Origin of the sequence: Pseudomonas sp. BN505 (assembly GCF_029873175.1) — a bacterium.
GTDB lineage: Bacteria > Pseudomonadota > Gammaproteobacteria > Pseudomonadales > Pseudomonadaceae > Aquipseudomonas > Aquipseudomonas putida.
In genome coordinates this window covers 1-56,516 of sequence record NZ_SSOI01000064.1, presented here as the reverse complement: position 1 = coordinate 56,516, position 56,516 = coordinate 1, and the positions used below count along the sequence as shown (strand labels likewise).

Genomic DNA, 56,516 nt, shown 5'->3' with positions numbered 1-56,516 from the left:
CTTGCACGGCCCCGATACGCTGGCCAAATACACCGCGCTCGATCATGGCAATGAACGCCGGGAAGCTGGCGAAGCCCAGAGTGGCCATCGCCACGCCGCCGACTTTGACGGCAATGAAGAAGGTCACCCAGTGGGCTGCCAGCAGGGCGCCGGTCAGGCTCAGCACCGGCAAATTGCGCAGAGTGAGCGCATCGAGCAGGCGGGTGCCCTTGAGCCCGGCGACGAAGCCCAGGGCAATGAAGGCGAAGGTGGCGCGGCCAAAGGTGATGATGCTGGCGTCGGCGTCGATCAAGTGACCAAGGATGCCGGTCAGGCCGAACAGCACAGCGGCGATATGGGCAACGCACAGGGCGTTACGGTGGCCGGTGGCAGCACCGGCTACGGGGATTGAAGTCGCGATCATGGCAGTCAAGTCTTCACAATGTGGCGCGCGCAAACACTCCCTGCTGGCGCTGCGCAGGTCTCTGATACTGGGAGTTTTTATCGTTATGAGCCCAGGCGAATTGCCCGGTGCAAAAAGGCGCCACAGCGTTGGAATTGTGAAGCGAGGCTGTTTTACTCGCGGCTACCACGTCGGCCAGCCCACGGCGCGGGGCTGGTCGATGTGTGTATTATTTTTGTATACAGGGTTTTGCAGCCGATTGCGGGCGACGTGTGCTTGTCTGATCGCGACATCGGCGGTTGCCTTGCAGCGCCGCGTCATTCGTCGCCGTAGTTCATGATCGACAGCAGGCGTATCGGCACCTGCACCAGTTGCTCAGGGCCATGTGGGGTTTCGCCGTCGAAAGTCAGACTGTCGCCGGCGTGCATGTGGTAGAGCCGGTTGCCATGGCGATACACCAGTTCGCCCTCCAGCAAGTGGAGGAACTCGGTGCCGGGGTGGGCGAAGGTGGGGAACTCTTCGCTGGCGTCGTCCATGCTCACCATATAGGCCTCGAAGTTCTTCTTCGGCCCCCTGGCGTGATTGAGCAAGTGGTAGGTGTGGCCCTTCTCGGTGCCGCGGCGTACCACTTCCAGCCCTTCGCCGGCCTTCACCAGCAGGGCATTGCCATCGGGCTGGTCATATTGGCTGAACAGCTTGGCCATCGGCATGCCCAGCACGTCGCACAGGCGGCTGAGGGTGTCGAGGCTGGTGGACACCTGGGCGTTCTCGATCTTGCTCAGCATGCCCTGGCTGATGCCGGCGATGCGTGCCACATCGGCGAGCTTGAGGGACTGGGCCTGGCGCTGGCGCTTGATCTGCAGGCCAAGGTACTGCTCCAGGCGAAGGCGCGGTTCGGTTTCAGTCGACATCGAATGTCCTGCACGGTTTCAGTTCAAGAATAAAGTTTTCGCACTGGGAAAGTGCGAAATGCAGCTGCGCTGGCCGCTTCTTTCCTCAGGTGAAAACAAGTTTCCCATAAATAGAACAGAAAAACCTGCCTGGGTTTTGTCTTGCCGGTGCCGGCTTCTGCGCGGGCAAGTCCGCTCCCACACGGCGTTGCGGCGAATCCTGTGGGAGCGGGCTTGCCCGCGCAGAGGCCCCAACAGACACCCATGGCGCACCTTGAACAAACTTGGCAAGCGCATTGCATTCCTGAGAGGAAAGTAAGTTTCCCTTGCGGAATCATTGCCCCTTGCCCAGGAGTGTTCAACCCATGTTGCCAGCAGAAACCCAGCGCACCCTCGACCAACACGGCATCAAGTACGTGCTGGCGCAGTTCGTCGACATCCATGGTTCGGCGAAGACCAAATCGGTGCCGGTATCGGGCCTGAAGATGGTAGCCGAGGAGGGCGCCGGCTTTGCCGGGTTCGCCATCTGCGGCATGGGCATGGAGCCGCACGGCCCGGACTTCATGGCCCGCGGCGACCTGTCCACGCTGGTTCCGGTGCCTTGGCAGCCGGGCTATGGCCGGGTGGTGTGCGTGGGCCATGTCAACGGCCAGCCTTGGCCCTACGACACCCGCTACGTGTTGCAGCAGCAGGTGCAGCGCCTGGCCGACAAGGGCTGGACTCTGAATACCGGCCTTGAGCCTGAGTTCAGCCTTTTCCGCCGCGACGAAGGCGGCAAGCTGCAACTGGTGGACGCCTCCGACAACCTCGACAAACCCTGCTACGACTACAAGGGCCTGTCGCGCTCGCGGCTGTTCCTCGAGCGCCTGACCGAGGCCCTGCAGCCGGTGGGCTTCGACATCTACCAGATCGACCACGAAGACGCCAACGGCCAGTTCGAGATCAACTACACCTACAGCGATGCCATGGAGTCGGCCGACCGTTTCACCTTTTTCCGCATGGCCGCCGGTGAGATCGCCAACGACCTGGGCATGATCTGCTCGTTCATGCCCAAGCCCGACCCCAAGCGCGCCGGCAACGGCATGCACTTTCACCTGTCGCTGGCCAGCAGCACCCACAAGAACCTGTTCCACGACCCGTCCGACAGCAGCGGCATGGGCCTTTCGAAGCTGGCCTACCACTTTGCCGCAGGGCTGATGGCACACGGCCCGGCGCTGTGTGCCTTTGCGGCGCCGACGGTCAATTCCTACAAGCGTCTGGTGGTGGGCCGGTCGTTGTCGGGCTCCACCTGGGCCCCGGCCTTCGTTGCCTGGGGGGCCAACAACCGTTCGGCGATGGTACGCATTCCTTATGGTCGCCTGGAGTTTCGCCTGCCGGACGCCGGCTGCAACCCGTACCTGGTCACCGCCGCGATCATTGCTGCCGGCCTGGATGGCATTGACCGCCAGCTGGACCCGGGCGAGATGTGCAATGAAAACCTGTACACCCTCAGCCTTGAAGAAATTGCCGCACGCGGCATCAAGACCCTGCCGCAATCGCTGAAGGAGGCCGCCGACGCGCTCGAAGCCGACCCGTTGTTCCGCGAGGTGCTGGGCGCCGAGATCGTCGACGAGTTCATCAAGCTCAAGCGCATGGAGTGGGTGGAGTACTGCCGCCACGTCTCCGACTGGGAAATCCAGCGTTACACCGAGTTCTTCTGACCGCCCCCAATCCCCTGGGCGGCCAATACGAGAGCGGTCGCCCACTGCCTAGTAAGGAGCATCACCATGTGTGGAATTGTAGGCCTGTACCTGAAAAAGCCCGAGCTGGAAGCCCAGCTTGGCAAGCTCTTCGAACCCATGCTCGAAGCCATGACCGACCGTGGCCCGGACAGCGCCGGCTTTGCCATCTACGGCGACGAAGTGGCCGATGGCTGGGTCAAACTGACCCTGCAAGCGGCCGATATAAATTACCCGTGGACCACCCTGATGGGTCAGCTGGAAGGGCACCTGGGCTGCTCGCTGGACTGGTTCCAGAATGCCAGCGCCGCAGTGCTCAAGGTGCATACCGATGAAGCTGCGGCCCGCGCCGCGCTGGCTGCGCTCGCGCCGGACGTGCGCATCATGAGCGCCGGGCAGAGCATCGAAATCCTCAAGGGCATGGGCTTGCCGGCGGAAATTTCCAGTCGCTTCGGCCTGGCCGGCATGAAGGGCAGCCACATTATCGGCCACACCCGCATGGCCACCGAAAGCGCCGTGACCATGGAAGGCAGCCACCCGTTTTCCACCGGCGCCGACCTGTGCCTGGTGCACAACGGCTCGCTGTCCAACCACTTTCGCCTGCGCCAGGAGCTCAAGCGCGAAGGCATCAGTTTCGAAACCGACAACGACACTGAAGTGGCCGCCGGCTACCTGACCTGGCGCCTGCAGCAGGGTGACAGCCTGGCCCAGGCCCTGGATGGCGCACTGGAAGACCTGGACGGCTTCTTCACCTTTGCCATCGGCACCCGCAACGGCTTTGCCGTGATCCGCGACCCGATTGCCTGCAAGCCGGCGGTGCTGGCCGAGACCGAAGACTACGTGGCCATGGCCTCGGAATACCAGGCACTGGCCGGCCTGCCAGGCATTGAGCACGCCAAGGTCTGGGAACCGGCCCCGGCCACGCTGTACGTCTGGGAACGCGAAAGCGCCTGACCTGCCACCGAACCCCTGGAGAACCATATGAAGACGATCGACCTGTCCAGCACTTCGGTGCGTGTGCTCAACCAGTCCTTGCACGGCGAGGTGCAGGACCTTGAATGGCAAGTGACCCACCCTGGCGGCAAGCACAACCTGGCTGTGGGCATCAACGCTGCCGTGGCGGTGGATATCGAAGGCCATGCCGGCTACTACTGCGCCGGCATGAACCAGCAGGCCAGTGTCACCGTGCACGGCAACGTCGGTGTGGGTGTGGCCGAGAACATGATGTCCGGTTTGGTGCGGGTCAAGGGCAGTGCCTCCCAGGCCGCTGGTGCCACTGCCCATGGCGGGCTGCTGGTGATCGAGGGTGACGCCGGTGCCCGTTGCGGTATTTCCATGAAAGGCGTGGACATCGTGGTAGGCGGCAACATCGGCCACATGAGCTGCTTCATGGGCCAGGCCGGGCGCCTGGTGGTGTGTGGCGATGCCGGCGATGCGCTGGGCGACTCGCTGTACGAGGTGCGCATCTACGTCAAGGGCTCGGTGCAGTCACTGGGCTCGGACTGCATCGAAAAGGAAATGCGCGCCGAACACCTGCAAGAGCTGCAGCAGCTGCTGAACAAGGCTGGCCTGGACCACAAGGCCGCCGATTTCAAACGTTACGGCTCGGCCCGCCAGCTGTATAACTTCAAAGTCGACAACGCCAGCGCGTACTGATCCAGGAGCATTCCCATGAGCGAGCAATTCCCCCCGGTACTGCGTGAGTCGGCCACCTTCGATCGCCTGACCATCCAGGAAATCCAGCGTGCCGCCGAAACCGGCATCTACGACATTCGCGGTGGTGGCACCAAGCGCCGTGTGCCGCACTTCGACGACCTGCTGCTGCTGGGCGCCAGCGTGTCGCGTTACCCCCTGGAAGGCTACCGCGAGAAGTGCGGCACGGACGTGGTGCTGGGCAACCGCTTTGCGAAAAAGCCGATTCACCTGAAAATCCCGGTGACCATCGCCGGCATGAGCTTCGGTGCGCTGTCGGCCAATGCCAAGGAAGCGCTGGGCCGTGGTGCGACCATCGCGGGCACCAGCACCACCACCGGCGACGGCGGCATGACCCCGGAAGAGCGCGGCCAGTCGCAGCATCTGGTGTATCAATACCTGCCATCGCGCTACGGTATGAATCCCGATGACCTGCGCAAGGCCGACGCCATCGAGATCGTCCTCGGCCAGGGCGCCAAGCCGGGCGGTGGCGGCATGCTGCTTGGCATGAAAGTGACCGAGCGGGTGGCCGGCATGCGCACCTTGCCGATCGGTGTCGACCAGCGCAGCGCCTGCCGCCACCCGGACTGGACCGGCCCGGACGACCTGGCGATCAAGATTGCCGAGATCCGCGAGATCACCGACTGGGAAAAACCCATCTACGTGAAGATCGGCGCCAGCCGCCCGTACTACGACGTCAAGCTGGCGGTGAAGGCCGGTGCTGACGTGATCGTGCTCGATGGCATGCAGGGCGGTACCGCAGCGACTCAGGAAGTGTTCATCGAGCACGTCGGCATCCCGATTCTGCCGGCCATCCCGCAGGCGGTGCAGGCGCTTCAGGAAATGGGCATGCACCGCAAAGTGCAGCTGATTGTCTCTGGCGGTATCCGCAACGGTGCCGACGTGGCCAAGGCCATGGCCCTGGGGGCTGACGCGGTGGCCATTGGTACGGCGGCGCTGATCGCCCTGGGTGACAACCACCCCCGCCTGGACAGCGAGCTGAAGAAGATTGGCTCGGCCGCCGGCTTCTATGACGACTGGCAAAACGGCCGCGACCCGGCCGGCATCACCACCCAGGACCCGGAGTTGGCCAAGCGCCTGAACCCGGAGGAGGCAGGGCGACGTCTGGCGAATTACCTGCGGGTGCTGGTGCTGGAGGCCCAGACCATGGCGCGGGCGTGCGGCAAGTCGCACCTGCACAACCTTGACCCGGAGGACCTGGTGGCATTGACCGTGGAAGCGGCGGCGATGGCGCGGGTGCCGTTGGCGGGGACGGCCTGGGTGCCGGGGCAGGCGCAGTACTGATCCACCGTTTTTGGGGCCGCTTTGCGGCCCTTTCGCGGCACAAGGCCGCTCCTACAGGGGATTGCCGTGCCTGAGCTTGCGCGCTCCCCTGTAGGAGCGACCTTGTGTCGCGAAAGGGCTGCAAAGCAGCCCCAAGGGCCCCCACCATTTCCACAGGAGTGACTCGATGAAGCACCTCAGCCTCGCTGTAATGTTGTTAGCCCTGGCCACCCAGGCCACTGCCGCCGAAACCACCCTGGACACCGGCAACACCGCCTGGATGATCTGCGCCGCGATGTTTGTGTTGATGATGTGCATCCCTGGCCTGGCGCTGTTCTATGGCGGCATGGTGCGTGCCAAGAACTTCCTCTCCGTGTTCACCCAGCTGTTCGCCGTGGCCGGGGTTATCGGCATCCTTTGGGTATTGTTCGGTTACAGCCTGGTGGTCGATACCACCGGCATGGTCGAGGGCCAGCTCACCTTGAACAGTTTTATCGGCGGGCTGGACAAGGCACTGATGCTGGATATCGGCCACGACAGCCTGGTCGGCACCATCCCCGAAGGCGTGTTTGCGGTGTTCCAGCTGACGTTCGCCATCATCACCCCGGCGCTGATTGCCGGCGGCTTTGCCGAGCGCATGAAGTTCAGCGCTTCGTTGCTGTTCATGGCGGCGTGGTTCGTGCTGGTGTACGCACCCATCGCCCATATGGTGTGGGGCGGGCCGGGGGCGTTGATGGTCAACTGGGGCGTGCTGGATTTCGCCGGTGGTACTGCGGTGCATATCAACTCTGGCGTGGCTGCCTTGGCTGCAGCGTTGATGCTGGGCAAACGCAAGGGCTACCCGCAGGTGGCCATGCCGCCGCACAACCTCGGCTTTACCCTGGTGGGTGCGGGGTTGTTGTGGGTGGGCTGGTTCGGCTTCAACGTGGGTTCGGGGCTGGCGGCCAACGAGGGGGCCGGGGTGGTGATGCTGGCGACCATGGTGGCGGCTTGTGCGGGGATTGTCGGTTGGTTGCTGACCGAGAAGGTGATGCATGGCCGGCCGACTGCCTTGGGTGCAGCGTCGGGGGCATTGGCCGGGTTGGTGGGCATCACACCGGCTTGCGCGTTCGTCGGGCCCCTCGGTGCGCTGGTGATCGGTGTGCTGACGGGGGCCATCTGCTTCTTTGCCGTGACCCAGCTCAAGCAGGCGCTGGGGTATGACGACAGCCTCGATGTGTTCGGGCTACATGGCGTTGGCGGGATGGTCGGGGCGGTGCTGACCGGGGTGTTCGCAGCGCCATCGCTGGGGGGCTATGTGGAGGGCGTATCGCCCATTGGGCAGGCACTGGTGCAGCTCAAGGGGGTGGTGTTCACCTTCGTGTACTGCTTCGTGGTGAGCTGGGCGATTCTCGGGGCGATCAAGCTGACTGTCGGGCTGCGGGCCAGCCGGGAGGAAGAAGAGCAGGGGCTGGACCTGGCGGAGCACAATGAGCGGGCTTACAACCTCTGATTGATGTGTTGCCAGCACCGGCCCTATCGCCGGTAAGCCAGCTCCCACAGGTACCCACTAGGCCCAGGCCTGGGGTGCTCATGTGGGAGCTGGCTTGCCGGCGATAGGGCCATTACAGGTTGAATCAGTGCCCCATGGCCAACTTGGCACTCGCCTGCCGACGACGGTAGGCACTGTCACGGCTGGCCAGCCACCAGTACAGCGGCGAGGTAATTGCCAGCCCTACCAGCCACGACAGGTCAGCCCCGTTGATGTGCTCGGAAATCGGCCCGACATACAGCGGCGTGTTCATGAACGGGATCTGCACCACGATACCTACCGCATAGGCAATCAACGCCTGTGGGTTGTAACGCCCGTAGATACCGCCATCGACCTGGAAGATCGACTGGATGTCGTAGTCACCTTTGTGGATGACATAAAAGTCGATCAGGTTGATCGCTGTCCACGGCACCAGCACCACCAGCAGCACCAGCACCATGTCGACGAAGTGGCCGATGAAGTCTGCCGAGGCGAACACCGCCACCACGCAGCAGGCCGACAGCACGATCAGCGACAGCACCGCACGGCTCTTGGCAGTAGGAATCCAGCGATAAGCGAAGGTTTGCACCAGGGTGATGATCGACAGCACCGCGCCATACAGGTTGAGGGCGTTGTGGCTGATGACGCTGAGCAGGAACAGCACCAGCATGATCGGGCCCAAGGTGCCGGTGGCCAGCTTGACCGCATCCATGGTGTCCATGCCTGCCGGGATCGCCAGTACCGCCACGGCGCCGAAGATGAACGACAGGCTCGAGCCCAGGGCAGAGCCCAGGTAGGTGGTCCAGAACGTCGAGCTGACTTTCACATCCGCCGGCAGGTAGCGCGAGTAGTCCGACACGTAGGGCGCAAAGGCGATCTGCCACAGCGCCGCCAGCGATACGGTGGCCAGCCAGCCGGCCAGGTTGAAGCTGCCACGGGTCAGGAAGTCGTCGCTTTGCACGTGGGTGAAGATGTAGCCGAAGCCGACCACTATGCCGATGCCCAGCACCCAGGTGCCGATACGGTTGAGCACGTGGATGAAGCGGTAGCCGATGATACCGATGATGCCCGACCCCAGCGCACCGATGACGATGCCCACCGGTACCGGCACGGTGTCTACCACGCCATGCAGCGACTTGCCGGCGAGCACGATGTTGGAAGCGAAGAAACCGATGTACATGACGCCGGCGATCACCACCACCAGCAGCGCACCGAGGGTGCCGAACTGCGCGCGGCTCTGGATCATCTGCGGGATGCCCATTTGCGGGCCCTGGGCCGAGTGCAGTGCCATCAGTACCCCGCCGACCAGGTGGCCGACCAGGATGGCGACGATGCCCCATATCAGGTTCAGGTGAAACAGCTGCACGCCCAGCGCGCCGGTGACGATGGGCAGCGGCGCGATATTGCCGCCGAACCACAGTGTGAACAGATCCCTTACCTTTCCATGGCGGTCTTGCGGGGGCACGTAGCCGATTGTGTGTTTTTCTATCAGGGGTGCCGAATTGGCTGCACTGGTCATGACTGACTCCAAGGCAAGGTAGGGCATCGGGAGCTGCCCGGGGGCGTGCCGGCGATGGGCGACGCGTTCTTGTTGGAGGGATGATGCGGGGCGCGGGGATAACGAGAAATTAGTAAATATGTACCCATAAACCTTAAAAAACCTAAGGCTGACAAAAGCTTAAGCGGGTGACGCTAGCAAGGACGGTGCCAGTTGGCGGCAGGGCTTGGGATAGAGGGGTTGAGCCCTGTGTCGGTAGAAAACGGTGGGCTTTGATGGTGCGTGATGCGCGTTTTCAGGGCAGCTGAATCGTTGCCTGTATAGGCCCTATCGCGAGCTTGCCCGGTGCCACAGGTATGGCGCAGCGTTTAGTACCTGTGGTGAACCTGTGGCAGCGGGCGAGCCCGCGAAAGGGCCAGTACAGGCGATGGAGCTACATCGGCAGCAACCGGTCCTGAATCACTTCTTTCATTACCAGGGTCGAGCTCAGGCGCTTCACGTTGGGAATGCTGGTCAGTTTCTCGTCGTACAGCTTCTGAAACGCCGGCAGGTCCTTGGCCACCACATGCAGCAGGTAATCCGGATCGCCAAACAACCGCTGCGCTTCGACGATCTGCGGGATCTCCGAAAGTGCCGCTTCAAAATCCGCCACTGGCTGGCGGGTGACCTCGCGCAGGGTCACGAACACCAGCGCAGCAAAGTTCAGCCCCAGGGCGCTCGGGGCCAGGCGGGCGTGATAGCCGAGTATCGCCCCGGACTCCTCCAGTGCCTTCAAGCGCCGATGGCACGGCGACAGGCTGAGCCCCACACGCTCGGCCAGCTCGGTTACCGACAGCCGACCGTCTTTTTGCAGCTCGGCAAGTATTTTTCTGTCAGTTCTGTCCATTGAGAAGAATCTTCCGGGAATTGAACGATTGCAGGGAATATACGAAAGAAAATCCCCGAGCGGAATCCGTAATCTTTCGACATCCCAAGGCAGTAGATAAGGAAGATTCAAGTGGCTATCAGTGTGCTGACGGCATTTTGGGCCGTGTCGATGCTGTTTGTGATTACCCCGGGTGCAGACTGGGCTTACGCCATTTCGGCAGGCATGCGCGGGCGCTGGGTGATGCCCGCAGTGGCGGGGATGTTGTCGGGGCATTTCCTGGCGACACTGGTGGTGGCTGCGGGTGTAGGCAGCCTGTTGGCAGGCCACCCGCTGGCGCTGACCCTGCTGACCTTGGCAGGGTGCAGCTACCTGCTGTGGCTGGGCGGCAACCTGTTGCTGAGCCCGGCATTGCCCGAGGCCGGGCAGGGTGGTGAGGGGGAGTCGGGTTCGCGTTGGGCGTTGAAAGGGTTTTGCGTCAGCGGCTTGAACCCGAAAGTGTTCCTGCTGTTCCTGGCCTTGCTGCCGCAGTTCACCGACCCGCAGTCGAGCTGGCCGGTGCCTTTGCAGATCTTGCTGCTGGGCCTGGTGCACCTGTGCAGCTCGCTGGTGATCTACTCACTGGTCGGCTATGGCGCCAAAGCCGTGCTGAGCACCCGGCCGGGGGCGGCGAAGCTGGTCGGGCGGGTATCGGGGGTGGCGATGATTACCGTGGCCCTGGGTTTGATAGCCGGGCAGATCAACTGATTTCACCCGTGACAAATGGCTTCAGATACACTCGCCGCAAACCCACGCACAACCAGGATGTGCCCCATGCCTGAAACCACCCAACTGCTAACCTTCGCCCTGATCTGCCTCGGCATGGTGCTGACCCCGGGGCCGAACATGATCTACCTGATCTCCCGTTCGATCTGCCAGGGCCGCAAGGCCGGGTTGATTTCCCTGGGTGGTGTGGCTCTGGGCTTTGTCATCTACATGTTTTGCGCGGCCCTGGGTATCACGGCGCTGGTAATGGCAGTTCCCTTTGCCTATGACGCGCTGCGTATCGGTGGCGCGCTGTACCTGCTGTACCTGGCCTGGCAGGCGCTGCGGCCCGGGGGCCGTTCACCCTTCCAGGTCCGTGAACTGCCCGCCGACAGCCCGCGGCGGTTGTTCACCATGGGGTTTGCCACCAGCCTGCTCAACCCCAAGATCGCCGTCATGTACCTGTCGCTGATGCCGCAGTTCATCGAACCGGGCCATGGCAGCGTACTGCTGCAGTCGCTGGTGCTGGGTTCGACACAGATCGCCATCAGCGTCACCGTAAACGCGATGATTGCAGTCATGGCTGGGTCCATCGCCGTGTTTCTGGCTGGCAGGCCGCTGTGGCAACAGGTTCAGCGGTGGTTGATGGGCACCGTGCTGGCAGGGCTGGCGCTGCGCATGCTGGCAGAAGGGCGCCGTTGATCGTCCATTGCGCTGCAAGGTATCAGTGGCTGCTGGCCGAGGCGTCTTCGGCCGAGGCCGCAGGCGGATCCTCCTGTGGCAGGTAAAGGGTGAAGGTGGTGCCCTGGCCGGGGATGCTTGCCACCTGTACATCGCCCCCGGACTGCTTGGCAAAACCGAACACCTGCGACAACCCGAGCCCGGTACCCTCACCCGGGGCTTTTGTGGTGAAAAACGGGTCGAAGATGCGCTCCAGCAGCTCGGCGGCAATACCCACACCGCTGTCGCTCACCGAAATCGCCGCGAACCGGGCTGGCGGCGAAGGCTGGCCGCGCAGGGCAGGCAGGCGCTGGTCAGGCTGCAGGCGCAGCTGCAAGGTGCCTTCGCCGGCCATGGCGTCGCGGCCGTTGAGCATCAGGTTGATCACCGCGGTTTCCAGCTGGCTGAGATCGGCGCGGATGTGGCACGGCGCCTGCGGTAGTTGCAGCTCGACCTGAATGCGCGCCCCGGTGGCGGTGTCGAGCATGTCGGCCATGGCCTCCAGCCGTGGCCCGGCCTCGAACACTTCGGGGCTGAGGGCCTGGCGGCGTGCGAAGGCCAGTAGCTGCCCGGTCAGTTTGGCACCACGGTGTACTGTGTCAGATATGGTCTTGATGTAGCGCTCGCGGCGTTTTTCATCAAGGTTGGGGCGCTGCAGAAAGTGCAACGACGAGCGAATGATCGTCAGCAGGTTGTTGAAGTCGTGCGCCACGCCACCGGTCAGCTGGCCGATGGCTTCCAGCTTCTGGGCCTGGCGCAACACTGCCTCGGTGTGCACCAGCTGGGTGGTGCGCTCGTCGACGCGGTGTTCGAGGGTGGCATTCAGCGCCTCCAGTGCAGCCATGGCCTCACGCACTTCGGCATGGGCCTGAACCCGCTGGATATGCGCCCAGCAACGCTCGGTCACTTCGCTGATCAGCGCCTGTTCGTAGTGTGTCCATGTGCGCGGTGCGTTGTCATGGATCGCCATCAGAGCGATGAGGCGGCCGCCTTTGATCAGCGGCATGCAGATGGTGGCGGTAATGCCGATGGCCTGGAAGGTGGCGGCTTCGTCGGCGGCCAGTTCACTGAGGTTGTCGTTGATCACCAGCGGCAGGCCGCTGCGCAGGCGGCTGAGTGCCAGACGGCCGAAGTCGTGCAGTTGGTACTGGCCCACCAGCCTCGGCGAGCCGGGGGCCACCGCGTCGCCACAGATGGTAAAGCCGTCCTCGTCAGCGTCCATCACCGCATACGCGCAACTGGAAAGGCTCAGGTGCTCGACCATCATGCGCGTGGTGGTGTCCAGGATCTGGTCCGCGGCGGTGGCGTCGGCTATGGCACGGCCGAGTGCGTCGAGAAAGTTCAGGTGCCTGTTGGCGAGCACGCTGGTGGTGGTTTCGGTGACCGTGTCGAGCATGCCCAGCACCTCGCCATCAAGGCCGCGAATCGGGCTGTAGCAGAAGGTGAAATAGGCCCGCTCCGGGCCGCCGTTGCGGTCGATGATCAGCGGAAAGTCTTCGATGTACACCGCTTCGCCAGCCAGGGCACGGTCAGCCATGCTGCCAATGTCGGCCCAGGCTTCCTGCCACACGTCGCGGAAGGGGATGCCAAGGGCCAGGGGCTTGCGCCCGAGAATCTGGGTGAAGGCATCGTTGTGCAGGGTGAGCAGGTCCGGACCCCAGAGTACGGCCTGCGGGAAGCGCGAGGCCAGGCACAGGGCCATGGTGGTCTTCAGCGCATCGGGCCAATGTTCCAGTGGGCCCAGGGGGGTGTTGGCCCAGTCGTGGTTGCGGATGCGTTCGGCCATCAGCCCGCCGCCGTCTAGCCATTTCGCCATGTGCTCTGTCGGTCCTTGTTTCAAGGTCTTTAGGGTGCACCGAGAATAGACGGTTGGCGAGTATTTTGTGGTGGTCTGTGCTAGCGAATGAAGTGCACCTTGCCGGTGTCATCATTGCCCATGTAAATGCCATACACCCCAGCCTGCCGCTCAAGGATGTAGCGCTCGAGAATCTGCCGGATTGCCGGGTAGTAGATCTCGTCCCACGGAATCTCGTCGGGTTCGAAGAACTTGTACGCCAGGGTCTCCGGCCCGTACTGCCCGGTTTCTTCGGTGACGCTGGCGCGGAAGATGATGTACACCTCGCTGATTTTCGGCACGCTGAAGATGGAGTAGGGCGAGACGATGTCGGCACGCACGCCGCTTTCTTCCCAGACTTCGCGCAGTGCCGCCTGCTCGGTGGTTTCGCCAGCCTCCATGAACCCGGCCGGCAAGGTCCAGGTGCCGGGGCGTGGCGGGATGGCGCGCTGGCACAACAGGTATTTGCCATCGCGCTCGATGATGCAGCCGGCGATGATCTTCGGGTTGATGTAGTGGATGTAGCCGCAGCCGGTGCAGTGCAGGCGTTCGTGGGTGTCGCCTGTGGGAACGCCCCGGGCCAGTTCCGTGGTGCAGTGCGGGCAATAGCGCGGGGCGGTAGGCATGATCAGCGACCTATGCGGGGTTCCTTGAGGGCCAGGGGCTCGACGATGTCGCGCACCTTGGGGTTGTCATCCTGCTTCTGGCGCAGGTAGTCCAGGGCCACCTTGGCGGCAGCGCGGACGTGGTCGACCGAAGCCTGGTGGGCCACCAGCGGGTCGCCGCCCTTGATGGCTTCGACGATCTTTTCCATTTCGCGGTTGCTGGCGCCACGGCGGTTTTCCTGCGAGACCGAGGTGGCGCGCAGGTAGCTGATGCGTGCCTGCAACTGGCGCAGCTGCTGGGCCGCCACCTGGTTGCCGGAGCCTTCCAGCAGCACATCGTAGAAACCTTGTACCGAATCCAGCACCTGTTGCAGCTCGCCTTCTTCCAGCGCTTCGCGGTTCACCTCCAGCGCACGTTCCAGGGCACGAATGTCCTTGGCCTTGGCGTTGAGAGTGAACAGCTGCACGATCAGGCCCTCGAGCACGCAACGCAGCTCGTAGATGTCGCGGGCGTCTTCCAGGGTGATGATGGCCACGCGCGGGCCCTTGGCGTCGGCAAACTCCACCAGGCCTTCAGACTCCAGATGACGCAGGGCTTCGCGTACCGAGGTGCGGCTGACGCCAAGGCGGTCACAGAGGTCGCGCTCGACCAGGCGGTCGCCCGGGAGCAGGTGGAAGTTCATGATCGCCGCGCGCAGCTTGTCTAGCACGATTTCGCGCAGGGTAACGGGGTTGCGGTTGACCTTGAAGCTGTCGTCGAGTGGCTGGCGTTTCATCAGGTGCGCTCTTTAAGAGGCTGTTGCGCCAACATCGCGGAACGCCCCGAACCGAGGCTTTCCATGCAGTGGTTCGAACAGCCCGTTGTTATCGGGTTGACTCCGCATCGGCTTCGGCAAACGCTTCACGGGCCAGGCGGAAACTGTCCACCGCCGCGGGTACGCCGCAATAAATACCGACCTGGAGCAGAATTTCGCGAATCTGTTCACGGCTCAGGCCATTGCGCAATGCGCCGCGAATGTGCAGCTTGAGCTCGTGGGGCCTGTTGAGCGCGGAAATCATGGCCAAGTTTATCATGCTGCGCTCTTTGAGCGACAAGCCTTCGCGGCCCCAGACGTGGCCCCAGCAGTATTCGGTGACCAGCTCCTGCAACGGCCTGGTGAACTCGTCGGCGTTCTGGATCGAGCGGTTGACGTAGTCCTCGCCCAGCACCTGGGTGCGGATCTTCAGGCCTTTTTCGTACTTTTCGTTGCTCATTGCCTGGCTCCGAATCAAAACAGGGGCCGCAACCAAGGGTGAGAGGGTCGCGCGGCCCCTAAAAAGGGGTTATTGGGGCCGCTTTGCGGCCCTTTCGCGACACAAGGCCGCTCCTACAGAAGACCGCGATTCTTTGTAGGAGCGGCCTTGTGTCGCGAAAGGGTCGCGCAGCGGCCCCAGCATTTTCAAAATTCAGCCAAGGGGCGGCAGGGCGCCGAGCTTGCCTTTGTGGTAGACCATCGGCGTCACCGGCTCGGCCGGCAGCACCAGGTTCTTCACTGCGCCGACGATGATCGCGTGGTCACCGCCGTCATACTCGCGCCACAGTTCGCACTCGATGATCGCCGTCGCCTTGGCCAGCAGCGGGTTGCCCAGCTCGCTCAAGTGCCACTCGACGCCCTTGGCCTTGTCCTTGCCCTTGCCGGCGAAGGCATAGGCCTCGGCAGTCTGTTCGGCGGACAGCAGGTGAATGGCGAACTGCTTGCTGTCACGCAGGATCGGATAGGTGTCGGAGGCGTAGTTGGGGCAGAACAGTACCAGCGCCGGGTCGATCGACAGCGCGCTGAAGGCGCTGGCGGTGATGCCGACAATGGCGCCGTCGGCGTCCAGGGTGGTGACTACCGTGACGCCGGACGGGAAAGAGCCCATCACGTCTTTGTAGATGCCGGGTTCGATCATCTCGTGTTCCTCCTAGCGCATCACGAACGGGTCGGGCATCGGCGCGGTGGACAGGTTGATCCACACGGTCTTCAGCTCGGTATAGGACAGCACCGAATCGATGCCGCTCTCACGGCCGTAGCCGCTGTTCTTGAAACCACCAATTGGCGCCATGGCCGACACGGCGCGGTAGGTGTTGACCCAGATGATCCCCGAGCGCACGTCGCGGGCCAGGCGATGGGCACGGCCTAGGTCGCGGGTCCAGATGCCGGCTGCCAGGCCGAACTGCGAGTCGTTGGCGATGGCCAGGGCTTCCTCTTCGGTCTTGAAGCGGATGACCGCAGCGACCGGGCCGAACACTTCTTCCTGCATGATGGTCATCGAGTTGCTGTCGCACTCGAACAGGGTCGGCTCGTAGAACCAGCCGTCACCCTCGACCTCGGCACGCTTGCCGCCCATGTGCAATTTGGCGCCTTCAGCCTTGGCCGCAGCCACCAGGCCTTCGACCACGGCCAGCTGCTGTGCGGTGGCCATGGGGCCCATTTCGCTGGCGTCGTCTTGCGGGTTGCCGATGCGGATGCGCTTGGCGCGGGTAACCAGGCGCTCTACGAATTCGTCGAAGATCTCGTCCTGCACCAGCAGGCGCGAACCGGCCACGCAGCTTTGCCCGGAGGCGGCATAGATGCCGGCCACGGCACCGTTGATGGCGCTGTCTAGGTCGGCGTCGGCGAAGATGATGTTCGGCGACTTGCCGCCCAGCTCCAGCGACAGCTTGGCGAAGTTCTCGGCACTGCTGCGTACCACGTGGCGGGCGGTGGCAGCGCCGCCGGTGAAGGCAATTTTGCGCACCAGTGGGTGGCGGGTCAGCGCCGCGCCGGTGGTTGGGCCGTAGCCGGTGACCACGTTGACCACACCGGCCGGGAAGCCGGCTTCGAGGGCCAGGCGGGCCAGCTCGAGGATGGTCGCCGAGGCGTGCTCGGAAGGTTTGAGCACGATGGTGTTGCCGGCGGCCAGGGCTGGGGCCAGCTTGATCGCGGTGAGGTACAGCGGGCTGTTCCACGGGATGATCCCGGCGACCACGCCGATTGGCTCGTGCACGGTGTAGGCGAACAGGTCGGGCTTGTCCAGCGGCAGGGTGCCACCTTCAAGCTTGTCGGCCAGGCCTGCGGTGTAGTGGAAGAACTCTGGCAGATAGCCGACCTGGCCGCGGGTTTCGCGGATCAGCTTGCCGTTGTCACGGCTTTCCAGCTGGGCCAGGTGTTCCTTGTTCTCGGTAATCAGGTCACCCAGGCGACGCAGCAGCTTGCCACGCGCGGTGGCGGTGATGCTGCGCCATTCCTTGCTTTCGAAGGCACGCTGGGCGGCCTGCACGGCCAGCTCGACGTCGGTTTCGTCAGCGTCGGGAAGCTGTGCCCAGGCCTGGGCGGTGGCCGGGTTTAGGCTGTCGAAGGTCTTGCCGCTCTGGGCATCGCGCCATTGGCCGTCGATGCACATCTGGAAACGAACGAGGGTCATGCAACAATCCCCTTGGCGGATTCGGTGAGGGTGCGGGCTTGCGCGAGGAAGTCCAGCAGCATCTTGTTGACTTCACGGGGTGCTTCTACCGGCATCATATGCCGTTGCTCGGCGAGGACCACACTGTGCGCACCCGGGATGCTGGCGGCGAGCTGGCGGGTCATGGCCGGGGTGGAGCCCGAGTCGAGTTCGCCCGTGGCGATCAGCGTCGGCACCTGGATGCTGCCCAGGTCGCCGGCGCGGTACATGTCCTGGGTGGCAAACAGCGAATACGTGGTGTGGTAGCCCTGCGGGTCGTTGCTCGCCAGTACCTGGCGAATGGCGGCGACCTGCGCCGGGTTGGCAGCCTTGTACTCACGGCTGAACCAGCGGTCGAGGGCAGCATCGACGTTGGCGTCGGGGCCCAGCTCTGCCGCCTGGGCAGCGCGGGCGATCACGCCGGCACTCTGTTCGGGGGTGCGGTTGAACACGCTGTTGAGCACGACCAGTGCAGTCAGGCGCTGCGGGTAGTTAAGGGCAAAGGCACGAGCAACCAGCCCGCCCATGGAGAAGCCGATCACGGTCGCTTGTTGAATTTGCAGGTGCTCGAGCAGTTCGGCGAGCTGGTCGGCGTAGCCTTCCAGCGGCGTGTCGGCAGCCGGCACGCGGCTTTGACCATGGCCGAGCATGTCGTAGGCGATGACGCGGTAGTCGTTGGCCAGGCCAACGATCTGACCGCCCCACATTTCCTTGTTCAGGCCCACGCCGTGGATCAGTACCACGGGTTGGCCCTGGCCTACGGACAGGTAGCTGGTGCCGGCAGGTGTACGTTCAGCGACAGGCTGAATCATGGAGGGCGCTCCTTGAAGGTCGGGCACGGCGGGAAAGCACGCCACGCCCCGGCCCGTCTTGGTTGTTGTTATTGAGCGTTGGCTTTTTCGGCAGCCAGTTCTTCCAGGTCGATGTAGCGGTTGCCGATGCGCGGGTGCAGGCGGCCACCGTCGGCAGCGCCCAGCACCACGACGATTTCATCGGCGCGCGGGGCGTCTTCGATCTGCATTTCCAGGGTGATGTAGTGCGAACGCAGGCCTTCGTCGTCCTTCTGCATCATCGGGATCTGGATCGAGGTACCAGGGCCGCCGCGCTTGTTGGTGAAGCTCAGGTAGCTCTTGGCCTGGACCGCTTCGCGGTAGTGGTTGCCGAAGCGCAGGGTGTGGATCACCGCCGACGCATGCTCGATCTCGCCGTCGGCGCCGACCACGGCAGCTTTGCCGTAGGCTTCGATCTTGTCGGCACCACCGATAGCGGCGGTCAGGCGCTCGACCATCAGGGCACCCAGCTCCGAGCAGTTGGCGCGGATTTCCGGCTTCAGATCTTCAACAAAACCGCGACCGGCCCATGGGTTCTTTATCACGACGGCCAGGCCGACCATGGTCACCGGTTTGTCGGTGGCCTTGCCGCCTTCGATGCGGGTCTCTTCGGAGTAGGTGACGATCTTGCGGATTTCGAAACTCATGGGTGGCTCCTGGTGAGGGTTATCAGCTCTTGTTGTCTGATGGTATACCATAATATTTGTTGTGCAAGAGGTGTCAGGAAATTTCTCTTGCCGGGGGACGAAAGGTGGCCTGATGCCTTGATTTCTCTGTTGTCTGTACTGGCCGCTTCGCGGGCTTGCCCGCTCCCGCAGGGACTGCACAGGTTTCAAAAAAAAGCCCGCTCACGCAGGCCGAAGGGGCCCACGGGAGCGGGCGCGTCCCGCAATGATTCAGGCAATGGGAATTCAGGCGAACGCCGGCACCACTTCCTTGATGAACAGCTCCAGCGACTTCTTCTTTTCGGCGTGGGGCAGGCTGTTGTCGCACCAGAAGCTGAACTCGTCGACGCCGAGCTCCTGGTAGTACTTGATGCGCGCGATAATTTCTTCCGGGGTGCCGATCATGGTGTTCTTGCGGATGTTCTCCAGCTGGAATGCCGGCACTTCGGCAAACTTCGATTCCGGGCTCGGCTCCAGGAAGCCGTTGACCGGTACGGTCTTGTTGCCGAACCAGGCATCGAACGTCCGGTAGAAGCGCGAAATGGCCTGGGCGCCGATTTTCCAGCCTTCAGGTTCCGCCGGGCTGTGCACGTGGGTATGGCGCAGCACCATCAGTTGTGGGCGCGGCACGTCCGGGTTGTTGTCCAGGGCGGCCTGGAACTTGTTCTTCAGGTCGAGCACTTCTTCATCACCCTTCATCAGCGGGGTGACCATGACATTGCAGCCGTTGGCCACGGCGAAGTTGTGCGAGTCCGGGTCGCGGGCAGCGATCCACATCGGCGGCGTTGCGTTGAACGGTTTCGGCACGCTGGTGGAGGTGGGGAACTTGTAGACTTCGCCGTCATGGGCGTAGTCGCCTTCCCACAGTTTGCGTACCACAGGCACCATCTCGCGCAGCGCCTTGCCGCCGTCGGTGGCTGGCATGCCGTTGGCCATGCGGTCGAACTCGAACTGGTAGGCGCCACGGGCCAGGCCCACTTCCATGCGGCCGTTGCTGATCACGTCGAGCAGGGCGCATTCGCCGGCGACGCGGATCGGGTTCCAGAACGGCGCAATGATAGTGCCGGCACCCAGGCGAATTTTTTCTGTGCGCGCGGCCAGGTAGGCCAGCAGCGGCATCGGGCTTGGCGAAATGGTGTACTCCATGGCGTGGTGTTCGCCAATCCACACGGTGCTGAAACCGCCGTCTTCGGCCATCAGGGTCAGTTCGGTCAGGTCTTCGAACAACTGGCGGTGGCTGACCTGTTCATCCCAACGTTCCATGTGTACGAACAACGAAAATTTCATGGGGCTTTCCTCAACGCTTGAAAGGGGCTGGCGCCTGGCAGGGTGGGCGCCAGTGGTCACGATTCAGAATAGGCTTCAGGCAAAGGCGGGCAGGCTGGCCATCTTGCCGCGGCAGTACACCATCGGCCGTGGCGCTTCTTCGGGCACGATCAGGTTATGCACCTTGCCGACCATGATGGCGTGGTCGCCACCTTCATATTCACGCCACAGTTCGCATTCGATGACGGCGGTGGCACCGGCCAGGATCGGGTTGCCCAATTGGCTCATGGACCACTCGATACCGCTGGCCTTGTCCTTGCCCTTCTTGGCAAACGCATAGGCTTCGGCTTGCTGTTCACCGGACAGCAGGTGAATGGCAAAGCGCTTCTGCTTGATCAGCACCGGGTAGGAGTCGGAGGTGTAGTTGGGGCAGAACAGCACCAGCGGCGGGTCCATCGACAGGGAGGAGAAGGCGCTGGCGGTCAGGCCGACAACCGAGCCGTCGTCGTCCAGGGTGGTGATGACGGTAACGCCGGACGGGAAGGAGCCCAGGACGTTCTTGTAGACGGTTGCGTCGATCATCGGGAGTACCTCTAAAAGGCTGCGGTGGTCCGCGGTTTTTATCGTTGATGTGTCTGATGGTATACCGTAATACCTATTTTGCAAGCGGAATTTTCAAGCATGGGTATTGCGCGATGAACGGCGCTAAGCCACGTAGGCCGTGGCTTAGCGCGGTGAGGCGGTTTGTAGAAGGGGTTTCCAAAGCAGATCAGTGGACGCTTTTTCGTGCGGATCAGTGTTGTCAAAAGTTTGGAATACCATAATATGGTCCGCAGCTGAGAGGCCGCCTAGACGCGGTTTCCTTACAAAGATAAAAACGACCTTTCGAGCTGAATCCTATGTCCCAACCGTCATCGCAACACCAGTTTGTCGAGAATCACACGGTCGATTACGTTCCGCCTGCCGAGCGCCACGGGAAGGCGCGCGACCTGTTCACCCTCTGGTTCAGTACCAACATTGCGCCATTGCCTATCGTTACCGGCGCCATGGTGGTCCAGGTGTTCCACCTGAACCTGTTGTGGGGGCTGATCGCGATTGTGCTGGGCCATCTGGTCGGGGGTGTGGTCATCGCCCTGGCCTCTGCGCAGGGACCGCAGCTGGGCATTCCACAGATGGTGCAAAGCCGTGGCCAGTTCGGCCGCTACGGCGCCTTGCTGATCGTGTTCTTCACCGCACTGATCTATGTCGGCTTCTTTATTTCCAACATCGTCCTGGCGGGCAAGACCATTCACGGCATTGCCCCGAGCATGCCAATGCCGGGCGCGATCGTGATCGGTGCCCTGAGCGCCACGGCCATTGGCGTGATCGGCTACCGCTTCATCCATGTCCTGAACCGCATCGGTACATGGGTGATGGGCTCTGCGCTGCTGGCGGGGTTCATCATGATGTTCGCCCAGGAGCTGCCGGCAGACTTCTTCAGCCGTGGTGCATTCAATCTGTCGGGCTTTATCGCCACCGTGTCGCTGGGCACCATCTGGCAGATCAGCTTCTCGCCTTACACGTCCGACTATTCGCGTTACCTGCCGCGTGAAGTGGGCATTGCCAGGCCGTTCTGGGCCACGTACTTCGGCGCGACCCTGGGCACCATCCTGTGCTTCAGCTTTGGTGCCGTGGCGGTGCTGTGCGTGCCGGAAGGTACCGACGCCATGGACGCGGTCAAGCAGGCCACCGGCTGGCTGGGCCCGATCCTGATGGTGCTGTTCCTGCTCAACATCATCAGCCACAACGCCCTCAACCTGTATGGCGCGGTGCTGTCGATCGTCACCGCGATCCAGACCTTCATCGCCGAATGGACGCCGAGCATCAAGGTGCGGGTGATGCTGGCCACGGTGATTCTGGTGGGCTGCGGGATGGTTGCACTGAACGCCTCGGCGGACTTCATCGGCCACTTCATCGGCCTGATCCTGGCGCTGCTGCTGGTACTGGTGCCGTGGGCTTCGATCAACCTGATCGACTTCTACCTGATCAAGAAAGGCCAGTACGACATCGCTTCGATCTTCAGTGCTGACGGCGGCATCTATGGCCGCTTCAACCACCACGCGATCATTGCTTATGCTTGCGGCATCGTGGTGCAGCTGCCGTTTGCCAATACGGCGCTGTATGTGGGGCCGTATTCGAACATTGTCGAAGGGGCGGACTTGTCCTGGCTGTTCGGTCTGCTGGTGACGGTGCCCTTGTATTACTGCCTGGCGACCCGCGGCAAGGCTGCCGAGCAGGCGGGGCGGGTTGTGAGTGTCAACGACTGACAGATTGACGGTGCTGTAACAGGGGCCGCAGGGCGGCCCCGGCTGTATCCGATCAAACCTTGAACTGTGCCACCATGCCATTCAGGTCCACTGCCAACCGCGACAGGTCCTGCGCCGCCGCACTGGTCTGGTTGGCCCCGGCCGACGTCTGCATCGCCAAGTCGCGAATGTTGACCAAATTGCGGTCCACCTCGCGCGCCACCTGCGCCTGTTCCTCCGAAGCGCTGGCAATCACCAGGTTGCGCTGGTTGATCGAGGCAATCGCCTCGGCAATCACTTCCAATGCCTGACCGGCGCCCTGTGCCACTTCCAGCGTGCCCGTCGCACGTCCCTGGCTGCTGTGCATCGCGGTCACGGCCCGCTCGGTACCGTTCTGGATACCGGCGATCATCTGCTCGATCTCTGCGGTCGACTGCTGGGTGCGGTGGGCGAGGGCGCGGACTTCGTCGGCGACCACGGCAAAGCCACGGCCCGCCTCGCCGGCGCGCGCGGCCTCGATGGCGGCGTTCAGTGCCAGCAGGTTGGTCTGCCCGGCAATTGCGCCGATCACATCCAGCACGCGGCTGATCTCATTGGCATTGCTGGCCAGCTGTTCGATTTCGGCCGAGGTACCTGTCACGTCGGCCACCAGGTGCTGGATGGAGGCCAGTGCCTGGTTGACCCGGTCACGGCCATCGCGGGTGGTCTGGTCGGCGCCTTTCGAGGCATCGGCGGTGCTGACCGCATTGTTGGCCACTTCCTCGACCGCGGCGGTCATCTGGTTGACGGCCGTGGCGGCCTGGTCGATTTCGGCACTCTGCTGGTGCAGCCCGCGGCTGGTGTCTTCGGTGACCGTGTGCAGTTCTTCCGAGGCCGAAGCCAGCTGGTCGGACGACGCAGCGATCTTGCGCAAGGTGTCACGCAGGCTTTCCTGCATGCGGCCCAGGGCGCGCAACAGCATGGCGGGCTCGTCGCGGCCGGTAACGCTGATTTCGCGTGTGAGGTCGCCGGTGGCTACGCGTTCGGCGACAGCCACGGCATCGGCCAGCGGCACCACGATGCTGCGGGTGAGCACGGTGGCAATGGCGGCCAGGGCAACCATGATCACCAGCAATGAGACGATGATGGCAGTGAACGCTTCGTCGGCCACATCGCTGCTGCGCTGCGAGGCCTCTTCGGCACCTTTGCTGTTATAGGCGATCAGCGCGGTCAGGGCCTTCATCATGGTGTCGGCGCGCTGCGTGAGCGGGCCGCTTATCTGCTGCTTGGCCTCGTCCATGCGGCCTGCGGCAATGTCCTGCAGCACGCTCACCTGCAGGTCCAGGTACTGTCGGTGCGCCTCATCGAAGGTGTTGAACAGGGCGCGGTCGTCGGCGGCGATGATGGTGTCGGCGTAGTCTTTCAACCCGTCCTTGAGCTCGGCATTGATGCCATCGAGCATCTGCAGGTTGCGAGAACGTTCGGCGGGGTTGTCGTCCAGCGCGGCGCGCAGGGTAACGGCGCGGGCGCGCCCCAGGTTGCTGCTGATGTCACCCAGTGCTACCACGGCTGGCATCCAGGTGACCCGGATTTCGTCGGTGGCCTTGTCCATCTGGCGGGTTTCGTAGAGTGCGATAAGGCCCATGACCAGGACCAGGATGCCCAACAGGGCGAATACGCCGGCAGCGCGAATGCCGATCTTCAAATTCCTTAACTGCATGGAATGCTCCTTGACGGTGGCGTGCAGGCGTCAGGAGCTGGCTGCAAAGCCAGGACACCGAGGTGGCGCCAGGCTCTTGATGCACTGCGGGTTAGTAGATTTTTCTCACCCTCTTGCATGGTTTTTCTTTGAATGATGCCATATGGCCATCATTATTGAACAGTCATTCAATGTAACGAAATAATTGACAAAACCGCCATTTTTGACGGTTTTGTCAGGTTTTTCACATCAAGCGATCGGAATCATCGGGTCGGCAGCAGCCAGCGCCAAGCTCCGGTCGGCTGCCGGCGGGTAGATCCACACCGAGTTGATCTGACGCTTCAGTTCCTTGCCTTCCTGGCCCTGCAGTTTCAATCTTCGCTCCCAACCTTCGCTGTACGCCGCGCCCCACTCACCCAGGTCGAGGCAGGTGACGTACTTGGGCTGGCGGTACACCACAGGTGCCACCCCAAGCAGGTCGGCCATGGCGTTGTTGCCACTGTGGCGACCCATCGGGATGGCGTGCTGGCATGTCATCAGGGCGTGGTTGCCAACGTCGTCGACAGCAGCCCAGGCGGTATCGCCGGTCGCATAGATGTGGTCCTGGCCAATTACCTTGAGGTGCCCGTCGACCTTGAGCCGGCCGAAGTTGTCCCGCTCGCCGGCAACCTGCGCGGTCAACGGGCTGGCCTTGACGCCGACGGTCCAGATCACGGTATTGCTCGCGATGTAATCGCCGTTGTCCAGGGTTACGCCACCGGCATCGACAGCCACCACCGAGGTGCCAGTCAACCACTGCACGCCAGCAACCTGCGAGGCGGCAACAATCGACGGCTTGATGCCTGCACCCAATGCCGCGCCGATGCTGGCGCCACGGTCTACCAGCAGCACCTGCACATCGGCGTCTGCGAGGATGGCGCGCAGCCGGGCGGGCATTTCGGTGGCCGTTTCGATGCCGGTGAAACCACCGCCGCATACCACCACGGTATTACGGGCAGGTGAAGCGGGCAGGGCGGCCAGGCCCGTCAGATGCTGCTCGAGGCGCATGGCCGACTCCATCTTGTCGACGTCGAAGGTGTGCTCGGCCAGGCCCGGGACTGCCGGGCGTGCTACCTGACTGCCAGCGGCGAGGATGAGGCGATCGTAGCTGATCTGCTGGCGCTGGCCTTGGCTGTCGATGTAGCTCACGGTGCGCGCATCGGCGTCGATGGCTTCGGCGTTACCGGTGATGAAATGCACGCCCACCGCACTGAACAGCTCGCCTACGGGGGCCTTCAACGTGTGTGCGTTGGCCTCGTAGAAGCGCGGGCGAATGTGCAGTTCCGCTTGCGGCGCGAGCACGCTGATGCTCAGGTCGTCGCGCTGGGCCTGGTCGAGTAGCCGGGCGGCGCTCAGGGCGCTCCACACACCGGCAAAGCCGGCACCGATGATCAGGATGTTGGATTTCATGCAGGTGCTCCGCAAAGGTCGGGGATGAAAAGGTGGCTTCGATCACACGATAGGTGCTGCTCGAATAACTACGACTCTATTGGTCGTAGTTTGTCTCTGCAAGTTTTTTTCATCATTGCGATGAGGCGAGCCCCAGGACGAGCGTACGCAAAGGCCGTATTTCGAGCTGCCGTGACTGCCGCGGCCAGGGCCGCAAACCTTGCTATCCCCACCCCCATCCGTTATAGATAAAAAAGAAACCATAAAGAAAAGAGGCCATTTCAGCCCCCCATGCACGAGATCACACGTATCTTCCGCCCCTCAGGCCCCCATTTTGCGCCCTGCGCAGATGGATACGGGCCCGCCCCCATGACCCTCTCTCCGCTTTCGAGCCTGTACCACGTGTTGTCGATCCCACCGGTCAAGCTCCTGCTGACCCAGATGCGCAAACGCCCCGTCCCTCCACCTGCACCGTAGCGCCTGAATTCTCTATCACCCCCGGTCTTTTGCCGTTCGGGGTTGGGGAGCCTTTGCATTTTTTCAGCGTTCAACTGTTCAGGAATCACTATGACTCTTCGTGTCGCTATCATCGGTGCCGGCCCGTCCGGCCTTGCGCAACTGCGTGCCTTCCAATCCGCCCACTCCCAGGGCGCACCCATGCCCGAAATCGTATGCTTCGAAAAGCAGGCCGACTGGGGCGGTATGTGGAACTACACCTGGCGCACCGGCCTCGACCAGCATGGCGAGCCGGTGCACGGCAGCATGTACCGCTACCTGTGGTCCAACGGCCCCAAGGAATGCCTGGAGTTCGCCGACTACAGCTTCGATGAGCACTTTGGCCGGCCGATTTCCTCGTACCCCCCGCGCGAGGTGCTGTGGGACTACATCCAGGGCCGCGTGAAGAAGGCCGGGGTGCGCGACTACATTCGCTTCAATACTGCGGTCAAGAACGTCACCTTTGATGAAAACACCCGCGAGTTCACCGTCAGTGCCCACGACTACAGCGCGGGGCTTGGCATCGAGCAGGTGTTCGATTACGTGGTAGTGGCCAGTGGGCACTTCTCTACCCCGCACGTGCCGGAGTTTGAAGGGTTCGAGCGTTTCACCGGCCGTATCCTGCATGCCCACGACTTCCGCGAAGCGATGGAATTCAACGGCCAGGACCTGCTTATCGTTGGCAGCAGCTACTCGGCCGAAGACATTGGCTCGCAGTGCTACAAGTACGGCGCGCGCTCGATCACCACGGCTTACCGTACCCAACCGATGGGCTACAAATGGCCCAAGGGCTGGGAAGAGCGCCCGCAACTGGTGCGCGTCGAAAACGACCTGGCGTTTTTCGCCGATGGCTCGAACAAGCGCGTGGATGCGATCATCCTGTGCACGGGCTACCAGCATCACTTCCCGTTCCTGCCCGATGAACTCACCCTCAAGACCAACAACCGCCTATGGCCTGCGGGCCTGTACCAAGGCGTGGTGTGGGAGCAGAACCCGCAGTTGCTCTACCTGGGCATGCAGGACCTCTGGTACAGCTTCAACCTGTTTGATGCACAGGCCTGGTTTGCTCGCGACTACATGCTGGGGCGCATCAAGCTGCCGACCAAGGCTGGCATGCAGGCCGACAGCGCGCGCTGGCGCGAGGATGAGGAGCAACTGGCAACCACTGCTTCGATGTATGAATTCCAGGGCCGGTACATCAAGCACCTGATCGATCAGACGGATTACCCGCGCTTCGACATCGATGCGGTGAACCGCATCTTCCTGCAATGGAAGACCGACAAGAAGCACGACATCATGGGCTACCGTGACAAATCCTACCGCTCGGTGATCACCGGCACCCAAGCGGTACCACACCATACCCGCTGGATGCAGGCGATGGACGACTCGCTGCAGGAGTACCTGCGCGAAACGGATGGCAAGCAAGGCGAGGTGAAGGTGCTGCGCGGGTAGCTGCCGGACCGGCCAGCACGATCAGGATGCGTGCAAGCGGGGGGAAGTGTTTTGCCGTACCGACGCTCCCCGCGTATCATTTGCGACAGGGTTGGTCGGAGATTGATATGTCGCTTTATAGTGCTGGCGTCGAATACGGCATCCATTGCCTGCTGTTTCTGGTAGGCGAGGGCGGTGAGAGCCGTGATTCCAGCGTGCGCGACCTGGCCGAGTTGCAGGGCGTGCCGCAGGAATACCTGGCCAAGGTTTTCACCAAGCTGGCACGTGCCGGGTTGGTGGCCGCCACCGAAGGCGTGCGCGGTGGTTTTCGCCTGGCGCGACCGGCGGATGAAATCAACGTGCTGGATATCGTCAACGCCATCGACGGGCCGAAGAAGATTTTCGATTGCCGCGAGATTCGCGAACGCTGCACGCTGTTCGAGGGCTCGCCGCCCGCTTGGGCGACGGAGGGCACCTGTGCGATTCATGCCGTGATGCTGGGGGCGCAGAAGCGCATGGAGGAGGCGTTGGCGCAGCAGACCATCCTCGATCTGGCGCGGCGTTTCGGGCGCAAGGCCCCGGCTGAGTTCGGTCAACAGGTGAACAGCTGGATGGGGGAGCGGCGCGAGGGTAAAGGTGGCGGGGATATACCGGTCAGCCAGGTCTGAATGTGTTACCTGCACCGGCCTTTTCGCGGGTGAACCCGCTCCCACAGGTACTTCACAGGTCTTCAAAGCTGTGGTGTCCCTGTGGGAGCGGGTTTACCCGCGAAGAGGCCGGTACAGGAGCAACGCTTTCAGCGCCCTTCATGCTGGCGCCGATACGCCCCCGGCTGCACCCCCATCGCCTTGGCAAATGCCCGGGTAAACGCTGCCACCGACTGATACCCCACCTGCGCACCCACCTGCTCCACGGTATTCCCCGCCCGCAGCAACTGGCTGGCATGGCGCATGCGCAGCGCCAGCAGCACTTGCCCCGGCGATTGCCCGGCCAGTTCATTAAAACGCTTGAAAAACGCCGACCGCGACAAGCCGGTGCAGGCGGCCATGCTTTCCAGTGTCCAGGCTTGCCCAGGTTGCTCGATCAACTGTTCCAGCAACCCGGCAAATGCCGGCTGGCGGGCGAGGGCGATCAGCCCGCCCAGTGACTGCCCGGCATTGACCTGCTGGCGCAACACGTACAGGAACAACAGGTGCGTCAGCCGCTCCAGCAACGTCTGTGACGGCCCAGCGGCACGCCGGCATTCTTCCAGAATCAGCTCGAACAGCGCCCGCGCCGCACTCCCCGTGGGGTCTTCGGCGCGCAGCAGGATCCAGTCAGCCAAGCCCTCGACAATCAGCGAGGACAGGCCGGACTGGAAATGGAAGAAGCCGCACACCAGCCCGACGCCATCGCTGGCCTTGCTGTCCAGTGTCTGCATGGCCTGGCGCGGTTGGGCACAGGCGTCGACCGGGTCCTGATCGCTGGACAATCGGTAGGCAAGGTCGCGCAACAGGAACACGGCATCTCCCTTTTCCAGGCGCACCGCTTGCCGCTGGCCGTCGATGTGCAGCCAGCAATGGCCCTGCACCACCAGGTGGAAACTGGCGCGGCCCATGCCCTGGGTGCTGGCGTGCCAGCCACCGCAGTAGCGGCCGACATGAAACAGGCTGGCATCAAGCTCCAGGCCCTCTAATAACCAATCGACAAGGTGGCTCGACGAAATCATCTAATACAAAGACTCAGGAACAAGGAAAGGCGACTGATGAATATGGAGGGTAATTCTTATAACCAACAGACTGTAGTGACACCCATCAAAGGAGACCACTCCATGTCCTCGCGCATTACTTTACACACGCTGCAGAGTGCTCCGGAAGCGGCCCGGCCGTTTCTGGAGAATGCCCAGAAGAATTCCGGCTTCATCCCCAACCTGCTGGGCGTGCTGGCCAACGCCCCGGCGGCGCTGGAAACCTACGTGACCGTTTCGGCACTCAATGGCAAGTCCGAGCTGAGCCTGGCCGAGCGTGAAGTGGTACAGCTGATTGCCGCCACCCGACACGGCTGCGACTTCTGTGTCGCCGGCCACACCGCCGTGGCGCTGAACAAGGCCAAGCTGCCGCAGGAAGTAGTCGATGCCCTGCGTGCTCGCGGCGAACTGCCCGATGCCCGTTACGAAACCCTGGCCGCCTTCGCCCGTGAAGTGATCGACACTCGCGGTAACGTCTGCGAAGCCACCTACCTGGCGTTCCGTGAAGCTGGCTTCAGCGAAGGCAACGCGCTGGAAGTGATTCTCGGGGTAAGTCTCGCAACCCTCTGCAACTTTGCTAATGTTTTCGCCCAGACGCCGCTCAACGAAGAGCTTGGCAAGTACCGCTGGCAGCCTTCTGCATAGCCCACGTGTGAGAGCGGCCCTGACGCGGTCGTTGTAGGGGCGGCCTTGTGCCGCGAATGGGCCGCAAAGCGGCCCCGGCGTTCCAAAAGGAGCAAGACCATGCAAGATTGTGCATTTCGACACTGGCTGGATGCCAATGCCGAGGCCATCGACCGGGGCCTGTGCGAACCGCAGCAGGTGCTGGCGCAGATCGCCGAATCACAGCTGTTGCGCATTGGTGTCGCCCCGGCCCTGGGCGGCACGGGCGGGCAGGTGACCGATGCGGTCGAGGCGATTGCCGCCATCGCCAGTCGCTCGTTGGCCGCAGCCTTCGTCTGCTGGGGCCAGCGTGCCTTTATCGAATATTTGTTGCACAGCCCCAACCAGCCCCTGCGCGAGCGCCTGCTGCCGCGCCTGCTGACCGGCGAACTTGCCGGCGCCACCGGGCTGTCCAACGCCATGAAGTTTTTGTCCGGTATCGAAGCGTTGCAGGTACGCGGTCGCCCTGCAGGCGATGGCTGGCACCTGGAAGGGCGCCTGCACTGGGTGACCAACCTGCGCAAGAGCGGTTTTGTAGTGGCGGCGGCCATTGAAGACGAAGCCGGTGGTACGCCGTTTGTACTGGCCATTCCTTCCGAGGCCCACGGCCTGGAGCGCTCCGACGACCTGCAACTGATGGGCCTGCAGTCGAGCAATACGGCGGCGCTGGCCTTTCACCAGGTGCCGCTGGCGCGTGACTGGCTGCTGCACGAAAATGCCCGCGAATTCCTGCCACGGGTACGCCCGGCATTCCTGGCGCTGCAATGCGGCATGGCCATCGGCCTGGCGCGACGAGCGCTGGACGAGGTTCAGGCGCACCTGCACGGCCGCACCTCTTTCCTCGACGAAGCCCGACAGGTGCTCAGCGAGCGGCTGGAAAACACCGTGAGCGAGCTGAAGCAGGGGCTGCTCGATGGCCGCTTCCAGCAACAGCCGGCCGCCCTGTTCAAGCTGCGCATCATCCTGGCAGAAAGTGCCGCCGACGCGGTGCAGCTGGAGCTGCAGGCCAGTGGTGGCAAGGCCTACCTCAGCGAGTATGGCGAAGGCTTCGCCCGCCGCTGGCGCGAGTCGGCGTTCGTGCCGATCGTGACGCCGAGCCTGGTGCAACTGCGCGCCGAACTGCAACGCCAGGCGGGCGCGGCATGAGTGAAGTGTTGCTCGAAGCTCGCGACATCAGCTTGGGCTACCCGCGCGAGGGTGGCTGGCAGCAGGTGCTGGCGCAGTTCGACCTGCAGTTGGCGCCAGGCGAAGTGGTGAGCATTCTTGGCCCCAGTGGCGTCGGCAAGTCCAGCCTGCTGCGGGTGCTGGCCGGCCTGCAACAGCCCCGCGGCGGCAGTGTCGCCTTGCACGGCCAGGCGCTCCAGGGCCCGCACCCCCGTCTGGCGGTGGCTTTCCAGGACCCGAGCCTGCTGCCCTGGCTGAACCTGGAAAAGAACGTCGCCTTCGGCCTCGACTTTGCCCGCCAGCCCAAGCTGGCCGCTGACGAGCGGCGCGCCCGCATCGACCATGCGATTGCCGCCGTGGGCCTGGCCCACGCCCGTGGCCAGTACCCGGCGCAGTTGTCCGGTGGCATGGCTCAGCGCACCGCACTGGCCCGCTGCCTGGCCCGCCAGCCCGAGGTGCTGCTGCTGGACGAGCCGTTCGGCGCGCTGGATGAAGTGACCCGCGCCGACATGCAGCAACTGCTGCTGCAACTGATCGCCACCCACAACACGGCGGCGGTACTGATCACCCACGATATTGACGAAGCCCTGCTGCTGTCCGACCGGGTCCTGCTACTGGGCAACCACCCAGCGCACATCCTCGGCCAGTGGCACATCGACCTGCCGCAACCGCGCACGCAACGGGTCGAAGAACTGGGCGCCCTGCGCATCGAAATCCTCAAAACCCTTCGGCGGGCAAGCCGCACAGTCGAACCTATCTCAACCCCGTTGCCCTCGGAGGCTGTCCATGTGCATGGATGACTGCTGTTCCTCTTCATCGCGTCGTGATTTTCTCAAGCTCGGTGCCATGCTCACGGCCGCTGGCGCGCTGCCGTTGCTCTCGAGCCTGCAAGCCCGTGCCGCTTCCGAGCCGGACGCGCCAGTGCGTATCGGCTACCTGCCAATCACAGACGCCACGCCATTGCTGGTGGCGCATAACAACGGCCTGTTCGAGGCCGAAGGCATCAAGGCCGAGCGCCCGGTGTTGCTGCGCAGCTGGGCGCAGGTGATCGAGGCGTTCATCTCCGGGCAGGTCAACGTGATCCACCTGCTGTCGCCGATGACCGTGTGGGCGCGTTATGGCAGCAAAGTGCCGGCCAAGGTGGTGGCCTGGAACCATGTGGGCGGCTCGGGCCTGACCGTGGCGCCCGATATAAGCGACATGAAACAGCTCGGGGGCAAAACCGTGGCCATCCCGTTCTGGTATTCGATCCATAACGTGGTGTTGCAGCAGATGCTCAACGACAATGGCCTGACGCCTGTGTCGAAGCCTGCCAATGCGCAGTTGGCCGCCAACGAAGTCAACCTGCTGGTGCTGCCACCATCCGACATGCCGCCAGCCTTGGCCAGCAAGCGCATTGCCGGCTACATCGTCGCCGAGCCGTTCAACGCCCTGGCCGAGAACCTCAAGGTTGGCCGCGTGCAGCGCTTTACCGGCGATGTGTGGCGCAACCACGCGTGCTGCGTGGTGTTCATGCATGAGCATGACTTGAACAATCGCCCCGAATGGTCGCAGAAGGTGGTCAACGCCATCGTCAAGGCCCAGCACTGGACCCGCGACCACCGCGCCGAAGCAGCCGCGTTGCTGTCCAAGGCCGGCCCCAACAAATACACCCCGCACGAGCCCGCGGTGCTGGCCAAGGTACTGGCCCCGGCCGCGGAGGACCGTGCCGGCTACATTGCCAGTGGTGCCATTCGCCATCAGCAGTGGGACGAAAAGCGCATCGACTTCCAGCCATACCCGTTCCCCAGTTACACCGAAGAGCTGGTCAAACGCCTGAAAACCACCCTGATCGAAGGTGATAACGCGTTCCTTGCCGGGCTTGATCCGGCGCAGACCGCCCGCGACCTGGTCGAAGATCGCTTCGTGCGCAATGCCATCGCGGCGGTCGGGGGGCCGTCGGTGTTTGGCATCGCTGACAAGTTCGAGCGTAGCGAGGAGTTCGCGGTCTGATGCGCACGCATGTCGTACATGCCGGCCTTGGGCTGGCCGGGTTGTTGGGTTTGTTGCTGTTGTGGTGGGCTGGCGTTGCCGTGTTCGGCGAGGCCGACGGCCTGTCGGCGCGCTTTTCACCGGCGGCAACCTTGGCCAGCCTGGCCGAGCTGTTGGGGCAGGGCGAGGTTTACGGGCACATCTGGGTCAGCCTCAAGCGCATCCTGGTCGGGTTGCTGCTGGCGCTGCTGATCGGCGTGCCGCTGGGCTTGCTGGTGGGCAGCTACCGGCACCTGGAGGCGGCAACCACCCCGGCGTTCCAGTTTCTGCGCATGATCTCGCCCTTGTCGTGGATGCCGGTGGTGGTGATGTTGATGGGCGTGGGTGACCAGCCGATCTACTTCCTGCTGGCGTTTGCCGCGTTATGGCCGATCTTGCTGAACACCGCGGCGGGCGTCAGGCAGCTGGACCCACGCTGGCTGCAACTGAGCCGCAGCTTGAGCGCCACGCGCTGGGAAACCTTGTGCAAGGTGATCGTGCCGGGGGTGATCGGTCATGTGTTGACCGGCGTGCGCCTGGCCATCGGCATTTTGTGGATCGTGCTGGTGCCGTGCGAAATGCTCGGGGTGAGTGCGGGGTTGGGGTATTTCATCCTCGATACCCGCGACCGGCTGGCGTATTCCGAACTGATGGCGATGGTGCTGCTGATTGGCGTGCTGGGGTTCGTGCTCGATGCCCTGGCGCGTGCGCTGCATCGGCGATGGGTGCATGGCTGAAAGGCCAATGCGGCTGCTTCGCGGGCTCGCCCGCTCCCACAGGTACATCACCGGCCTTGGGCCTGACGGTAGTCCTGTGGGAGCGGGCAAGCCCGCGAACAGGCCATCGGATCAATGCACGGTCTTGCGCTGCCGTACACACTCCAGCGCTTGGGCGGCCAGCTCATCCAGCCGTTCATCGCGCATCTGCTCTGCTTCGATCATCGCATCCTCACCCTGCTGGTTAAGCAGGTAGGTGTGAATCTGCATCACTTCAGCGGTTTGATAAATCGGCGCAATGTCCAGGCGCCCGATCAACGCACCACTGGCATGGCCGGTACTGCTCATCAGCACCTGCGGCCCATTGGCGGCCACCACCTGCATGCCCATCGCCTCGAACCACGGCACCTGGCTGGCAAAGGCGTTCAGCTCCACGCAGGCATGCCGAGCCTGCAGGTCGCCCAGCAAGGCGCGGGCGATGCCCTGGCGGCGATGGCTGGCGCGCACGGCAAGAAATGCCAGTGAACACGCCTGCTCATCGTCGTCGGCCGGCAGCGACAGGGCAAAGCCCAGCAACTGGTCCGGCGCCTCTGCATCCAGTGCAAGGGTCAGCGCCACGGCAAGGCCGCGGGTGCCATCCAGTGCTTGCAGGTACTGGTGCACCTCCATGCCGACGCCGTACTGGTACAGCGGGTACAGCGGGTTTTCGGCGGTAATGGCGACACTGCTCAGTTCGCCGACATGGTGGATCACCAGCTCGCGGATCTGGTTCTGGAAAGATTCGGGCGGCACGCTGTCGAGGCGGCTCAGGATGAACATCGGGGGGCGGGCTCCGGCGGGTGGGAATACAGCCCGGGCCAGGTTGGCGCGGGCTGTACAGTTTAACCGGTTTTGCCGTATCAGCCTTGTTGCTGTAGTGCACCAAGCATCAGGTCGAGGTTTTGCACCGCTGCGCCGGAGGCACCTTTACCCAGATTATCGAACACTGCGGTCAGCAAGACCTGGCCATGCTCGGGGTTGGCATACAGCGCCAGGCGCAGGTCGTTGCTGTCGTTCAATGCCTCGGGGTCAAGGTTTGCAGCTGCGCCTTGCTGATGCAGCGGCATCACCTGCACATGGCGTGCGCCCTGGTAATGCCGCTCCAGGCAGGCCTGTAGCTGTTCGGCGCTGACCTGGCCCGGTAAGAGTCGCAATTGCAGTGGGATACTCAGCACGATGCCCTGGCGGTAAGCACCGTAGCCTGGCATGAACACCGGCCGTGCCAACAGCCCGGCATGTTGCTGGATTTCGGGTACGTGCTTGTGCGCCAGCTCCAGCCCATAAAGTTGCAAGACCGGTGCATTACCGGCACCGGGTTGTTCGTGGCGCTCGACCGCCGCGCGGCCACCGCCGGAGTAGCCGGAAATGGCATGGATGCCCAGCGGGTAGTCGGCTGGCAGTAGCCCGGCCTTGACCAGCGGGCGTAGCAGGGCGATGGCGCCAGTGGGGTAGCAGCCCGGGTTGCTGACGCGCTTGCTTTGGGCAATGCGTTCGGCCTGCTGGTCGTCCAGTTCTGGCAGGCCATAGACCCAGCCCGGGGTGGTACGGTGCGCCGAACTGGCGTCGATCACCCGCACCTGCGGGTTGTGGATCGCTGCCACGGCCTCACGAGCGGCGTCGTCGGGCAGGCACAGCAGGGCGATGTCGGCGCTGTTGATGGCCTCGCGGCGGCGCTGCGGGTCTTTGCGATCGGCCTCGGGCAGGGTAAGCAGGCGCAGGTCGCTGCGGCCTTGCAGGCGGGCGTGGATCTGCAGGCCGGTAGTGCCTTGGTCACCGTCGATGAAGACAACAGGGGTATGCATGGTCAGGGTCCGGTCGGGTTGGGATGGCCCATGCTCGCCTGTGGCTGGACTAAAGGAAATTTGAATATCATGATGCTGATGTTCATTTATTCTGAATGTAGGCCAATAAAGACCATGCGCGAAATCAGCCTTGACCGCCTCCGCACCCTGGTGGTCATAGCCGACCTGGGCTCTTTTGCCGAGGCCGCCCGCCAGCTCAACCTGGCACCGCCCACCATCAGCCTGCATGTGGCCGAACTGGAGGCACGTATCGGCGCCCCGTTGCTCAGCCGCACCCGCGGCCAGGTGCGCCCCACGGCCATTGGCGAAACGCTGCTGGCGCGTGCCCGGCGCCTGCTGGCCGACGCCGACCTGGCGCTGGACGAAGTACGCCGACAAGTCGAGGGGCTGACCGGCCGGGTACGCCTTGGCGCGTCTACCGGTGCTATCGCCCACTTGCTACCGCAGGCACTGGAGCACCTGCGTGCGGACCATCCGGGGATCGACGTGCAAGTGCAGGTGCTGACCTCCCAGGCATCGCTGGGGCGATTGCGCGAGGGGACGCTGGACATCGGCCTGGTGGCCCTGCCGCAGGTCGCCGGCAAAGGGCTGACAGTTAATCCCTGGCGGCGCGACCCGATCCTGGCCTACGTACCGGCCGACTGGCAGCCGCCGACGAAGGTCACACCGGCCTGGCTGGCGCAGCGGGCGTTGATCCTCAACGACAGCAGTACCCAGCTGTCACGGGTTACCGGGGAATGGTTCGCGGCAGCGGGGTTGTACCCCGAGCCGCGGATCGAGTTGAACTACAACGATGCGATCAAAAGCCTGGTCGGGGCCGGTTACGGCGCTACGTTGCTGCCGCAGGAAGGCGAGGCCGCCGAACTGGACCGGCGCATTGCGCGCCGGCCGCTGCGCCCAGGGTTGTGGCGGCAGTTGGGTATCGCCTGCCGGGAGGGCCAGGTGGAACGGGCCACGGGGTATGTGTTGCAGGCGTTGGAGCGCTTGCGACAGTAGGGCACAGGCATCGTACATGCCGCTGCGAGTGCGGGTTTTCATCGAATTCCTGTTCGCCAAGACAGGTTTACCGCTGGGCTGAAGCCCTGCGATTCAAGTTGCGGCCAACTATGCTGTTTGCTGCGTCGAGCAAGATACACCTCGACGAACCCTATGGTTTTCCAGGAGAACGCTCCATGAAATCCACGAAATGCATACCCTTGTTGGTGATTGCGTCCGTCCTCAGCTTTGCCGTACACGCAGACCCTGCGAGCAACTGTGAGGCCAAGATCAAGGAACTTGAAGATTTCCACAAGGCCAGCGGCCAGGCGATGCATGGCGGCATGGCCCATGACTTCAAAGTCCACCTGCAAAATGCCAAGGATGCTCAGAGCAAGGGTGATTTTACCCAGTGCCAGTCCTCGGCGGACCAAGCCAAGACCATCTATAACAAGGCGCGTAGCAAGTAAGCCCTTACTGGCTTCTTCGCGAGCATGTCGGATCGCCGCACCGCCGCTCCCACAGGTACTGTACAAGCCTTGAATCTGTTGCAAATCCTGTGGGAGCGGGTTTACCCGCGAAGAGGCCAGCGAAGGATGGTCAAGCTGTCAGAACCAGCGATCATTCTTCTTCCGCCCACGGGTCAACGCCGGCAAGATCAGCCCGGCCAGCAAGCCCGCACCGGCAATGCTGCCGCCATACACCATGTAGCGCATCATCACCTGCTTGTTCTCGTCACCCAGGCGCGCCTGGGTATCGCGCAGCTCCGACTGGCTCTGGTCGAACTGTTCATTCAGCGCCTTGTTGCGCGCTTCCAGTTCGTCGATGAGTTTTTTCCGTGAGTCGAGGGTTTCCTGCATGCCCTGTACCCGGCTCTTCCAGCTGTCGTCGATGGTCTTCAACTGCCCGGTCAGCTCCACGACCTGGGCGTCGAGTTGCGGCAGGCGCTCGTTCTGGCCCGGCACCGCTTGCAAGTCGTTGCTGAGTATCCATACCACATCGCCATTCTGCCCACGCACCTGGCTGTAATTGCCCTGGGTGCCGAGCAGGGTCAACTGTTGCCCCGACTTCAGGGTACCGACGATGCGGTGGCCGTCGGTGGGGCCGCTGCGCACATAGGTACTCAGGCTGTCGCTGACCCAGCGTGCGTCGCTGGCGGGCTCTTCGGCGTGCACCGGCGCAGCAAGGGCCACCAAGGCGGCAATCAGGCCGCCGCGCAGGGCAGGGAGGACGGAAGCGGTTGGGCGGGATTCGGGCATGTTGGGTCTTCGCTGAAACAGGACAAAAGTAGGCCCGATGACTGGGCCGATGAACCGGTCGCTGAGTTGACCGTCAGCCAAAGACCCTTTTTTTGTAGGCAGGTTCACTACCTGATATCGGAAATGTCTGCAGGATGTTGCGGAAACTCGCCCCAGAGCGCTTCGCCTGCGATGACGCAATTGTAATGCACGGATCACCTTGGCGTTATCTGCCGGCCGTCAATCTCGGCCAGCCGACACAACTATAAAGATGACGTACAAGGAGCATCGGATGACCTGCAGATCACCCCTGAAACTGGCTGCGTGCATGGCGCTCTCCGGCGTCGGCAACCTGGCGATGGCGGCGGACGAGGCCGCGCAAGGCTTTATCGAGGGCAGCACGCTCAGCGTGCTCAACCGCAACCTCTACTTCAACCGCGACAACCGCGATTCCGCAGCCCCCACGCACAACCCCGGCAAGCAACCCGATAACGGTTATTCCGAAGCCTGGGCCCACGCCGTCATTGCCCGGTTCGAGTCGGGTTTTACCCAGGGCACCGTGGGTGTTGGCCTGGATGCGTTCGCCATGCTCGGCCTCAAACTGGACACCGGCGGCGGCCGCAATGGCGGGCGCAGTTCGTTCGATGTGTTGCCGGTAGACCATGACGGCCAGGCCCGAGACGCGTACACCAAGGTGGGTGGCGCGGCCAAGGTGCGCCTGTACGACACGGTACTGAAGGTAGGCGATGTGTTCCCGGCCAACCCGGTGGTGGCCGCTGGCGACTCACGGCTGCTGCCGGAAAGCTTCCGTGGCGTGACCCTGGAAAACACCAGTATCAAGGACCTCACCTTGCAAGCCGGGCGCCTGCATGCCATGAGCCAGCCGGTGTCCAGTGATCTGCGGGAGAACTTCGTGACCTTCTATGGCGGCCCGGTCGATTCGCCGTGGATCGCCTATGGCGGCGGTGACTACACGCTCGACGAACATGTCAGCGTCAGCCTGTTCAGCAGCCGGCTCAAGGATGTGTGGAACCAGTACTACGCCGGCACCAGCCTCAGTTGGCCATTGAGCGATGAGCTGGCCCTGATCGGCGGCTTCAACTATTACAAAGCCGTGGATGAAGGGCAGCAGCGGCTGGGCGCCTTCGACAACGACATCTGGAGCGCCAGGCTGGGTGTGAGCTTCGGCGCCCACACCCTGGCGCTGACTCACCAGCGCAACAAGGGCGACGATGACTTCGACTACCTGCGCCAGTCCGACTCGATCTTCCTCGACAACTCCATCCAGTACAGCGATTTCAACTCGCCCAAAGAGCGTTCGTGGATGCTGCGTTATGACCTGAACATGGCCGCCTACGGTATTCCCGGGCTGTCGTTCATGACGCGCTACGGCAAAGGCACCGATGCCGACTATTCCAACGCCAACGCTGTGTACATGCGTCGCGATGCCGACGGCAACCCGCTGACCGACCAGAAGCGCTGGGAGCGTGACATCGAGGTCAAGTACGTGGTGCAGACCGGCGCGGCCAAGGACTTGTCGCTGCGCGTGCGCCAAGCCACCACCCGGGCCACGGCTTTCGAGTCGGACCTGGACGAAGTGCGGCTGATCGTGGAGTACCCATTGTCGATCCTGTGAATTCACCTGGGTAGCGCTGCAGCTCCTTTGGTTTGGGTGGGTGTTTTGGCGCTCCGTATGGGGCGCTTTTTTTATGTTCAAGGGTGCGGGCTAGACTCAAGGGTCCACACCCTTCATGGAGCACGGCCATGACTGCCAAGAACACCATCTGCCTCTGGTACGACAACGATGCCGAGGAGGCCGCCAACTTCTACGCCAGCATCTTCCCGGACAGCAAGGTGATTGCGCTGCACAAGGCGCCAGCTGACTACCCTTCGGGCAAGGAGGGCGATGTCATCACTGTCGAGTTCACTGTCATGGGCATACCCTGTGTGGGGCTCAATGGCGGCTCGACGTTCAAGCACTGTGAGGCGTTTTCGTTCCAGGTCAGTACCGAAGACCAGGCCGAAACCGACCGCTTGTGGGATGCGATCATCGCGAATGGCGGCGAGGCCAGCGTGTGTGGCTGGTGCAAGGACAAGTGGGGGATCTCCTGGCAAATCACCCCCCGGATCCTGATCGAGGCGATTGGCCACACCGACCGCGCGGCGGCCAAGCGGGCATTTGAGGCCATGATGCAGATGGGCAAGATCGATGTGGCCAGGATAGCGGCGGCATTGAAGGGGTGAACCGCAGGCGTTTCATGGGCTGTGGTTATCGATTTGCCCTGGAAAATCGCTTATCGAGGGGGCGCTGTTCCATACCTCAAGTGGCGCCCCCGAACCAGACGCTGTACCCGCCCGCTCCTGCAAGGGACCGGGCGGGGCTGGCGTGTCAGGTTTCGGACACTTCGCTCGCTGCTGCCGCCTGCTTCACCGCAGCCTTCTTCTCCTGCACAACGATGTAGAACTCCTCACCATGCTTCACCGCCCCATACAACACGGCCTTCTCGATCAGCTCGTTGCCGCGCAGGTGACGCAGCATCATCGGGTCCTTACGCAGGTCGCGGTACAGCGCCAGGCACAGCAGCACCATCACCACCACAAAGGGCAGGGCCACGACGATGGTCAGGTTCTGCAGCCCGGTCAGCGCCTCGCCCGGGTCCCGCGGGTCGCCGATCGCCAGCATGATCGCCGCCACCGTCCCGGTCAGCGCGCCCCAGAAAATCACCGTCCGCCGCGATGGCGCGGTGGTGCCGTGTTCCGATAGCGTGCCCATCACCAGTGACGCCGCATCGGCACCGGAGACGAAGAAGATGCCCACCAGGATCATCACCAGCACAGAGGAAACCGACGCCAGCGGGTAGCTGTCCAGCAGCTGGTACAGCGCGTGGTTGCTGTTGACCGCACCGTTGGCCAGCTGGAAGGCGCCTTCGCGCAAGGCATCGATGGATGCACCGCCGAAAATGGTGAACCACACCAGGCTGACCAGGCTCGGCACCAGCAGTACCCCGGTGACAAACTGGCGAATGGTGCGGCCGCGGCTGATGCGGGCGATGAACATGCCCACGAACGGTGTCCAGGAAATCCACCAGGCCCAGTAGAATACGGTCCAGCCGGCCAGCCAGCTGTTCATCTGATCGCCGCCGCTGGCGTTGGTGCGGGCCATCATTTCCGGCAGCATCTTGATGTAGATACCGATCGAGGTCGGCAGCAGATTGAGCATGAGCAGGGTAGGGCCGACCATGAACACGAACGCCGCCAGCACAAGTGCCAGCACCATGTTGGTGTTGGACAGCCACTGGATGCCCTTGCCGATGCCTGACACCGCCGAGGTGACGAAGGCAATGGTCAGCAGGGTGATGATGGCGATGTAGAACAACTTGCCGGGGCTTTCGACCCAGCCGTTGTATTCCAGCCCGCCGGCAATCTGCAGCGCACCCAGGCCCAGCGAGGCCGCCGAGCCGAACAGCGTGGCAAAAATTGCCATCATGTCGATCAGGCGGCCGAGCGGGCCGTTGGCGTGCTTGCCGATCAACGGCCGGAATGCGGCGGATATCAGCTGCGAGCGGCCACGGCGGTAGGTGCCGTAGGCAATCACCAGGCCGACGATGGCGTACATCGCCCAAGGGTGCAGGGTCCAGTGGAACAGGGTGGTAGCCATTGCCACCTGCATCGCTTCGCTCGTCTGCGCGGTGGCCGAGCCGGGTGGCGGCGTCACATAGTGCGACAGCGGCTCGGCAACGCCGAAAAACATCAGGCCGATGCCCATGCCGGCGCTGAACATCATTGCCACCCAGGACACCGTGCGGAATTCTGGCTGTTCGCCATCACGGCCCAGTGGCACCCGGCCATAACGGCTGGCGGCCAGCCACAGCACGAACACCACGAAAAGCGTCGAGGTGAGCACGAAGAACCAGCCAAAGTTGAGAATGACCCAGGATTGCGCGCTGGAGGCGCTGCTGGCGAGGCTGGCCTGGTTGAGGAAGCCCCAGAGGACGAACGCGATCGCCAGAAGGCTGGTGAAACCAAAGACAATCCAGTCGAGTTTGCCCTCGAAATGCCGGTCCTGGCGGGCTTCTGCGGTTTTCGAGGGGTCTGTCACGCCAAGGTCGAGTGTTTCGGTGATGTGTTCCTTTGCCATGAATGATGAGGCCCCTTTGTGGTTTACCTGCAGGCGCAGGCTTCTTGTTGTATGGGCGACCGAGTTCGATGACGGCCTCGGCGGGGAGATTGCCGGCCGATTATCCTGTGCCCGAAATGGCTGTACCTGTCCCGTAAACGTCTTGGGGCGTCCATTGCGCGACCTGCCAAATACTTTTAGTTCTGGGGGCGGTGGCCCTTTCTGCCTCGCGTTCTGGTACCCTGTGGGCATTACCCTGGCCTGCACATCCGGGCACCGTAGAAGCGTTGCTGCTTGTGGGCCAGGCCGCACCAGGAAACGGAGATTCGTCAATGGCCACTGACCGTGTGAGCCTGATTCATTTCGATAAATTGAGCATGAGCCCTGCCGCCGCCGATCGGTTCCAGAAAGCCCTCGATGCGCTGGCAGCGCTCAAGCTGCAGGACCGTTACGTGTACCTCATCGCTCCTTATCTGGGTGATATCGCTGACGCCTCTGACGCTGAGCAACTGGACACCGCCCTGGGCCAGTGCATTCGTGTGGTCGATGAATTGCTGGCTGCCAGGTCGGTCAGCAAAGCCAAGTCCGAAGAAGTACGCCAGGTGTTCCAGAGCGCTGCCGAACGTGCACGGGCAGAAATGCCCGGCTGAGTGGTGGCATGGCCAAGGATATCGACAACCCCTGCGTTTCGTTATGCCAGCTCAACAGCGAGCTGTGCGTGAGCTGTGGCCGTACCCGTGACGAAATTCGCAAATGGCGGGGCATGAAACGCCCGGAAAAGATGGCCACCGTGCAGCGCGCGGCAACGCGCATGAAAGCTATCGCCAAGAAGGCAGCCAAGCGGCAGAATGCTGGCTGATCCTGCGTGCCCTGCACGCGGCCTAGCCTGATTTGCCTGACGAGCCTGAAATGGATTCTCACTCGCTGCTTGCCTTTACCCTTGTCGCTGCCATCGCGATCGCCAGCCCTGGCCCCGCCACCCTGATGGCCATCAACAACAGCCTGGCCCACGGCCAACGGAGCGCGGTCTGGTCGTCGCTGGGCAATGGCTCGGGCCTGTTCTGCCTGTCGGCTGCGGCCATGCTCGGGCTGGGCGCGTTGCTGGCCAGTTCCGAAGTCCTGTTCAACGCCGTGAAGATCCTGGGGGCAGGCTATCTGTTCTACCTCGGTGCGCGGCAGTTGCTGAAAAAAAGCCCGATGCTGGAGCAGGGCGCTGCTGAGGGCGCTGCCAAGGTAAGGCCCACCCCGCTGAAGTTGTACAAATCGGCTTTCCTCACAGCGGTGACCAACCCTAAGGCAACCATGTTCTTCACTGCGCTGTTCCCGCAGTTCATCGACCAAGGGGCGGCACTGTTGCCGCAGTTCCTGACCCTGACGGGGATTTTCGTGGGCTTGTCGCTTGCTTCGCTGAGCTTGTATGCCGCACTGGCGGCGCGGGCCAAGGGTGTGTTGACCCAGCCGTCGATGTCACGCTGGGTGAGCCGCGTGGTGGGCACCACCTTTATCGGCTTTGGTGCGGCGATTCTGGCGATGCGTCGGCAAGGGGCCTGAGGCGCGACAGCTCGAACCGGGCGTCGGTTGATAACTGGCGTCGTGGCCGGCCAAGATATTGGGTTGGCCTGTTTCTTGGCTGGCCGATGAAAGGCCGCCCCACTAACAACTCTTAGTCCAGACTGTCTATAGCACGCGCAGATGAATGCTGCGGTCGAGCACGGGATGTGGCAGCCTTTGGCCACCACGCCGGGTCGCCGGATGTTACATGTGCCGAGGGTTGTAGATGATCCAGCGTTGCTTGAGCAAAGCCTTGCTGCTGTTGCCTTGCCTGTTGCTGCCCCTGGCGGCCGCAGCGGACGAGCCATGCCGACGGCTGACCGCGACCGGCAACCCGGAATACCCCCCTTACCTGTGGCGCGACCCGCAGAACCCTCAGCAACTGATCGGTGCCAACGCCGACCTGCTCAAGTACCTGGGCAAGCAGTTGGGGCTGGACATCGAGTTGGTGTACGGCGGCCCCTGGTCGCGGGCGCAGGAAGAAGTGCGCACCGGCCGGATCGACCTGCTGGCCGGGTATTTCATCACCCAGGCCCGGAAGCAACAGATGGACTTCATCGCCCCACCATTCCTGAGTACTCCCAGCGTGGTCTGGGTACGCCAGGACAATGCCTTTGCCTACCACCAGTGGGCAGACCTCAAGGGCCGCAAAGGCGGGACCCTGGTCAACAACAGCCATGGCCAGCAGTTCGATGAATACGCCCAGGCCAACCTCATCCTCGAAGCGGTGCCTGGCGCACGGCAGGCGTTCGAGAAGTTGATGCACAAGCGCAGTGATTACGTAGTGTACGAGCAGTACCCCGGCATGGCGTTGGCGCGCACCCTGGGCATTGCAGCCACTGTGCAGGTGTTGCAGCCCCCGGTGTCCAGCGAAGGGTTGTACCTGGCGATTTCGCATGATTCGCCCTGCAACAAGCCACAGCTGCGTGAAGCCCTGGCGCGGGAGATGGCGAAGGTCGTTGCCGGGGCGCTGCCCGAGCAGATGCTGAAGCAGAACCTGGAGCCGTGGCAGTAACAGCCCCGTACGTGCTCCTACAGGGACCCCGCTTCCTTGGCCTGGCTCACGTTGACCGCACCTGGCAGGGTGACGTCGTTTTTTGCCGCGAGAATCTCGGCCATTACACTGACAGCGATCTCGGCCGGCGTCTTGCTGCCAATGTAGATGCCAATCGGGCCATGCAGGCGCTGCAGCGAGGTCTCGCTTTCGCCGAAGTGTTCGATGAGGCGCTCGCGGCGCAGCTGGCTGTTACGCCGCGAGCCGATGGCGCCAATGTAGAACGCAGGGCTGTGCAAGGCTTCGAGCAGGGCCAGGTCGTCCAGTTTGGGATCGTGACTGACCGCGACGATGGCGCTGCGAATGTCTGCGGCGAAGGCGCGGACCACGTCGTCCGGCATGCCGGGCAGCACGTTGACCCCGGCGATTGCCCAGCCTGCCGTGTACTCCGGGCGCGGGTCGCACAGCGAAACATTGAAGCCGTTGAACAGGGCCATGGTGGCGAGGTACTCGGCCAGTGCGCCGCCCCCTATCAGTAGCAGGCGGTAGCCGGGGCCGAGGGTGCTGAGCATGCGCTGGCCGTCGAAGCTGAACAGTTCGGGTGTGCCGGTGGCACAGAGGCTGGCTTCGCCGCTGCGCAGGTTCAGGTCACGGCGCACCAGGCTTCCGCGGCCGAGGCAGGCCAGCAGTTGGTCCAGGTGCGCCAGTGCCGGGGCGAACTCCAGCACCAGTTCAAGGGTGCCGCCACAGGGCAGGCCAAAGCGGTGGGCCTCGTCGGCGCTGACGCCGTAACGTACCACCTGAGGCTGGCCATCGGGCATGCCGGGCCCGCCGTATGCGGTGGTGTAGCGGTGGATGAGGTCGTCTTCGATGCAGCCGCCGGAGACACTGCCGGCCACGCGGCCGTCGCTGCGCAAGGCCATCATCGAGCCGACCGGTCGGGGGGAGGAGCCCCAGGTACGGGCGACCGTGGCGAGCAGGACGCGGTGACCGGTGGCGAGCCAGTCTCGGGTGGTGCGCAAAACCAACAGATCAATGCTTTCCATTGGGGGTCCATTAAACCTGATGTTCAAGGGTGGCTGTGCTGGCCTCTTCGCGGGTAAACCCGCTCCCACAGGTATTACACCCATTTACAGGGCGGCGTGTTTCCTGTGGGAGCGGGCATGCCCGCGAAAAGGTCGGTGCATGAACCACGGCAAATCAGCGCATATGCAAGATGATCGGGCTGCTGCTGGCCGGGTCGGTATGACCACGCAGTTTGCCTACCGCCTGCGCATCCACCTCACCCCCCTGGTTGCCCCAGGCCGTACGCACGAAGCTCAGCACCTCAGCAATGTCCTGGTCACGCAATTGCGCGCGGAAAGCCGGCATGCGATAGGCATCCGGCACACCGGCAGCCACCACCCGCTGCGAACCATTGAGGGTGATATTGATCGCCGAGGCGTTCTCCTTGGCCAGTGCCGAGGTGGCGCCTGCCAATGGCGGCATCCATTCGGCCTGGCCTTTGCCGTCCAGACCGTGGCAAGACGCGCAGTGGGTCACATAGGTGTGCGCCCCCGGGCTGTCGAGCCGTGCAGCTGCCGATTCGGCCTGGTATTGCCATGGCGCGCCGTCACGCTGGGGATCGCCGGGCAGTGATTTCAGGTAGTGGGCAATGGCGGCCAGGTCATCGTCGTGCATGAACTGCGTGGAATTGTTGAACGCCTCGGTCATTGAGCCGAACACCACGGCATGCCGGTTGCGCCCGGTTTTCAGGAACTGCGCGATTTCTGCCTCGCTCCAGCGCCCCAGCCCGGTGTTGTGGTCGGCGCGCAGGCTCGGTGCGTACCAGCCGTCGAGCAGGGCACCGGCCAGGAACGGCTTGCCGCCTTCATCCAGGGCCTTTTCGTTGAAGGCCAGGCCGCGCGGGGTGTGGCAACTGCCACAGTGGCCGGGGCCCTGGACGAGGTAGGCACCCCGGTTCCACTGCGCATCCTGCCCTGCCTTGGCGGTGTAAGGCGTGGTGGCCGCGAACAGGCCATTCCACAAGGCGATTGGCCAGCGCAGGTTCAATGGCCAAGGGATGTCGCTGGCCAGGTTGGCCTGTTGCACCGGTTGCACACCATGCATGAAAAACGCGTATAGCGCCTTTACATCGTCATCGCTGAGCTTGGCGTAGGACGGGTAGGGCATGGCCGGATACAGCCGGCGGCCACCGGGCGCGACACCCTGGCGCACGGCACGGTCGAAATCGGCCAGGCTGTAACTGCCGATACCGCTGTCGCGATCGGGGGTGATATTGGTGGCGTGGATGGCACCCAGCGGGGTGGCCATTTCCAGCCCGCCAGCGAAGGGCTTGCCATCCGGCAGGCTGTGGCAGGCAACGCAGTCACTGAGGCGGGCCACGTACTCGCCACGGCTGACCAATGCCGGGTCAGCGGCAGTGGCCTGTACGTCGGCAAACGGCGTGGCCGACTCGCGGGTGACATACCAGGCCAGCAGGCCTGCCGCGACCAGGCACGGCAGCGCCAGCCAGCCAGCGGTTCTTGCGAAACGATGGGTCATGGGGCGTCCCTTGTGCGATCAGCTGAAGGTATGGCGGCTCAGTGGCAGGCTGCGTACGCGCTGCCCGGTAAGCTGCGCGACTGCGTTGGCCACTGCCGGGGCGACGGCGGGTAGCGGTGGCTCGCCGATACCGCCCATCTTCGCGCCGCTTTCGACTATGCGCACATGCACCCGGGCCATGCGCGAGGGCGGCAGGATCGGGTACAGGTCGTAGTTGCGTGCGCGTGGCACGCCATCCACGTATACCGCTTCCTCCACCAGCGTCTGCGACAGGCCAAGGGCAACCGCACCATTAACCTGGTGTTCGATGATCGCCGGGTTGACGATGCTGCCCGGGTCGATGGCCTCCCAGATGTCGTGCACCTTGACCTGGCCGTTCTCGATCGATACCTCGGCGATGACTGCCGCCTCCGAGCCGAATGGTGAGGCCATGGCCACGCCGCGTGCCCGTTTACTGCCATCCTCGGCGGTGAACGGCCCGCGTTTCCAGCCACCGGACAAGTCGGCGACCGCGTTCAGCAGGTTGGTCAGGCGCGGGTTGTCGCGCAGCAGGTGCAGGCGTAGCTCGAACGGGTCCTTGCCGCCTTTGTCGGCCAGTTCATCCAGGAATGATTCATAGAAGAAGTCGTTCAGCGAGTTACCCACCGAACGCCAGTAGCCAAGCATGGCCGGGCCTTTGACGTAGATCTGGGCAATGCGCTTGTTGGCGATGGCGTACGCCTTGCCTGATAGCCCCTCAAGCGCGGTCGGGTCGATCTTTTCCCCTTGTTTGCCAGCAAGAGCCTCGGTTGGGCCTTCGGTGGCGCTGACCGCTTCGAGGGCCACTGGCATGCCATCGGCATCCAGCCCGGCGCGGAATTTCACCACTGCGACCGGGCGCAGCACATCACGCAGGAACTCTTCTTCGCGGCTCCAGATGAGTTTTACCGGCCGGCCAACCGCTTTGGCCAAGGCAATGGCTTGCGGATAGGGGTTGGCCGAGTCGTACAGGAAGTGGCGGCCAAAGAAGCCGCCCAGCAGTGGCGAGTGCAGGTTGATGTGCGCAGGCTCCAGGCCGGTACGCTTGGCAATGTCGTCACGGAACATGTCCGGGGCCTGGTTGGGCAGCCAGACGTCCAGGGTGCCATCCGGGTTGAAGCGGGCGAGGGCGGACGGTGGCTCGAGCTGGGCATGGTTCAGGTACTGGTTGTGGTAGCTGGCTTCGACCTTGGTCTTGGCATTGCTCAAGGCGCCGGCGATATCGCCTTCGTTCTCTTCATCACGGGCCGGGCCCTCGACCGTTGCCAAGTGCTCGCGCCAGGCGTCGCTGGAGAAATCGGCCGGCATCGGCCGCACCTTGCTGTCGGCGGTCGGCTCTTGCCAGTCAACCTGAACCGCCTCCACCGCACGCTTTGCGTGCCACCAGCGCTCGGCCACCACCGCCACGGCGCCCGGCAGCTGATGCACCGAATGCACACCTTTCATGGCCTTGACCTGCTCTTCGTTGCGCAGGCTGCCCACGGTCATGCCCAAACGTGGCGCGTGCTGCACGGCGGCGTGGAGCATGCCGTCGACCTTTATGTCGATGCAGTACTGGGCCTTGCCGGTGGACTTGTCGTAGGCATCCAGTCGGCGAACGGGTTTGCCAATCCAGCGAAACTGGCTGGGATCCCGCAGCTTGACACTGGCCGGGTCGGGTACCGGCAGGTCCATGGCGCGCCCGGCGAGGTCGCCGTAGGGTATCGAACGCCCGCTCGTGGTATGTACTACGTTTCCTGGTGTGGTCGAGAGTTCGTCGACCGGCACCCCCAGTTGTTCGGCGCCCGCCTGCAGCAGCATGGCCCGGGCAAGGGCGCCCAGGCGGCGCATGGTCGGGTAGCTCATGCGCACCGACATGCTGCCGCCGGTGATGCGCATGCCGTTTTCCATCACTACATAAGCTTCGCCCGGTGGCGCGCTATCGACCACGAAGTTGACGGGGTCGACATCCAGCTCTTCACCCACAATCTGTGCCATGGCGGTGAAGGGGCCTTGCCCGCCTTCCATGAAGGGGCTCAGCAGGCGTACCGTGCCGTCTGGGCGAATCTCCAGAAACGCCGGCACCTGAGTGCCGCGTTCTGCGGTTGCCGCGGCTGCGGCCTGCACGCGGGCCGAGCCCATGGGCAGGCCGAAACCCAGCACCAGGGCGCCGACTGCGGTGCCGGCAAGAAAGCGCCGCCGCGACAGGTTGACGGTTTCGCCCAGTTGCAACTTGAGCAGCTCTGCGGGGCTATCGACTGGCGTGTTCATCAGGCCTGCTCCCCTTGGGCCAGGTCATGCACGGCAGCATGGATGGCGTTGTAGGTGCCGCAACGGCACAGGTTGACCATGGCCGCGTCGATCTGCGCATCACTGGGCTTGGGGGTGTGCTTGAGCAGCGCCGTGGCGGCCATGACCTGGCCAGACTGGCAGTAGCCGCACTGGGCCACCTGGTGCTCGACCCAGGCCGCAACCACCCGTTTGCCAACGGCATCGGCTTCGATTGCCTCGATGGTGGTGACCTCGCGCCCCACCACACCGGCCACCGGGGTGACGCAAGCGCGGACCACGTTGCCGTCCACCAGCACCGAACAGGCGCCGCACTGGGCCAGGCCGCAGCCGTACTTGGTGCCGGTCAGCCCCAGGTCATCGCGGATCACCCACAGCAAGGGCGTGTCGGCGTCCGCCTCGACCTGGTAGGTCTGCTGGTTAATGCGTAGTTCCATGGTTCACCTGCCAGTCATCGGTTGCTGTCGCTGTGTTTTTTCTGTGTGGGAACACGTTGTTCCCCAGAGGAGAAACGCTAGCACAGGGGGATGACCGCTGGTCTGGAGGCGAGGGCAGGTTCAGAGGATCAGGCAAGCAATCCGGTGGAATGCGCAAGTCTGTACTGGCCCCATCGCCGGCAAGCCAGCTCCCAAGTCCCTGTGGGAGCTGGCTTGCCGGCGATGGGGCCAGGCAGGCAAACAGGACTTCTGGCGTAAAAACCCGGATAATGCCGGCCAATTTCGTTTTGCACGCTTAAATCACGGTAACCCCGCATGGAAATCAAGGTCAATTTTCTCGACAATCTCCGTCTCGAAGCCAAGTTCGACGACTTCACGGTGATCGCCGACCAACCGATCCGCTACAAAGGCGATGGTTCGGCCCCAGGCCCGTTCGACTATTTCCTGGCGTCTTCGGCCTTGTGCGCGGCTTACTTCGTCAAGCTGTACTGCCAAGCGCGCGACATCCCCACCGAGAACATCCGCCTGTCGCAGAACAACATTGTCGACCCGGAAAACCGCTACAACCAGATCTTCAAGATCCAGGTCGAGCTGCCCGAGGACATTTCAGACAAGGACCGCCAGGGCATCCTGCGCTCAATCGACCGCTGCACGGTCAAGAAGGTTGTGCAGACCGGCCCTGAATTCGTGATCGAAGTGGTCGAAAACCTCGATGCCGACGCCCAGGGCCTGTTGATGCCGGTGGCGGACAGCAGCACCTACATCCCAGGCAAAGACCTGCCGCTGGAGCAGACCATCGCCAACATGTCGGGCATCCTCGCCGGGCTGGGGATGAAGATCGAGATCGCTTCGTGGCGCAATATCGTGCCCAATGTGTGGTCGCTGCATGTGCGCGACGCGCAGTCGCCAATGTGCTTCACCAACGGCAAGGGCGCGACCAAGGAAGCGGCGCTGGCCTCGGCGCTGGGCGAATTCATCGAGCGCCTGAACTGCAACTTCTTCTACAACGACCAGTTCTGGGGCGAGGAGCTGGCCAACGCGCCGTTCGTGCACTACCCGAACGAGCAGTGGTTCAAGCCTGGCCCGCGCGACGCGCTGCCGGCCGAGATCCTCGACGAGCATTGCCTGGAAATCTACAACCCGGACGGTGAGCTGCGCGGTTCGCACCTGTACGACACCAACTCGGGCAATACTGCGCGCGGCATCTGCTCGCTGCCGTTCGTCCGCCAGTCCGACCAGCAGGTGGTGTACTTCCCGTCCAACCTGATCGAAAACCTGTTCCTGAGCAACGGCATGAGCGCCGGCAATACCCTGGCCGAGGCGCAGGTGCAATGCCTGTCGGAAATCTTCGAGCGCGCCGTGAAGCGCGAAATCCTCGAAGGCGAGCTGTGCCTGCCGGACGTGCCGCAGGAAGTGTTGGCCAAGTACCCGGCCATTGTCGCCGGTATTCAGGGCCTGGAAGAGCAGGGCTTCCCGGTGCTGGTCAAGGATGCCTCGCTGGGTGGCGAGTTCCCGGTCATGTGCGTGACTTTGATGAACCCGCGCACCGGTGGCGTCTTCGCCTCGTTCGGTGCCCACCCGAGCCTTGAAGTGGCGCTGGAGCGCAGCCTCACCGAGTTGCTGCAGGGCCGCAGCTTCGAAGGCCTGAACGACCTGCCGCAGCCGACCTTCGAGAGCCATGCGCTGACCGAGCCGAACAACTTCGTCGAGCACTTCATCGACTCCAGCGGCGTGGTGTCGTGGCGCTTCTTCGGCGCCAAGGCCGACTTCGAGTTCGTCGAGTGGGACTTCTCCGGCCATGGCGAGGACTCCAATGTTCAGGAGGCCGCAACCCTGTTCGGCATTCTCGATGACCTGGGCAAGGAAGTGTACATGGCGGTGTACGACAACCTTGGCGCCACTGCCTGCCGCATCCTGGTGCCGGGCTACTCGGAAATCTACCCGGTCGAGGACCTGATCTGGGACAACACCAACCGCGCCCTGTCGTTCCGCGCCGACATCCTCAACCTGCACACCCTCGAAAGCCGCCCCCTCAAGTTGCTGCTCAAGCGCCTGGACAACTGCGATGTGGATGACTACACCACCATCACCACGCTGATTGGTGTGGAGTTCGACGAGAACACCGTGTGGGGCCAGCTGACCATTCTCGAGCTGAAACTGCTGATTTGCCTGGCGGTGCAGCGTTTTGAGGAGGCCAAGGAGCTGGTCGAGGCATTCCTGCAGTTCAACGACAACACCGTCGAGCGTGGCCTGTTCTACCAGGCGCTGAACGTAGTGCTGGAAGTGCAGCTGGATGACGAGCTGGAGATGGATGATTACGAAGCCAACTTCCGCCGCATGTTCGGCAATGCGCGCATGGACGCAGTATTGGGTTCGCTGGACGGCAGCGTGCGTTTCCATGGCCTGACCCCGACCAGCATGACGCTCGAAGGCCTTGATCGCCATCTGCGCCTGATCGAGAGCTACAAGAAGCTGCACGCAGCCCGGGCCAAATTCGCCTGATAGCTGCTGTCCCACTCGTTACTTTGTGCTGGCTGTACCGCCCTCATCGCCGGCAAGCCAGCTCCCACAGGTACTGCACCCTTGTGGGAGCTGGCTTGCCGGCGATTGGGCCAGCAGCGCTCATATAGCACTTTGATCCTGGCGCTATCCCCAAAGCGTCTTTCCGCTTCGCCTGACAGGCGAGTAAATTAGTTCCCCCCAATATATGGCGCGTTAACCGCCAGAAGGACCTCGGCCGCGCACGACAAGAAGGCGCAGACGATGAGCACCCCTTTGGACACCAGTGCCCTTAAAGCCCGTCAGCAGGCCGCGTGGGCCAGCGGTGACTACGCGGTAATCGGCACCACCCTGCAACTGGTTGGCGAACGCCTGGCCGAGGCCTGCGACTTGCGCTGGGACGAGCAGGTGCTGGACGTTGCTGCCGGCAACGGCAACGCCACCTTGGCCGCTGCCCGGCGCGGCTGTCGCGTCACCTCCACCGACTATGTGCCCGAATTGCTCAAGCGCGGCGAAGAGCGCGCGCGGGCCGAGCACTTGAATGTGTTGTTCCAGGCGGCCGATGCCGAAGCGTTGCCGTTTGCCGACGGAACCTTCGATGCCGTGCTTTCCACCTTCGGCGTGATGTTCGCCCCTGATCAGGCGCAGGCCGCAAGCGAGCTGGCCCGGGTGTGCCGGCCCGGTGGCCGCATCGGCCTGGCCAACTGGACCCCGCAAGGCTTTGTCGGGCAGATGTTCAAAATTCTAGGCCGGCATGTGCCTCCACCCCCCGGTGCCTTGCCGCCTTCGCGCTGGGGCGATGAGGAGCAGTTGCGGGTAATGTTCGAAGGGGCGCTTGGCGAACTGAAAGTCAGTCGTCAGCAGTTCAACTTCCGCTATCGCTCGGCGGCGCATTTCATCGAGGTGTTCCGCACCTGGTATGGGCCGGTACACAAGGCGTTTGCTTCATTGGGGCCAGAGGCGGCCAGTGCGCTGGAGCGGGATCTGACCCAATTGCTGGAGGAGAACAACGTCGCGGGGCCTTCATCGTTGGTGGTGCCGAGTGAATACATTGAGGTGGTGGTCATTCGGGGCTAGCAGGCGCTTCTTCCAATGCCTCCGCGGGTGGGGGGGCTGCACGGACATTGAAAAGCTTGCAGACGAAGTACCAAGCGATCGCGACCGTTAGGTTGTAGGGGAACAACACGGCCCAGAACGGCAGTTGCCAGTTTTTCTTGCCCTGCATTTCACCGGGCTCGCCGGTACGCCAGGGGGCATAGTGGCGCCAGGCTTCAGCCGGGGTCAGGCAGATGGCGTGGAGTGGCTTGTGCCACCAATTGGGCTCGCCGGGGGGCGGAAGCTTGTCTGGACCGTGGTTCATGAAATGGCGAAGGTACTCCCACACTTCGGCGACGTGTCTGACCCCGGGCTCGGTGGGTTCGTTGCTGTCGACCCAGAGGCAGTCTTTTTGGTGGAGGCTGCCATCCGCTCGGCGAGGGGCGAAGGCGAGGGCGTAGCTGGTGCTGAAGGATGAGCCGCCAAACTCAACGCGCTTGAAAATACCCCCGCCCATATTATCCCAATCAAAAACCAATACCCTGTTCAGTCGTTGGTAGTAAATCTTTCGTGTTGATCGGTTGAGGTAGATGTTAGATAAGCCCTTTATGAGAAATATCCGGTAGATGAGGAAGGGGAGGAATATGAAAGGGGTGAGTGCGAATCCGATAGTAAGTATTGGGTCAAATGTGTGCGGATTCCAGGCGTCACTTGAAAAGAAAGAGGAAGGGTAGATGCCGGTCATTACTATCAGGATCGATGCGCAGTACAATTTCCCCATGAAAACAGAATCTGTCACCCACGGGTTTCTTAAGCATAGGTTGTTTTTATATGCTTTTAAAAGTTGACCGCCAATAGCGGCTTTGTGCCCTGAATCTGACGTTGAATTGAATAACCAGATGGTTGTCATGATCAGCGTTCCAAACGAAAAATCGACAGGGTCTCATTGTCTTCGTCCAACCCCTGATTGGCGCTGTAGGCGAGATGCAGTGAGACATGATTTTGGTTGGTTAGCGTGTTCTCAAAATGTAGAACCAAACCAGCACCTACGATGTGGCCGGTTGGGGCGATTGGGAAAACGTCCATTCCTTGGCCGTCACGGAGGGCGCTCAAGCTCCCTGACCATTCGCTTACGCCTAGCCTGAAGCCAGGCAGTAGCACTGTGAACTCGACACCTGGTTGAGGTGTGGCTACTTCGTTATGTGTGATAGCGGTCCAGTTTGGCGGAGACCAGAGATGATCTTGATGCCATCGGGTATCGACTTTAGTTATACCGAGTGACAGGGCCTGCTCGGCGGAGAGTAGTTTAGGGCCGTAGTGTTCGTTGTACCAAGCTTTGATTTCGGTTTTTAGCGAAGCAAAAGCAGGAAGTCTATTTTCGTAGTCCAAGTTAATTCCAGCGTGCATCTCTCCATCGTTGATGCGATTGCCGAACACGCAACGTGCTGCCCAAAGCTCTATCGGGCTGTGCTGCCGCTCATGTGCCTTGGCGTGAAGGTACAGCCCTCCTGCAATGATGGCTACTCCCACCAGGACAAGTGCAGCCGCGGCCCATCCGGCGAACGGTACAAACGAAGTAACACCTGCAATTGACAGTCCGGCTTCAAGTACGACGATTGAGCCAGCGGCCATCGTTACTCCGCCAGCCATTGTGTATCGGGCTGCAATTTGGTCGCCATTAGTGCGCTGCCGCTGCGACTTGAATATGTCAGAAGTTAATCCGCTAATTATAGCGGGGTATCCCACTAAGCGTGCGTAGAGATTACTGCTTAAAAACTTCATGATCCCATTGCCAAAGGCCATGCCTGGTGCGGTCGGACTCAATTTCAGCATTACAGCCTTCTGCGTTGCTCGCACGCTGACCATCGTCGCCGCCGCTGCACCGATCACTCCGAAAATCGATGAAGCAAAGCCCAAGGTGTATTCCGGTGCATCGTTCTTTTGCAGGCTGTTATAGGCCGTCTTCAGCGATAAGATGTTGAACCACAGCATCCCCGCGTTCAAACCACCGCCACCGCCCGAGGTGAGCAACCCGAGAAAGTTGGGCTTCACTCGCGCAGTGGTGGTCAGTTCTATCGATATTGTCCGGCTACCCGAGATGCGCAGTTGTTTCATTTCCTCAACCTGCGCCATACCGCTCTTCAAATACTTCTGTGCCTCCTGGCTAAATGGATTTTCCGTGATGGCCTGTTCGGTGATTCGATAGCGCGCTGCCAACAACCCCAACGCCTTCTCGGCATTCGCCTCCCGTGCCGCCAACAGCACCTGCTGACGCAGGCCATGACTGGCATCCCACCGTGTCTGGCCATGCAGGCGCTTGAGCACTACGGTATTGACCGCCTGGGCGGTAAGGTCGGTGATGTCGGCCATGGCCGGGAAGCGACCCGCCAATCCTTCGATTACGTTGTCGCTGGCGCCGAACAAAGAGCCGGTCGAATCCGCCTTGTCCTTGAACGGGTTGAACGGCGCCAAGGCGGTGTACAGCGGGCTGTCGTGCTGGTCCAGCCATTGCTCCAGGCGTTTGAAGCGTCGGTCATGCTCTTCGGTGCCGGGTGTCGGCTGGCCCATCGGGTGAATCAGCAAAGCCAGCGAGATTTCCAGACCGCGGGCGGAGGTGCGTTCGTCGCGGTCGTAACACGCCAGCGCGGCTGCCAGGCTGTAGGGGTTGTCGATATGTTGCGATTCGGCAGTGGCCAGCCAGGCGTCATGATCATTGCTGGCTTGCAAGGCCAGGTTGCGCAGGGCTGCAATACGCCGTTCCAGTTCATCGCGCTCGGCGAGGAAATGCCGGTATTTGGCGCTATCGATGCGCCGCGCCAGGCGCGCGCCGTGGGGGGAGTAATCCTGATGGGTGAGGGCCTGGAAATGTGACTCGGCCGCAGACAGCGCAGGGCCACGCCGCTCCGTGCCAAGCCTGAAGGCGGCCAGTTCAGGTGAAGGCGCATCGGCCGGGTACATGCTTTCCAGCGTCTTGTTCAGCAGCATGCCCACCAGGTTGCGATGGTGGAAATCGCGGCTTTGCACGCTCAGTTGCTCGGCATCCAGGCGGTAGCACGCCGGCACGCGTTCCTGCTCGGGAGGTTGCGCGGGTTTTGTGTGTGCCAGTTGCTCGGCGGGCATCAGGTCGCGCATTTGATGTTGGTAGGCCGAGACCGACAGGCTCAGGTCCAGGGCCATGCCTTCGGCGTCGGCGAGTGCTACCACCACCGGTACCTTCGGTTGGGTCCAGGGGTAGTGACGCGCCACGGCGACCAGGTTGCCGATAGGCAAGGTTTCGGTGACCGGGTCGCTGCTCCAGGTCAGCGGCATGCGCCGTTCGGTTGGCTTGAAGTCTTCGACCCAGGTTTGCAGGGCACTGACCGGCAACACATGGGGCTGGGTGGACGGCGCCTGATTGCCGGCGATCAGTTCGGCCATGTCCAGCTGGCGCATGTGCCGTTTGCGCAGGGCTGATGA

Annotated in this window: 52 protein-coding genes (1 of these 52 running past the window's edge); 25 read left to right on the top strand and 27 right to left on the bottom strand. The window is 62.8% G+C overall.

The window, feature by feature from the left end; all coding sequences use genetic code 11:
- Together E8E78_RS20535 and E8E78_RS20530 are read right to left on the bottom strand one after the other, a co-directional pair.
- Positions 1–403 carry the 5' portion of a DMT family transporter gene (locus E8E78_RS20535; RefSeq protein ID WP_280313578.1) on the bottom strand. 527 nt of this gene lie to the left of the window's left edge, so the window shows 403 of its 930 coding nt (coding positions 1–403); the start codon lies at positions 401–403; its stop codon lies off the left edge, out of view.
- A gap of 296 nt (positions 404–699) precedes the next feature.
- Positions 700–1,293, bottom strand: coding sequence for a helix-turn-helix domain-containing protein (locus tag E8E78_RS20530; protein ID WP_016499247.1), 594 nt, complete (start codon positions 1,291–1,293; stop codon positions 700–702).
- Positions 1,294–1,637: 344 nt separating this feature from the next.
- Here E8E78_RS20530 and glnT point away from each other — a divergent pair, with 344 nt between their 5' ends.
- From glnT to E8E78_RS20505, 5 genes are all read left to right on the top strand, one after another.
- A complete protein-coding gene (gene glnT, locus E8E78_RS20525) occupies positions 1,638–2,972 on the top strand; it encodes a type III glutamate--ammonia ligase (RefSeq protein ID WP_049277188.1) in 1,335 nt (444 codons plus the stop codon).
- Between the two features lie 66 nt (positions 2,973–3,038).
- Positions 3,039–3,944 (top strand): glutamine amidotransferase family protein, encoded by a 906-nt coding sequence (locus E8E78_RS20520; protein WP_049277190.1) that lies wholly within the window; start codon positions 3,039–3,041, stop codon positions 3,942–3,944.
- A 27-nt stretch (positions 3,945–3,971) separates the two neighbouring features.
- Positions 3,972–4,646 (top strand): protein glxC, encoded by a 675-nt coding sequence (locus E8E78_RS20515; RefSeq protein ID WP_049277192.1) that lies wholly within the window; start codon positions 3,972–3,974, stop codon positions 4,644–4,646.
- Positions 4,647–4,661: 15 nt separating this feature from the next.
- Positions 4,662–5,987 carry an FMN-binding glutamate synthase family protein gene (locus tag E8E78_RS20510; protein WP_016715698.1) on the top strand — a complete coding sequence of 442 codons (1,326 nt, stop codon included), beginning with the start codon at positions 4,662–4,664 and terminating at the stop codon, positions 5,985–5,987.
- 166 nt (positions 5,988–6,153) lie between these two features.
- Positions 6,154–7,458, top strand: a complete 1,305-nt coding sequence (locus E8E78_RS20505; protein ID WP_049275084.1) for an ammonium transporter — start codon at positions 6,154–6,156, stop codon at positions 7,456–7,458.
- Between the two features lie 124 nt (positions 7,459–7,582).
- Here E8E78_RS20505 and E8E78_RS20500 read toward each other — a convergent pair whose 3' ends face one another.
- Both E8E78_RS20500 and E8E78_RS20495 read right to left on the bottom strand, forming a co-directional pair.
- Complete coding sequence (locus E8E78_RS20500) at positions 7,583–8,995, bottom strand: cytosine permease (protein ID WP_049275085.1); 1,413 nt, start codon at positions 8,993–8,995, stop codon at positions 7,583–7,585.
- A gap of 412 nt (positions 8,996–9,407) precedes the next feature.
- Positions 9,408–9,860 carry an Lrp/AsnC family transcriptional regulator gene (locus E8E78_RS20495; protein ID WP_016499254.1) on the bottom strand — a complete coding sequence of 151 codons (453 nt, stop codon included), beginning with the start codon at positions 9,858–9,860 and terminating at the stop codon, positions 9,408–9,410.
- Positions 9,861–9,971: 111 nt separating this feature from the next.
- On the opposite strand from E8E78_RS20495, the gene E8E78_RS20490 reads away from it, so the two are divergent.
- Both E8E78_RS20490 and E8E78_RS20485 read left to right on the top strand, forming a co-directional pair.
- A complete protein-coding gene (locus E8E78_RS20490) occupies positions 9,972–10,586 on the top strand; it encodes a LysE family translocator (protein ID WP_016499255.1) in 615 nt (204 codons plus the stop codon).
- A 66-nt stretch (positions 10,587–10,652) separates the two neighbouring features.
- Positions 10,653–11,285: a LysE family translocator gene (locus tag E8E78_RS20485; protein ID WP_049275086.1), complete on the top strand. Its 633-nt coding sequence runs from the start codon at positions 10,653–10,655 to the stop codon at positions 11,283–11,285.
- A gap of 22 nt (positions 11,286–11,307) precedes the next feature.
- On the opposite strand, the gene E8E78_RS20480 is transcribed toward E8E78_RS20485, so the two are convergent.
- The 10 genes from E8E78_RS20480 to E8E78_RS20435 form a co-directional block, all read right to left on the bottom strand.
- Entirely contained in the window at positions 11,308–13,119 is a 1,812-nt protein-coding gene (locus tag E8E78_RS20480; RefSeq protein WP_114942520.1) for an ATP-binding protein, read from the bottom strand.
- 80 nt (positions 13,120–13,199) lie between these two features.
- A complete protein-coding gene (locus E8E78_RS20475; protein WP_049275823.1) occupies positions 13,200–13,763 on the bottom strand; it encodes an NUDIX hydrolase in 564 nt (187 codons plus the stop codon).
- A gap of 2 nt (positions 13,764–13,765) precedes the next feature.
- A complete protein-coding gene (locus tag E8E78_RS20470; RefSeq protein WP_016499259.1) occupies positions 13,766–14,518 on the bottom strand; it encodes a GntR family transcriptional regulator in 753 nt (250 codons plus the stop codon).
- Positions 14,519–14,606: 88 nt separating this feature from the next.
- Positions 14,607–14,996: a carboxymuconolactone decarboxylase family protein gene (locus E8E78_RS20465; protein ID WP_049275824.1), complete on the bottom strand. Its 390-nt coding sequence runs from the start codon at positions 14,994–14,996 to the stop codon at positions 14,607–14,609.
- Between the two features lie 192 nt (positions 14,997–15,188).
- Entirely contained in the window at positions 15,189–15,674 is a 486-nt protein-coding gene (locus tag E8E78_RS20460) for a flavin reductase family protein (protein ID WP_016487520.1), read from the bottom strand.
- A 12-nt stretch (positions 15,675–15,686) separates the two neighbouring features.
- Positions 15,687–17,168, bottom strand: coding sequence for an aldehyde dehydrogenase (locus E8E78_RS20455; protein WP_049275825.1), 1,482 nt, complete (start codon positions 17,166–17,168; stop codon positions 15,687–15,689).
- Positions 17,165–17,998 carry an alpha/beta fold hydrolase gene (locus E8E78_RS20450; RefSeq protein ID WP_049275826.1) on the bottom strand — a complete coding sequence of 278 codons (834 nt, stop codon included), beginning with the start codon at positions 17,996–17,998 and terminating at the stop codon, positions 17,165–17,167. The genes E8E78_RS20455 and E8E78_RS20450 overlap by 4 nt, the downstream gene beginning before the upstream one ends.
- A 68-nt stretch (positions 17,999–18,066) precedes the next feature.
- Positions 18,067–18,663: an amino acid synthesis family protein gene (locus E8E78_RS20445; protein WP_003256068.1), complete on the bottom strand. Its 597-nt coding sequence runs from the start codon at positions 18,661–18,663 to the stop codon at positions 18,067–18,069.
- 264 nt (positions 18,664–18,927) lie between these two features.
- Positions 18,928–19,968, bottom strand: coding sequence for an LLM class flavin-dependent oxidoreductase (locus E8E78_RS20440; RefSeq protein WP_049275827.1), 1,041 nt, complete (start codon positions 19,966–19,968; stop codon positions 18,928–18,930).
- 75 nt (positions 19,969–20,043) lie between these two features.
- A complete protein-coding gene (locus E8E78_RS20435) occupies positions 20,044–20,529 on the bottom strand; it encodes a flavin reductase family protein (protein ID WP_016499264.1) in 486 nt (161 codons plus the stop codon).
- Between the two features lie 317 nt (positions 20,530–20,846).
- Between E8E78_RS20435 and E8E78_RS20430 the strand changes: the two genes are divergently transcribed.
- Entirely contained in the window at positions 20,847–22,253 is a 1,407-nt protein-coding gene (locus E8E78_RS20430; RefSeq protein ID WP_016499265.1) for a cytosine permease, read from the top strand.
- A 52-nt stretch (positions 22,254–22,305) separates the two neighbouring features.
- On the opposite strand, the gene E8E78_RS20425 is transcribed toward E8E78_RS20430, so the two are convergent.
- The gene (locus tag E8E78_RS20425) at positions 22,306–23,931 is read right to left on the bottom strand and encodes a methyl-accepting chemotaxis protein (RefSeq protein ID WP_049275829.1); all 1,626 of its coding nucleotides are present in this window, start codon (positions 23,929–23,931) and stop codon (positions 22,306–22,308) included.
- A gap of 228 nt (positions 23,932–24,159) precedes the next feature.
- On the bottom strand, positions 24,160–25,359 hold the full coding sequence (locus E8E78_RS20420; RefSeq protein ID WP_049275830.1) for an NAD(P)/FAD-dependent oxidoreductase: 1,200 nt from the start codon (positions 25,357–25,359) through the stop codon (positions 24,160–24,162).
- Positions 25,360–25,905: 546 nt separating this feature from the next.
- Between E8E78_RS20420 and E8E78_RS20415 the strand changes: the two genes are divergently transcribed.
- Both E8E78_RS20415 and E8E78_RS20410 read left to right on the top strand, forming a co-directional pair.
- On the top strand, positions 25,906–27,285 hold the full coding sequence (locus E8E78_RS20415) for an NAD(P)/FAD-dependent oxidoreductase (protein ID WP_049275832.1): 1,380 nt from the start codon (positions 25,906–25,908) through the stop codon (positions 27,283–27,285).
- Positions 27,286–27,392: 107 nt separating this feature from the next.
- Positions 27,393–27,932: an Rrf2 family transcriptional regulator gene (locus E8E78_RS20410; RefSeq protein ID WP_049275833.1), complete on the top strand. Its 540-nt coding sequence runs from the start codon at positions 27,393–27,395 to the stop codon at positions 27,930–27,932.
- Between the two features lie 128 nt (positions 27,933–28,060).
- Here the strand turns inward: E8E78_RS20410 and E8E78_RS20405 are convergent, their stop codons facing one another.
- Positions 28,061–28,972: an AraC family transcriptional regulator gene (locus tag E8E78_RS20405; protein ID WP_049275835.1), complete on the bottom strand. Its 912-nt coding sequence runs from the start codon at positions 28,970–28,972 to the stop codon at positions 28,061–28,063.
- Positions 28,973–29,074: 102 nt separating this feature from the next.
- Between E8E78_RS20405 and E8E78_RS20400 the strand changes: the two genes are divergently transcribed.
- The 5 genes from E8E78_RS20400 (at position 29,075) to E8E78_RS20380 (ending at position 33,564) form a co-directional block, all read left to right on the top strand.
- Entirely contained in the window at positions 29,075–29,635 is a 561-nt protein-coding gene (locus E8E78_RS20400; RefSeq protein ID WP_049275836.1) for a carboxymuconolactone decarboxylase family protein, read from the top strand.
- A gap of 99 nt (positions 29,636–29,734) precedes the next feature.
- Positions 29,735–30,799 (top strand): acyl-CoA dehydrogenase family protein, encoded by a 1,065-nt coding sequence (locus E8E78_RS20395; protein ID WP_049275837.1) that lies wholly within the window; start codon positions 29,735–29,737, stop codon positions 30,797–30,799.
- Positions 30,796–31,617, top strand: a complete 822-nt coding sequence (locus E8E78_RS20390) for an ABC transporter ATP-binding protein (RefSeq protein ID WP_016499274.1) — start codon at positions 30,796–30,798, stop codon at positions 31,615–31,617. The genes E8E78_RS20395 and E8E78_RS20390 overlap by 4 nt, the downstream gene beginning before the upstream one ends.
- On the top strand, positions 31,604–32,809 hold the full coding sequence (locus tag E8E78_RS20385; protein WP_049274829.1) for an ABC transporter substrate-binding protein: 1,206 nt from the start codon (positions 31,604–31,606) through the stop codon (positions 32,807–32,809). The genes E8E78_RS20390 and E8E78_RS20385 overlap by 14 nt, the downstream gene beginning before the upstream one ends.
- A complete protein-coding gene (locus E8E78_RS20380) occupies positions 32,809–33,564 on the top strand; it encodes an ABC transporter permease (protein WP_016499276.1) in 756 nt (251 codons plus the stop codon). Before E8E78_RS20385 ends, E8E78_RS20380 begins: the two co-directional genes overlap by 1 nt.
- A gap of 111 nt (positions 33,565–33,675) precedes the next feature.
- Here E8E78_RS20380 and E8E78_RS20375 read toward each other — a convergent pair whose 3' ends face one another.
- Positions 33,676–34,362 carry a GNAT family N-acetyltransferase gene (locus E8E78_RS20375; RefSeq protein ID WP_016499277.1) on the bottom strand — a complete coding sequence of 229 codons (687 nt, stop codon included), beginning with the start codon at positions 34,360–34,362 and terminating at the stop codon, positions 33,676–33,678.
- A gap of 80 nt (positions 34,363–34,442) precedes the next feature.
- Positions 34,443–35,384, bottom strand: coding sequence for an N-acetyl-gamma-glutamyl-phosphate reductase (argC, locus tag E8E78_RS20370; protein ID WP_049274830.1), 942 nt, complete (start codon positions 35,382–35,384; stop codon positions 34,443–34,445).
- A gap of 114 nt (positions 35,385–35,498) precedes the next feature.
- Here argC and E8E78_RS20365 point away from each other — a divergent pair, with 114 nt between their 5' ends.
- Both E8E78_RS20365 and E8E78_RS20360 read left to right on the top strand, forming a co-directional pair.
- The gene (locus E8E78_RS20365; RefSeq protein WP_049274835.1) at positions 35,499–36,380 is read left to right on the top strand and encodes a LysR family transcriptional regulator; all 882 of its coding nucleotides are present in this window, start codon (positions 35,499–35,501) and stop codon (positions 36,378–36,380) included.
- Positions 36,381–36,556: 176 nt separating this feature from the next.
- Positions 36,557–36,829, top strand: a complete 273-nt coding sequence (locus E8E78_RS20360; RefSeq protein WP_016499280.1) for a hypothetical protein — start codon at positions 36,557–36,559, stop codon at positions 36,827–36,829.
- Positions 36,830–36,967: 138 nt separating this feature from the next.
- On the opposite strand, the gene E8E78_RS20355 is transcribed toward E8E78_RS20360, so the two are convergent.
- Positions 36,968–37,618 carry a TIGR04211 family SH3 domain-containing protein gene (locus E8E78_RS20355; protein ID WP_016499281.1) on the bottom strand — a complete coding sequence of 217 codons (651 nt, stop codon included), beginning with the start codon at positions 37,616–37,618 and terminating at the stop codon, positions 36,968–36,970.
- A gap of 271 nt (positions 37,619–37,889) precedes the next feature.
- On the opposite strand from E8E78_RS20355, the gene E8E78_RS20350 reads away from it, so the two are divergent.
- Entirely contained in the window at positions 37,890–39,233 is a 1,344-nt protein-coding gene (locus E8E78_RS20350) for an OprD family porin (RefSeq protein WP_016499282.1), read from the top strand.
- 128 nt (positions 39,234–39,361) lie between these two features.
- Positions 39,362–39,841, top strand: a complete 480-nt coding sequence (locus tag E8E78_RS20345) for a VOC family protein (protein ID WP_016499283.1) — start codon at positions 39,362–39,364, stop codon at positions 39,839–39,841.
- A gap of 145 nt (positions 39,842–39,986) precedes the next feature.
- Here the strand turns inward: E8E78_RS20345 and E8E78_RS20340 are convergent, their stop codons facing one another.
- The gene (locus E8E78_RS20340) at positions 39,987–41,735 is read right to left on the bottom strand and encodes a BCCT family transporter (RefSeq protein WP_016499284.1); all 1,749 of its coding nucleotides are present in this window, start codon (positions 41,733–41,735) and stop codon (positions 39,987–39,989) included.
- Between the two features lie 311 nt (positions 41,736–42,046).
- Here E8E78_RS20340 and E8E78_RS20335 point away from each other — a divergent pair, with 311 nt between their 5' ends.
- The 4 genes from E8E78_RS20335 to E8E78_RS20320 all read left to right on the top strand — a co-directional run bounded on the left by E8E78_RS20335 (position 42,047) and on the right by E8E78_RS20320 (position 44,280).
- Entirely contained in the window at positions 42,047–42,364 is a 318-nt protein-coding gene (locus E8E78_RS20335; protein ID WP_016499285.1) for a hypothetical protein, read from the top strand.
- A gap of 8 nt (positions 42,365–42,372) precedes the next feature.
- Complete coding sequence (locus E8E78_RS20330) at positions 42,373–42,573, top strand: DUF1289 domain-containing protein (RefSeq protein ID WP_010954468.1); 201 nt, start codon at positions 42,373–42,375, stop codon at positions 42,571–42,573.
- Between the two features lie 50 nt (positions 42,574–42,623).
- Positions 42,624–43,265 carry a LysE family translocator gene (locus tag E8E78_RS20325; RefSeq protein WP_049274834.1) on the top strand — a complete coding sequence of 214 codons (642 nt, stop codon included), beginning with the start codon at positions 42,624–42,626 and terminating at the stop codon, positions 43,263–43,265.
- A 226-nt stretch (positions 43,266–43,491) separates the two neighbouring features.
- Complete coding sequence (locus E8E78_RS20320; RefSeq protein WP_114942517.1) at positions 43,492–44,280, top strand: transporter substrate-binding domain-containing protein; 789 nt, start codon at positions 43,492–43,494, stop codon at positions 44,278–44,280.
- A gap of 17 nt (positions 44,281–44,297) precedes the next feature.
- Here E8E78_RS20320 and E8E78_RS20315 read toward each other — a convergent pair whose 3' ends face one another.
- The 4 genes from E8E78_RS20315 to E8E78_RS20300 form a co-directional block, all read right to left on the bottom strand.
- Positions 44,298–45,305 (bottom strand): XdhC family protein, encoded by a 1,008-nt coding sequence (locus E8E78_RS20315; RefSeq protein WP_049278237.1) that lies wholly within the window; start codon positions 45,303–45,305, stop codon positions 44,298–44,300.
- A 154-nt stretch (positions 45,306–45,459) separates the two neighbouring features.
- On the bottom strand, positions 45,460–46,803 hold the full coding sequence (locus E8E78_RS20310; RefSeq protein ID WP_049276894.1) for a cytochrome c: 1,344 nt from the start codon (positions 46,801–46,803) through the stop codon (positions 45,460–45,462).
- A gap of 18 nt (positions 46,804–46,821) precedes the next feature.
- Positions 46,822–49,071: a molybdopterin cofactor-binding domain-containing protein gene (locus E8E78_RS20305; RefSeq protein WP_049276892.1), complete on the bottom strand. Its 2,250-nt coding sequence runs from the start codon at positions 49,069–49,071 to the stop codon at positions 46,822–46,824.
- Entirely contained in the window at positions 49,071–49,526 is a 456-nt protein-coding gene (locus tag E8E78_RS20300; protein WP_016487486.1) for a (2Fe-2S)-binding protein, read from the bottom strand. Before E8E78_RS20300 ends, E8E78_RS20305 begins: the two co-directional genes overlap by 1 nt.
- 315 nt (positions 49,527–49,841) lie before the next feature.
- Between E8E78_RS20300 and E8E78_RS20295 the strand changes: the two genes are divergently transcribed.
- Together E8E78_RS20295 and E8E78_RS20290 are read left to right on the top strand one after the other, a co-directional pair.
- Positions 49,842–52,028, top strand: a complete 2,187-nt coding sequence (locus tag E8E78_RS20295) for an OsmC domain/YcaO domain-containing protein (protein WP_280313601.1) — start codon at positions 49,842–49,844, stop codon at positions 52,026–52,028.
- A 261-nt stretch (positions 52,029–52,289) separates the two neighbouring features.
- Positions 52,290–53,102: a class I SAM-dependent methyltransferase gene (locus E8E78_RS20290; RefSeq protein ID WP_049276889.1), complete on the top strand. Its 813-nt coding sequence runs from the start codon at positions 52,290–52,292 to the stop codon at positions 53,100–53,102.
- On the opposite strand, the gene E8E78_RS20285 is transcribed toward E8E78_RS20290, so the two are convergent.
- Both E8E78_RS20285 and E8E78_RS20280 read right to left on the bottom strand, forming a co-directional pair.
- Positions 53,089–53,970 (bottom strand): DUF6708 domain-containing protein, encoded by an 882-nt coding sequence (locus E8E78_RS20285; RefSeq protein WP_059396146.1) that lies wholly within the window; start codon positions 53,968–53,970, stop codon positions 53,089–53,091. The two genes, E8E78_RS20290 and E8E78_RS20285, sit on opposite strands and share 14 nt — an antisense overlap.
- Before the next feature lie 2 nt (positions 53,971–53,972).
- Positions 53,973–56,516, bottom strand: a 2,544-nt coding sequence (locus E8E78_RS20280; RefSeq protein WP_280337139.1) for a T6SS effector BTH_I2691 family protein, incomplete at its 5' end; no start/stop codon positions are given.

Bases quoted from the DNA above. Each gene is read 5' to 3' on its own strand.
- E8E78_RS20420 (WP_049275830.1), bottom strand. From the start codon at position 25,359: ATGAAATCCAACATCCTGATCATCGGTGCCGGCTTTGCCGGTGTGTGG.
- E8E78_RS20290 (WP_049276889.1), top strand. From the start codon at position 52,290: ATGAGCACCCCTTTGGACACCAGTGCCCTTAAAGCCCGTCAGCAGGCC.
- E8E78_RS20480 (WP_114942520.1), bottom strand. From the start codon at position 13,119: ATGGCGAAATGGCTAGACGGCGGCGGGCTGATGGCCGAACGCATCCGC.
- E8E78_RS20440 (WP_049275827.1), bottom strand. From the start codon at position 19,968: ATGAAATTTTCGTTGTTCGTACACATGGAACGTTGGGATGAACAGGTC.
- E8E78_RS20425 (WP_049275829.1), bottom strand. From the start codon at position 23,931: ATGCAGTTAAGGAATTTGAAGATCGGCATTCGCGCTGCCGGCGTATTC.
- E8E78_RS20295 (WP_280313601.1), top strand. From the start codon at position 49,842: ATGGAAATCAAGGTCAATTTTCTCGACAATCTCCGTCTCGAAGCCAAG.
- E8E78_RS20380 (WP_016499276.1), top strand. From the start codon at position 32,809: ATGCGCACGCATGTCGTACATGCCGGCCTTGGGCTGGCCGGGTTGTTG.
- E8E78_RS20410 (WP_049275833.1), top strand. From the start codon at position 27,393: ATGTCGCTTTATAGTGCTGGCGTCGAATACGGCATCCATTGCCTGCTG.
- E8E78_RS20350 (WP_016499282.1), top strand. From the start codon at position 37,890: ATGACCTGCAGATCACCCCTGAAACTGGCTGCGTGCATGGCGCTCTCC.
- E8E78_RS20530 (WP_016499247.1), bottom strand. From the start codon at position 1,293: ATGTCGACTGAAACCGAACCGCGCCTTCGCCTGGAGCAGTACCTTGGC.
- glnT (WP_049277188.1), top strand. From the start codon at position 1,638: ATGTTGCCAGCAGAAACCCAGCGCACCCTCGACCAACACGGCATCAAG.
- E8E78_RS20360 (WP_016499280.1), top strand. From the start codon at position 36,557: ATGAAATCCACGAAATGCATACCCTTGTTGGTGATTGCGTCCGTCCTC.
- E8E78_RS20345 (WP_016499283.1), top strand. From the start codon at position 39,362: ATGACTGCCAAGAACACCATCTGCCTCTGGTACGACAACGATGCCGAG.
- E8E78_RS20455 (WP_049275825.1), bottom strand. From the start codon at position 17,168: ATGACCCTCGTTCGTTTCCAGATGTGCATCGACGGCCAATGGCGCGAT.
- E8E78_RS20485 (WP_049275086.1), top strand. From the start codon at position 10,653: ATGCCTGAAACCACCCAACTGCTAACCTTCGCCCTGATCTGCCTCGGC.
- E8E78_RS20340 (WP_016499284.1), bottom strand. From the start codon at position 41,735: ATGGCAAAGGAACACATCACCGAAACACTCGACCTTGGCGTGACAGAC.
- E8E78_RS20395 (WP_049275837.1), top strand. From the start codon at position 29,735: ATGCAAGATTGTGCATTTCGACACTGGCTGGATGCCAATGCCGAGGCC.
- E8E78_RS20355 (WP_016499281.1), bottom strand. From the start codon at position 37,618: ATGCCCGAATCCCGCCCAACCGCTTCCGTCCTCCCTGCCCTGCGCGGC.
- E8E78_RS20465 (WP_049275824.1), bottom strand. From the start codon at position 14,996: ATGAGCAACGAAAAGTACGAAAAAGGCCTGAAGATCCGCACCCAGGTG.
- E8E78_RS20495 (WP_016499254.1), bottom strand. From the start codon at position 9,860: ATGGACAGAACTGACAGAAAAATACTTGCCGAGCTGCAAAAAGACGGT.
- E8E78_RS20415 (WP_049275832.1), top strand. From the start codon at position 25,906: ATGACTCTTCGTGTCGCTATCATCGGTGCCGGCCCGTCCGGCCTTGCG.
- E8E78_RS20375 (WP_016499277.1), bottom strand. From the start codon at position 34,362: ATGTTCATCCTGAGCCGCCTCGACAGCGTGCCGCCCGAATCTTTCCAG.
- E8E78_RS20520 (WP_049277190.1), top strand. From the start codon at position 3,039: ATGTGTGGAATTGTAGGCCTGTACCTGAAAAAGCCCGAGCTGGAAGCC.
- E8E78_RS20500 (WP_049275085.1), bottom strand. From the start codon at position 8,995: ATGACCAGTGCAGCCAATTCGGCACCCCTGATAGAAAAACACACAATC.
- E8E78_RS20390 (WP_016499274.1), top strand. From the start codon at position 30,796: ATGAGTGAAGTGTTGCTCGAAGCTCGCGACATCAGCTTGGGCTACCCG.
- E8E78_RS20445 (WP_003256068.1), bottom strand. From the start codon at position 18,663: ATGAGTTTCGAAATCCGCAAGATCGTCACCTACTCCGAAGAGACCCGC.
- E8E78_RS20385 (WP_049274829.1), top strand. From the start codon at position 31,604: ATGTGCATGGATGACTGCTGTTCCTCTTCATCGCGTCGTGATTTTCTC.
- E8E78_RS20305 (WP_049276892.1), bottom strand. From the start codon at position 49,071: ATGAACACGCCAGTCGATAGCCCCGCAGAGCTGCTCAAGTTGCAACTG.
- E8E78_RS20450 (WP_049275826.1), bottom strand. From the start codon at position 17,998: ATGATTCAGCCTGTCGCTGAACGTACACCTGCCGGCACCAGCTACCTG.
- E8E78_RS20435 (WP_016499264.1), bottom strand. From the start codon at position 20,529: ATGATCGACGCAACCGTCTACAAGAACGTCCTGGGCTCCTTCCCGTCC.
- E8E78_RS20505 (WP_049275084.1), top strand. From the start codon at position 6,154: ATGAAGCACCTCAGCCTCGCTGTAATGTTGTTAGCCCTGGCCACCCAG.
- E8E78_RS20310 (WP_049276894.1), bottom strand. From the start codon at position 46,803: ATGACCCATCGTTTCGCAAGAACCGCTGGCTGGCTGGCGCTGCCGTGC.
- E8E78_RS20330 (WP_010954468.1), top strand. From the start codon at position 42,373: ATGGCCAAGGATATCGACAACCCCTGCGTTTCGTTATGCCAGCTCAAC.
- E8E78_RS20475 (WP_049275823.1), bottom strand. From the start codon at position 13,763: ATGCCTACCGCCCCGCGCTATTGCCCGCACTGCACCACGGAACTGGCC.
- E8E78_RS20470 (WP_016499259.1), bottom strand. From the start codon at position 14,518: ATGAAACGCCAGCCACTCGACGACAGCTTCAAGGTCAACCGCAACCCC.
- E8E78_RS20400 (WP_049275836.1), top strand. From the start codon at position 29,075: ATGTCCTCGCGCATTACTTTACACACGCTGCAGAGTGCTCCGGAAGCG.
- E8E78_RS20460 (WP_016487520.1), bottom strand. From the start codon at position 15,674: ATGATCGAACCCGGCATCTACAAAGACGTGATGGGCTCTTTCCCGTCC.
- E8E78_RS20405 (WP_049275835.1), bottom strand. From the start codon at position 28,972: ATGATTTCGTCGAGCCACCTTGTCGATTGGTTATTAGAGGGCCTGGAG.
- E8E78_RS20515 (WP_049277192.1), top strand. From the start codon at position 3,972: ATGAAGACGATCGACCTGTCCAGCACTTCGGTGCGTGTGCTCAACCAG.
- E8E78_RS20430 (WP_016499265.1), top strand. From the start codon at position 20,847: ATGTCCCAACCGTCATCGCAACACCAGTTTGTCGAGAATCACACGGTC.
- E8E78_RS20320 (WP_114942517.1), top strand. From the start codon at position 43,492: ATGATCCAGCGTTGCTTGAGCAAAGCCTTGCTGCTGTTGCCTTGCCTG.
- E8E78_RS20325 (WP_049274834.1), top strand. From the start codon at position 42,624: ATGGATTCTCACTCGCTGCTTGCCTTTACCCTTGTCGCTGCCATCGCG.
- E8E78_RS20510 (WP_016715698.1), top strand. From the start codon at position 4,662: ATGAGCGAGCAATTCCCCCCGGTACTGCGTGAGTCGGCCACCTTCGAT.
- E8E78_RS20285 (WP_059396146.1), bottom strand. From the start codon at position 53,970: ATGACAACCATCTGGTTATTCAATTCAACGTCAGATTCAGGGCACAAA.
- E8E78_RS20365 (WP_049274835.1), top strand. From the start codon at position 35,499: ATGCGCGAAATCAGCCTTGACCGCCTCCGCACCCTGGTGGTCATAGCC.
- E8E78_RS20315 (WP_049278237.1), bottom strand. From the start codon at position 45,305: ATGGAAAGCATTGATCTGTTGGTTTTGCGCACCACCCGAGACTGGCTC.
- E8E78_RS20335 (WP_016499285.1), top strand. From the start codon at position 42,047: ATGGCCACTGACCGTGTGAGCCTGATTCATTTCGATAAATTGAGCATG.
- E8E78_RS20300 (WP_016487486.1), bottom strand. From the start codon at position 49,526: ATGGAACTACGCATTAACCAGCAGACCTACCAGGTCGAGGCGGACGCC.
- argC (WP_049274830.1), bottom strand. From the start codon at position 35,384: ATGCATACCCCTGTTGTCTTCATCGACGGTGACCAAGGCACTACCGGC.